At 42.1% G+C, this 57671-nt stretch carries 62 protein-coding genes (2 of these 62 only partly in view); 26 read left to right on the top strand and 36 right to left on the bottom strand.

Features of this window, described 5'->3' with window-relative positions; genetic code table 11:
* A protein-coding gene (locus FZC88_RS13035) for a GNAT family N-acetyltransferase (protein ID WP_187443625.1) crosses the window boundary here: on the top strand, positions 1-160 show its final stretch. It extends 392 nt beyond the left edge of the window; 160 of the gene's 552 nt are visible here — the last part of the coding sequence; its start codon lies off the left edge, out of view; the stop codon is at positions 158-160.
* A gap of 53 nt (positions 161-213) precedes the next feature.
* Positions 214-1206, top strand: a complete 993-nt coding sequence (locus tag FZC88_RS13040) for a potassium channel family protein (protein WP_148970715.1) — start codon at positions 214-216, stop codon at positions 1204-1206.
* Here the strand turns inward: FZC88_RS13040 and FZC88_RS13045 are convergent.
* The 3 genes from FZC88_RS13045 to FZC88_RS13055 form a co-directional block, all read right to left on the bottom strand.
* Positions 1199-1606 (bottom strand): YugN-like family protein, encoded by a 408-nt coding sequence (locus tag FZC88_RS13045; protein ID WP_148970716.1) that lies wholly within the window; start codon positions 1604-1606, stop codon positions 1199-1201. The genes FZC88_RS13040 and FZC88_RS13045 overlap by 8 nt on opposite strands.
* 91 nt (positions 1607-1697) lie before the next feature.
* The gene (locus FZC88_RS13050; RefSeq protein ID WP_148995237.1) at positions 1698-3047 is read right to left on the bottom strand and encodes a glucose-6-phosphate isomerase; all 1350 of its coding nucleotides are present in this window, start codon (positions 3045-3047) and stop codon (positions 1698-1700) included.
* A 204-nt stretch (positions 3048-3251) separates the two neighbouring features.
* Positions 3252-4415, bottom strand: coding sequence for an iron-containing alcohol dehydrogenase (locus FZC88_RS13055; protein ID WP_148995238.1), 1164 nt, complete (start codon positions 4413-4415; stop codon positions 3252-3254).
* A 199-nt stretch (positions 4416-4614) separates the two neighbouring features.
* Between FZC88_RS13055 and FZC88_RS13060 the strand changes: the two genes are divergently transcribed.
* The gene (locus FZC88_RS13060; protein WP_044338099.1) at positions 4615-4848 is read left to right on the top strand and encodes a DUF378 domain-containing protein; all 234 of its coding nucleotides are present in this window, start codon (positions 4615-4617) and stop codon (positions 4846-4848) included.
* A 55-nt stretch (positions 4849-4903) separates the two neighbouring features.
* Here FZC88_RS13060 and FZC88_RS13065 read toward each other — a convergent pair whose 3' ends face one another.
* The 3 genes from FZC88_RS13065 to FZC88_RS13075 all read right to left on the bottom strand — a co-directional run bounded on the left by FZC88_RS13065 (position 4904) and on the right by FZC88_RS13075 (position 9105).
* Positions 4904-6295, bottom strand: a complete 1392-nt coding sequence (locus tag FZC88_RS13065; RefSeq protein WP_148995526.1) for an aldehyde dehydrogenase — start codon at positions 6293-6295, stop codon at positions 4904-4906.
* A gap of 220 nt (positions 6296-6515) precedes the next feature.
* Entirely contained in the window at positions 6516-7760 is a 1245-nt protein-coding gene (locus FZC88_RS13070) for a Glu/Leu/Phe/Val family dehydrogenase (RefSeq protein WP_148970825.1), read from the bottom strand.
* Positions 7761-7911: 151 nt separating this feature from the next.
* Positions 7912-9105 (bottom strand): ornithine--oxo-acid transaminase, encoded by a 1194-nt coding sequence (locus FZC88_RS13075; protein WP_148970719.1) that lies wholly within the window; start codon positions 9103-9105, stop codon positions 7912-7914.
* Positions 9106-9579: 474 nt separating this feature from the next.
* Between FZC88_RS13075 and FZC88_RS13080 the strand changes: the two genes are divergently transcribed.
* The gene (locus FZC88_RS13080) at positions 9580-10962 is read left to right on the top strand and encodes a sigma-54 interaction domain-containing protein (RefSeq protein WP_148995239.1); all 1383 of its coding nucleotides are present in this window, start codon (positions 9580-9582) and stop codon (positions 10960-10962) included.
* A 327-nt stretch (positions 10963-11289) separates the two neighbouring features.
* On the opposite strand, the gene FZC88_RS13085 is transcribed toward FZC88_RS13080, so the two are convergent.
* The 8 genes from FZC88_RS13085 to FZC88_RS13120 form a co-directional block, all read right to left on the bottom strand.
* Positions 11290-12750, bottom strand: a complete 1461-nt coding sequence (locus tag FZC88_RS13085; RefSeq protein WP_148995240.1) for a catalase — start codon at positions 12748-12750, stop codon at positions 11290-11292.
* Positions 12751-12962: 212 nt separating this feature from the next.
* Entirely contained in the window at positions 12963-13295 is a 333-nt protein-coding gene (locus tag FZC88_RS13090) for a DUF779 domain-containing protein (RefSeq protein WP_148970722.1), read from the bottom strand.
* A gap of 1 nt (position 13296) precedes the next feature.
* Complete coding sequence (gene adh / locus FZC88_RS13095) at positions 13297-14817, bottom strand: aldehyde dehydrogenase (protein WP_148970723.1); 1521 nt, start codon at positions 14815-14817, stop codon at positions 13297-13299.
* Between the two features lie 221 nt (positions 14818-15038).
* Positions 15039-15599 (bottom strand): MEDS domain-containing protein, encoded by a 561-nt coding sequence (locus FZC88_RS13100; protein WP_187443626.1) that lies wholly within the window; start codon positions 15597-15599, stop codon positions 15039-15041.
* A gap of 134 nt (positions 15600-15733) precedes the next feature.
* Positions 15734-16150, bottom strand: coding sequence for a S1 domain-containing post-transcriptional regulator GSP13 (gene yugI / locus FZC88_RS13105; RefSeq protein WP_044338107.1), 417 nt, complete (start codon positions 16148-16150; stop codon positions 15734-15736).
* A gap of 195 nt (positions 16151-16345) precedes the next feature.
* Positions 16346-17602: a hypothetical protein gene (locus tag FZC88_RS13110; protein ID WP_148995242.1), complete on the bottom strand. Its 1257-nt coding sequence runs from the start codon at positions 17600-17602 to the stop codon at positions 16346-16348.
* Positions 17595-18152, bottom strand: coding sequence for an RNA polymerase sigma factor (locus FZC88_RS13115; RefSeq protein ID WP_148995243.1), 558 nt, complete (start codon positions 18150-18152; stop codon positions 17595-17597). Before FZC88_RS13115 ends, FZC88_RS13110 begins: the two co-directional genes overlap by 8 nt.
* Before the next feature lie 678 nt (positions 18153-18830).
* Positions 18831-19115: a spore morphogenesis/germination protein YwcE gene (locus FZC88_RS13120; protein WP_148970727.1), complete on the bottom strand. Its 285-nt coding sequence runs from the start codon at positions 19113-19115 to the stop codon at positions 18831-18833.
* A 344-nt stretch (positions 19116-19459) separates the two neighbouring features.
* Between FZC88_RS13120 and FZC88_RS13125 the strand changes: the two genes are divergently transcribed.
* Positions 19460-20788, top strand: a complete 1329-nt coding sequence (locus FZC88_RS13125) for a sodium-dependent transporter (RefSeq protein WP_148995244.1) — start codon at positions 19460-19462, stop codon at positions 20786-20788.
* A gap of 130 nt (positions 20789-20918) precedes the next feature.
* Positions 20919-21290 (top strand): helix-turn-helix domain-containing protein, encoded by a 372-nt coding sequence (locus tag FZC88_RS13130; protein ID WP_148970729.1) that lies wholly within the window; start codon positions 20919-20921, stop codon positions 21288-21290.
* A gap of 183 nt (positions 21291-21473) precedes the next feature.
* Here FZC88_RS13130 and FZC88_RS13135 read toward each other — a convergent pair whose 3' ends face one another.
* Together FZC88_RS13135 and FZC88_RS13140 are read right to left on the bottom strand one after the other, a co-directional pair.
* A complete protein-coding gene (locus FZC88_RS13135; RefSeq protein ID WP_148995245.1) occupies positions 21474-22643 on the bottom strand; it encodes an aminotransferase in 1170 nt (389 codons plus the stop codon).
* On the bottom strand, positions 22640-23140 hold the full coding sequence (locus FZC88_RS13140) for an Lrp/AsnC family transcriptional regulator (RefSeq protein ID WP_148970731.1): 501 nt from the start codon (positions 23138-23140) through the stop codon (positions 22640-22642). Before FZC88_RS13140 ends, FZC88_RS13135 begins: the two co-directional genes overlap by 4 nt.
* A 199-nt stretch (positions 23141-23339) precedes the next feature.
* Between FZC88_RS13140 and FZC88_RS13145 the strand changes: the two genes are divergently transcribed.
* Positions 23340-24248, top strand: a complete 909-nt coding sequence (locus FZC88_RS13145) for an alpha/beta fold hydrolase (RefSeq protein ID WP_148970732.1) — start codon at positions 23340-23342, stop codon at positions 24246-24248.
* A gap of 126 nt (positions 24249-24374) precedes the next feature.
* Entirely contained in the window at positions 24375-25538 is a 1164-nt protein-coding gene (locus tag FZC88_RS13150) for a MalY/PatB family protein (RefSeq protein ID WP_187443627.1), read from the top strand.
* 131 nt (positions 25539-25669) lie between these two features.
* On the opposite strand, the gene FZC88_RS13155 is transcribed toward FZC88_RS13150, so the two are convergent.
* The 3 genes from FZC88_RS13155 to FZC88_RS13165 all read right to left on the bottom strand — a co-directional run bounded on the left by FZC88_RS13155 (position 25670) and on the right by FZC88_RS13165 (position 27536).
* A complete protein-coding gene (locus FZC88_RS13155; protein WP_148995247.1) occupies positions 25670-26200 on the bottom strand; it encodes a superoxide dismutase family protein in 531 nt (176 codons plus the stop codon).
* 177 nt (positions 26201-26377) lie between these two features.
* The gene (locus FZC88_RS13160) at positions 26378-26581 is read right to left on the bottom strand and encodes a hypothetical protein (RefSeq protein ID WP_148970735.1); all 204 of its coding nucleotides are present in this window, start codon (positions 26579-26581) and stop codon (positions 26378-26380) included.
* Between the two features lie 214 nt (positions 26582-26795).
* Positions 26796-27536, bottom strand: a complete 741-nt coding sequence (locus FZC88_RS13165; RefSeq protein WP_148995248.1) for a peptidylprolyl isomerase — start codon at positions 27534-27536, stop codon at positions 26796-26798.
* A 94-nt stretch (positions 27537-27630) separates the two neighbouring features.
* On the opposite strand from FZC88_RS13165, the gene kapB reads away from it, so the two are divergent.
* Positions 27631-28029, top strand: coding sequence for a kinase-associated lipoprotein KapB (gene kapB, locus FZC88_RS13170; protein ID WP_148995249.1), 399 nt, complete (start codon positions 27631-27633; stop codon positions 28027-28029).
* Positions 28030-28074: 45 nt separating this feature from the next.
* Here the strand turns inward: kapB and kapD are convergent, their stop codons facing one another.
* Positions 28075-28695: a 3'-5' exonuclease KapD gene (gene kapD / locus FZC88_RS13175; RefSeq protein WP_148995250.1), complete on the bottom strand. Its 621-nt coding sequence runs from the start codon at positions 28693-28695 to the stop codon at positions 28075-28077.
* 255 nt (positions 28696-28950) lie between these two features.
* On the opposite strand from kapD, the gene FZC88_RS13180 reads away from it, so the two are divergent.
* Complete coding sequence (locus tag FZC88_RS13180; protein ID WP_148995527.1) at positions 28951-30162, top strand: MFS transporter; 1212 nt, start codon at positions 28951-28953, stop codon at positions 30160-30162.
* A 16-nt stretch (positions 30163-30178) separates the two neighbouring features.
* Positions 30179-32026 (top strand): transglycosylase domain-containing protein, encoded by a 1848-nt coding sequence (locus FZC88_RS13185; RefSeq protein WP_148995251.1) that lies wholly within the window; start codon positions 30179-30181, stop codon positions 32024-32026.
* Between the two features lie 34 nt (positions 32027-32060).
* On the opposite strand, the gene FZC88_RS13190 is transcribed toward FZC88_RS13185, so the two are convergent.
* Positions 32061-32636: a DUF5366 family protein gene (locus FZC88_RS13190; protein WP_148970741.1), complete on the bottom strand. Its 576-nt coding sequence runs from the start codon at positions 32634-32636 to the stop codon at positions 32061-32063.
* 164 nt (positions 32637-32800) lie between these two features.
* Positions 32801-33058: a hypothetical protein gene (locus FZC88_RS13195; RefSeq protein ID WP_148970742.1), complete on the bottom strand. Its 258-nt coding sequence runs from the start codon at positions 33056-33058 to the stop codon at positions 32801-32803.
* A gap of 304 nt (positions 33059-33362) precedes the next feature.
* Here FZC88_RS13195 and FZC88_RS13200 point away from each other — a divergent pair, with 304 nt between their 5' ends.
* Genes FZC88_RS13200 through mnhG form a run of 7 tightly spaced genes read left to right on the top strand, consistent with a single transcriptional unit; the run spans position 33363 to position 39121 of the window.
* Complete coding sequence (locus FZC88_RS13200) at positions 33363-35768, top strand: Na+/H+ antiporter subunit A (RefSeq protein ID WP_148970743.1); 2406 nt, start codon at positions 33363-33365, stop codon at positions 35766-35768.
* Positions 35765-36193 (top strand): Na(+)/H(+) antiporter subunit B, encoded by a 429-nt coding sequence (locus FZC88_RS13205; protein ID WP_148970744.1) that lies wholly within the window; start codon positions 35765-35767, stop codon positions 36191-36193. Before FZC88_RS13200 ends, FZC88_RS13205 begins: the two co-directional genes overlap by 4 nt.
* Positions 36193-36534 carry a Na(+)/H(+) antiporter subunit C gene (locus FZC88_RS13210; RefSeq protein ID WP_044338125.1) on the top strand — a complete coding sequence of 114 codons (342 nt, stop codon included), beginning with the start codon at positions 36193-36195 and terminating at the stop codon, positions 36532-36534. The genes FZC88_RS13205 and FZC88_RS13210 overlap by 1 nt, the downstream gene beginning before the upstream one ends.
* A complete protein-coding gene (locus FZC88_RS13215) occupies positions 36527-38008 on the top strand; it encodes a Na+/H+ antiporter subunit D (protein WP_148970745.1) in 1482 nt (493 codons plus the stop codon). The genes FZC88_RS13210 and FZC88_RS13215 overlap by 8 nt, the downstream gene beginning before the upstream one ends.
* 6 nt (positions 38009-38014) lie before the next feature.
* On the top strand, positions 38015-38491 hold the full coding sequence (locus FZC88_RS13220) for a Na+/H+ antiporter subunit E (protein ID WP_148970746.1): 477 nt from the start codon (positions 38015-38017) through the stop codon (positions 38489-38491).
* Complete coding sequence (locus FZC88_RS13225; protein WP_113968950.1) at positions 38491-38775, top strand: Na(+)/H(+) antiporter subunit F1; 285 nt, start codon at positions 38491-38493, stop codon at positions 38773-38775. Before FZC88_RS13220 ends, FZC88_RS13225 begins: the two co-directional genes overlap by 1 nt.
* Positions 38759-39121 (top strand): monovalent cation/H(+) antiporter subunit G, encoded by a 363-nt coding sequence (gene mnhG / locus FZC88_RS13230; RefSeq protein WP_148970747.1) that lies wholly within the window; start codon positions 38759-38761, stop codon positions 39119-39121. Before FZC88_RS13225 ends, mnhG begins: the two co-directional genes overlap by 17 nt.
* A gap of 58 nt (positions 39122-39179) precedes the next feature.
* On the opposite strand, the gene FZC88_RS13235 is transcribed toward mnhG, so the two are convergent.
* Complete coding sequence (locus FZC88_RS13235) at positions 39180-39548, bottom strand: DUF2188 domain-containing protein (RefSeq protein WP_148995252.1); 369 nt, start codon at positions 39546-39548, stop codon at positions 39180-39182.
* Between the two features lie 85 nt (positions 39549-39633).
* Positions 39634-40017 (bottom strand): PaaI family thioesterase, encoded by a 384-nt coding sequence (locus FZC88_RS13240; protein ID WP_148995253.1) that lies wholly within the window; start codon positions 40015-40017, stop codon positions 39634-39636.
* A gap of 174 nt (positions 40018-40191) precedes the next feature.
* On the opposite strand from FZC88_RS13240, the gene FZC88_RS13245 reads away from it, so the two are divergent.
* A complete protein-coding gene (locus FZC88_RS13245) occupies positions 40192-40578 on the top strand; it encodes a YuzC family spore coat inner layer protein (RefSeq protein WP_148970750.1) in 387 nt (128 codons plus the stop codon).
* A gap of 206 nt (positions 40579-40784) precedes the next feature.
* Here the strand turns inward: FZC88_RS13245 and FZC88_RS13250 are convergent, their stop codons facing one another.
* Positions 40785-42101, bottom strand: a complete 1317-nt coding sequence (locus FZC88_RS13250) for a Na+/H+ antiporter family protein (RefSeq protein ID WP_148995254.1) — start codon at positions 42099-42101, stop codon at positions 40785-40787.
* 285 nt (positions 42102-42386) lie between these two features.
* Entirely contained in the window at positions 42387-43892 is a 1506-nt protein-coding gene (locus FZC88_RS13255) for a leucyl aminopeptidase (protein WP_148970752.1), read from the bottom strand.
* Between the two features lie 159 nt (positions 43893-44051).
* Here FZC88_RS13255 and FZC88_RS13260 point away from each other — a divergent pair, with 159 nt between their 5' ends.
* Together FZC88_RS13260 and FZC88_RS13265 are read left to right on the top strand one after the other, a co-directional pair.
* On the top strand, positions 44052-44531 hold the full coding sequence (locus FZC88_RS13260) for a divergent PAP2 family protein (RefSeq protein WP_148970753.1): 480 nt from the start codon (positions 44052-44054) through the stop codon (positions 44529-44531).
* Between the two features lie 10 nt (positions 44532-44541).
* Positions 44542-45330: a cobalamin-binding protein gene (locus FZC88_RS13265; RefSeq protein ID WP_148995255.1), complete on the top strand. Its 789-nt coding sequence runs from the start codon at positions 44542-44544 to the stop codon at positions 45328-45330.
* Between the two features lie 50 nt (positions 45331-45380).
* Here the strand turns inward: FZC88_RS13265 and FZC88_RS13270 are convergent, their stop codons facing one another.
* From FZC88_RS13270 to FZC88_RS13285, 5 genes are all read right to left on the bottom strand, one after another.
* Positions 45381-46085 (bottom strand): 3D domain-containing protein, encoded by a 705-nt coding sequence (locus tag FZC88_RS13270; protein ID WP_148995256.1) that lies wholly within the window; start codon positions 46083-46085, stop codon positions 45381-45383.
* Positions 46086-46340: 255 nt separating this feature from the next.
* On the bottom strand, positions 46341-46658 hold the full coding sequence (locus tag FZC88_RS13275; protein WP_262371868.1) for a YuiB family protein: 318 nt from the start codon (positions 46656-46658) through the stop codon (positions 46341-46343).
* A gap of 213 nt (positions 46659-46871) precedes the next feature.
* On the bottom strand, positions 46872-46997 hold the full coding sequence (locus FZC88_RS24670) for a YuiA family protein (RefSeq protein ID WP_172655674.1): 126 nt from the start codon (positions 46995-46997) through the stop codon (positions 46872-46874).
* Positions 46998-47155: 158 nt separating this feature from the next.
* Positions 47156-47659, bottom strand: a complete 504-nt coding sequence (locus FZC88_RS13280; RefSeq protein ID WP_148995257.1) for an NUDIX domain-containing protein — start codon at positions 47657-47659, stop codon at positions 47156-47158.
* Between the two features lie 59 nt (positions 47660-47718).
* Positions 47719-48936, bottom strand: a complete 1218-nt coding sequence (locus FZC88_RS13285) for an NAD(P)/FAD-dependent oxidoreductase (protein WP_148970826.1) — start codon at positions 48934-48936, stop codon at positions 47719-47721.
* Positions 48937-49561: 625 nt separating this feature from the next.
* Here FZC88_RS13285 and FZC88_RS13290 point away from each other — a divergent pair.
* Both FZC88_RS13290 and FZC88_RS13295 read left to right on the top strand, forming a co-directional pair.
* The gene (locus FZC88_RS13290) at positions 49562-50560 is read left to right on the top strand and encodes an NAD(P)/FAD-dependent oxidoreductase (RefSeq protein WP_148995258.1); all 999 of its coding nucleotides are present in this window, start codon (positions 49562-49564) and stop codon (positions 50558-50560) included.
* 763 nt (positions 50561-51323) lie between these two features.
* Positions 51324-51968 carry an SDR family oxidoreductase gene (locus FZC88_RS13295; protein ID WP_148995259.1) on the top strand — a complete coding sequence of 215 codons (645 nt, stop codon included), beginning with the start codon at positions 51324-51326 and terminating at the stop codon, positions 51966-51968.
* Positions 51969-52019: 51 nt separating this feature from the next.
* Here FZC88_RS13295 and FZC88_RS13300 read toward each other — a convergent pair whose 3' ends face one another.
* Entirely contained in the window at positions 52020-52382 is a 363-nt protein-coding gene (locus FZC88_RS13300; RefSeq protein ID WP_148995260.1) for a HesB/IscA family protein, read from the bottom strand.
* Positions 52383-52598: 216 nt separating this feature from the next.
* On the opposite strand from FZC88_RS13300, the gene FZC88_RS13305 reads away from it, so the two are divergent.
* Positions 52599-53297, top strand: coding sequence for a DUF2225 domain-containing protein (locus FZC88_RS13305; RefSeq protein WP_148995261.1), 699 nt, complete (start codon positions 52599-52601; stop codon positions 53295-53297).
* A 104-nt stretch (positions 53298-53401) separates the two neighbouring features.
* Here FZC88_RS13305 and FZC88_RS13310 read toward each other — a convergent pair whose 3' ends face one another.
* The gene (locus FZC88_RS13310) at positions 53402-53638 is read right to left on the bottom strand and encodes a YuzB family protein (protein ID WP_258549604.1); all 237 of its coding nucleotides are present in this window, start codon (positions 53636-53638) and stop codon (positions 53402-53404) included.
* Between the two features lie 331 nt (positions 53639-53969).
* On the opposite strand from FZC88_RS13310, the gene FZC88_RS13315 reads away from it, so the two are divergent.
* Positions 53970-55037: an NAD(P)/FAD-dependent oxidoreductase gene (locus tag FZC88_RS13315; protein ID WP_148970776.1), complete on the top strand. Its 1068-nt coding sequence runs from the start codon at positions 53970-53972 to the stop codon at positions 55035-55037.
* A gap of 106 nt (positions 55038-55143) precedes the next feature.
* On the opposite strand, the gene FZC88_RS13320 is transcribed toward FZC88_RS13315, so the two are convergent.
* Entirely contained in the window at positions 55144-55470 is a 327-nt protein-coding gene (locus tag FZC88_RS13320) for a YuzD family protein (RefSeq protein WP_148995262.1), read from the bottom strand.
* A 198-nt stretch (positions 55471-55668) separates the two neighbouring features.
* On the opposite strand from FZC88_RS13320, the gene FZC88_RS13325 reads away from it, so the two are divergent.
* Positions 55669-55905: a NifU family protein gene (locus tag FZC88_RS13325; protein WP_034763763.1), complete on the top strand. Its 237-nt coding sequence runs from the start codon at positions 55669-55671 to the stop codon at positions 55903-55905.
* 48 nt (positions 55906-55953) lie between these two features.
* Here FZC88_RS13325 and FZC88_RS13330 read toward each other — a convergent pair whose 3' ends face one another.
* Both FZC88_RS13330 and yutH read right to left on the bottom strand, forming a co-directional pair.
* Positions 55954-56916: a 2-hydroxyacid dehydrogenase gene (locus FZC88_RS13330; RefSeq protein ID WP_148995263.1), complete on the bottom strand. Its 963-nt coding sequence runs from the start codon at positions 56914-56916 to the stop codon at positions 55954-55956.
* Positions 56917-57006: 90 nt separating this feature from the next.
* A protein-coding gene (gene yutH, locus FZC88_RS13335) for a spore coat putative kinase YutH (protein ID WP_148995264.1) crosses the window boundary here: on the bottom strand, positions 57007-57671 show its 3' portion. It continues 337 nt past the right edge of the window; the window shows 665 of its 1002 coding nt (coding positions 338-1002); its start codon lies off the right edge, out of view; it ends in the stop codon at positions 57007-57009.

Genomic DNA, 57671 nt, shown 5'->3' on the forward strand with positions numbered 1-57671 from the left:
GGCAGTGATCGTTCCTTATAATAAGGCTTCATCACGAGTAGTTGAAAAACTCGGTTTCAAACAAGAAGGCTTACTAAGGGAATATATCCTTCAGGATGATCAAGTATATGATGCATATATGTACAGTTTATTGAAGAAAGAATGGCTTTCAGAGTTTTAGACGAACTTGAATAGGCAATAATGGTCAGTGCAGATGAAAAAGGAGCTGGTAGTATGGTGCAGCAAATGTTTCATGGATTCTTGCGCTGGCCTTTAGTTATACGAATATTTACAATCGCCATTACGTTGATGCTTTCATTTGGAACGATCATTCATTTCATAGAGCCCGATACCTTCCCTTCCTTATTCGATGGGATCTGGTGGGCGATTATTACGACTTCCACGGTGGGTTATGGGGATTTTGTTCCTACATCATTTGAAGGCAGATTGATTGGCATTGTTCTCATCCTTGTAGGTGCAGGCTTTCTTTCAACTTATTTTGTCACACTTGCAGCGGAAACGGTCATGACACAAAATGCCTATCTGGAAGGAAGAGCTGCCTTTAAGGGAAAAGAGCATGTCGTCATAGTAGGCTGGAATGAACGAACGCGGGAAGTGATTAACCAGCTGACTTCTCTTCAATCCCAGTGTGATATCATTCTTGTCGATGAAACCCTTCAAAAGAACCCCTATAATAATAACCATATTCATTTCGTTAGAGGAACACCTTTTAAAGATGCAATTTTGAACAAAGTGAACCTTCATGAAGCTTCGATTGCCATTATCACTGCAGACCAAAATAAAGATGAGATGACAGCAGACATGAATTCTGTCTTAACACTCCTCGCGATAAAGGGGAATCATCCTGCTTTATACACGGTCGTGGAAATCCTCCAGAAGGATCAAGTGGCCAATGCCAAACGCGCTGGAGCCGATGAAGTAATACAAACAAATATGCAAACCAGCTACGTGATGATGAACAGCATCATTTCTCAAGGGATGTCTAAGACGATTTTAAAGCTGTTGAACCACCTTAAAGGAAATAACCTGAAGCTGATCCCTGTTTCCGTTGAATACATCAATGAAAATTTCCATTCATTGAGTGCACACCTTCTGAAGAACAATATTATCTTATTAGGCATAAAAAAAGGAGAAAACACGACTGTGAATCCTCCTTTGACGACTTTGGTTGAAGAAACGGATGAACTGCTTGTGATCTCTAACTAGAGAATAAAACGTTCTCCAGCTCTTTTACAAGTTCTTTCCCGACTTCAATATATTCTTCCGGGAAGCTTGCATCGGGATCTTGTGGTTCGGAAAATTGATTGACCGAGCCTGAGAAGGTTCCGGTTGATGCGTTATCGTCCAAGCCACGCTGGTATTTATGAGAGAGAAGGAACGGTTTACCGAACTCAACCGTGGCCCCCCTTGAATCCAATTGACCGTCAACAGACGTAAACGGCACTCTCAAATATTGGTAGCCAACTTCGTCATCAATTTTGTAATCAAAATAGCCGTGATCATAATCCCAATTACCACCTATCGAATATCCAAGCGGCTTTAATAGCTGTTCAAGCTTATACAGTTGGTAATGCTGTCCTTCAATGTTAGATGAAAGCTCTATCACGTGGATCCATCCCCTTTCTTTTAGGGATAGTTTCTCCTAAAGTGAAAGAAAAATGTAAAAAGAGCACTGAGATTTCCTCAGTGCTCTTTCCTTATTTAAGGCGTTTTTCAAGCTCCGCCTTCTTCTCTTCAAAGCCTGGTTTCCCAAGAAGGGCGAACATATTTACTTTGTATGCTTCCACTCCAGGTTGGTCAAATGGATTTACACCCAGCAGGTATCCACTCATCGCACACGCTTTCTCGAAGAAGTACACGAGGTAACCGAATGTGTATGCATCCATCGCCGGAATTTCAACGATCAGGTTTGGTACGCCACCATCTGTATGGGCAAGCAGGGTCCCTTCAAACGCTTTGTTGTTTACAAAATCAACCGTTTCACCGGCTAAATAGTTTAAGCCGTCCAAATCACTGTCAGCCTTCTCGATTTTCAGCTCATGACGTGGCTCTGAAACCTTGATGACCGTTTCAAAAATGTCACGGCGTCCTTCTTGAACATATTGTCCAAGAGAATGAAGATCTGTTGAGAAGTTAGCTGAAGAAGGATAAATTCCCTTTTGGTCTTTCCCTTCACTTTCCCCAAATAGCTGCTTCCACCATTCAGAAAAGTATTGTAAACCAGGCTCATAATTAATGAGCATTTCGATCGTTTTTCCTTTATTATATAGCGCGTTACGAACAGCAGCATATTGATAAGCAGGGTTCTCTGTAAGCTCAGATTTACTGAAATCTTCACGGGCCTGTGCAGCACCGTTCATCATCGTCTCGATTTCCACTCCGCTTACAGCAATCGGAAGCAGTCCAACGGCTGTAAGGACAGAATAGCGACCGCCGATATCATCAGGAACAACGAATGTTTCATAGCCTTCGTCAGATGCCAATGTTTTAAGGGCCCCCTTCGATTTATCCGTTGTCGCATAGATGCGTTTGCGAGCTTCTTCCATCCCGTACTTTTCTTCCAGCTTTTTACGGAAGATACGGAAAGCTATCGCTGGTTCAGTCGTAGTTCCGGACTTCGAAATCACATTGATGGAGAAGTCTTTTCCGTCAAGAAGGTCCATTAAGTCCTTCATGTATGTGGAGCTGATATTTTGTCCAACAAACAGGACCTGTGGAGTGGAACGCTTTTCTTTCGGAAGAGCATTGTAGAAGCTGTGGTTCAGCATTTCAATCGCTGCACGGGCTCCCAAATAAGAACCACCAATACCGATGACAAGAAGGACATCGGAATCATTTTTAATTTTCTCTGCTGATTTTTGAATGCGGGAAAACTCTTCTTTATCGTACTCAACAGGAAGGTCGATCCATCCCAGGAAGTCGTTCCCTGCACCTGTTTGTTCGTGTAACGAATGATGAGCAACCTTCACGGCATCACTTAAGTATGTAAGTTCATGTTCTCCAAAAAACGATAACGCTTTTGAATAATCAAAACGAATGTGTGTCATAACCATCCTCCGATTAAAATATTTTCTTCTATCTCACTTTATCGAAAGCTGACCCGAGAATCAAGAAAGCCCCCTTTATGTAAGCGTGTGCATTGCAAACTTTTTTCAACTACTGTACTCACCTGCTAATATTCCCCTAATTTTTGGTGTACAAACCAATACAGAGGGACGGACCTTCACAAGGTCCGTCCCTCCCACATTTCATTATAGAGATGCTCTCAGAATCGCAAGTACGTCATCTTTGTTTAATTTATTGAAGTTACCGAATTCGCCGTTCACCATGGCTTTGTCTGCCATCAGGTCCAGTTGACTGTCGTCGATGTCATAGTCTGACAAGCGGGACGGTGCTCCGATGCTCGTCCAGAATTCACGAAGCTTTTCGATTCCTTCCAGTGCCACTTCCTCTTCTGACTTACCGGCAGGGTCTACATTGAATACTCGTTCTGCCAGTTGAGCAAATCGTGAAGGATTCACTTTCAAGTTATGCTTCATCCAGTTCGGGAATAGGATCGCGAGTCCACCTGCATGTGGGATGTCGTATACGGCTGAAACGGCATGTTCAATGTTATGACTGGCCCAGTCACCGTTGTAGCCCATTTGCAGCATTCCATTAAGGGCAATTGTTCCAGAGTACAGAATCGTCTCACGAAGCTCATAGTTTTCAAGATCATTGATCAACTTCGGAGCTGTTTCGATAACCGTAGTCAGAACGGACTCACACATACGGTCCTGAAGTGGTGTGTTGGTTGCATTATTGAAATACTGTTCAAACACGTGACTCATCATATCCACCATACCGTAGATTGTATGATCTTTCGGTACTGTGAAGGTATTTACCGGATCCAGGATAGAGAATTGCGGGAATGTCACCGGGCTGCCCCAACCATATTTCTCATTCGTTTCCCAATTCGTAATAACTGATCCTGCATTCATTTCAGAGCCGGTCGCTGCAAGAGTCAGGACTGTTCCGAATGGAAGAGCTTCTTTCGCAAAAGCTTTCTTCGTTACAAGATCCCATGCATCACCATCATACTTTGCACCAGCAGCAATTGCTTTTGTACAGTCGATGACACTTCCGCCACCCACAGCTAATATAAATTCAATATTATTTTCTTTACTTATCTCTACACCTCGTCTGACTGTGGAAAGACGTGGATTCGGTTCTACTCCGGAAAGCTCGAATACTTCGCTATCAATATCCTTCAATACAGACATTACCTGATCGTATAACCCATTACGCTTAATGCTTCCGCCACCATACACGACAAGCACTTTTTTACCATATTGAGGTACCAATTCTTTCAGCTGTTCTACTTGCCCTTTTCCAAAAATCAATTTGGTTGGATTGTAAAAAGTAAAGTCATTCATTTTTTGTTACCTCCTTGTATTTTATAAGGGCCGAACTATTTCGTTACCCAAAATGTCTTAAACACATTTCCTATTATCGAATATATCATCCCCAAAATGCAAAGAACTTGCACAAGGAAATTTTGTTGCAGTCAAATTGAATAGGAATAGAGGCAATGGGAAACTTATAAATGAGCCATTCAATAAGGAGGAAAACAACATGAGTGCAATTCAACGCATTGCTTTGGTTCTTACCATCATTGGTGCTGTGAACTGGGGACTTATCGGCTTCTTTCAATTCGATCTTGTTGCAGCCATCTTTGGTGGTCAAGATGCCGCTCTATCACGAATCATATACGGTTTAGTTGGTATTGCCGGTCTAATTAACCTTGGACTGTTATTTAAACCGACGGAAGAGCTTGAAAGAGAACCTCATACTGAGCCTACGCGCTAAAAACTGGATCTCCGTACAATCTCTAAAAGGTGACCCATCCTCTGGGTCACCTTTCTTATTTCAGTAACTTCTTAATGATCTGCATACCAAATCTTCCACTTGGATAACGGAAGCTTAAGTCAAACTTCGTCGTCTGTTTTAAGATGCTTTTGTAATGTGAGAAGGTTGAGAAGCTTGATTCTCCATGATAATTCCCAATCCCACTCTCCCCTACTCCCCCGAAAGGAAGGTACGGTGTAACGATGTGCATAAGTGTATCATTTACACAACCGCCACCGTAGGAAATCGATCCGTTTATTTTTTCTTCTGTAATTGGATTGCTCGTGAATAAATACAGGGCCAACGGCTTCGGCCGCTCTGTCACCAAATCAATGACTTCATCAAGCTCCTCATATTCTATGACTGGGAAAACCGGGCCGAATATCTCATCCTGCATCACCGGTACAGTAAAATCTCTTGGCTTCATTAAAGTGGGTTCAATTTTTAAGCTCCCAGCATCTACATTTCCCCCTAAGAGGATTTCTCCATCTTCCAAGTAGCTTGTTAAACGATTGAAATGACGCTCATTGACGATCCTACCAAATTTCTCACTCTTTAATGGTTCTGTTCCATAAAATTCAATAACCGTTTTCTTAAATTCAGTTATAAATTCATCTATCTTGCTTTTATGAATAAACAGGTAGTCAGGTGCAATACACGTTTGTCCGGCATTCGTCACTTTCCCGAATGCGATGCGCTTGGCAGCCAGAGGAATATCAGCGGTTTCATCCACGATACACGGGCTTTTCCCGCCCAATTCAAGAGTGACAGGAATCAACTGCTTTGCTGCTGCTTCCATCACTACTTTTCCGACTGGGACGCTCCCGGTAAAGAAAATATAATCGAAAGGCTGTTTCAGGAGATGCTGTGTTGTTTCCACTCCTCCTTCAATTACGAAAAGCTGTCTTGGATCAAAATGAGTATTGATCATTTGCGCTAATAAAGCTGATGTAGAAGGAGTTAATTCTGATGGTTTAATGATGGCTGTATTACCGGCTGCGATCGCTCCAATGACAGGAGCAAGTGCAAGTTGGATCGGGTAATTCCAAGGTGCTATGATCAGTGTTACCCCGTAAGGTTCCGGGACGGTATAGGCTTTCGAGCCAATATGTGTTTTCGCCGTTTTGACCTTTTTAGGTTCTGCCCATACGTCGATATTCTTGAGAACGAAACGAATTTCTTCAAGCAGGATTCCGATTTCTGTCGCATACGTTTCCATCTCGGATTTATTTAAATCTTTTTTCAATGCATCGATGATTTCTGCTTCATGATTTTTTATGACTGCTGAGAACTTCTCTAACAAGTCTTTTCTATATTGTATTGGCCGCGTAACCCCGGACTTAAAAAATTGCTTATGTTGATGAAGTGTTGATTCAACCGCTTCAATAGAAGCTTCCTCTATAATCATTTCAGTTGACACATGAATCCCTCCAGAACATTAATGTTTAATAGTTTAAACATAAGAACATAAATATCGTACGATGATTTGCATCTGTTGTCAATTTCAATGATTTTACCCATAATCGATGCTCTCTAATCATTTCGTAATTAAATAGATAAATCCTTTAAAACCGAAAAAAGAACGTATCCCCAATAAATTGAGAATACGTTCTTATCTTATGCGATCGTTACACCCAACCTCTGAATCTAGAGGCTTCAGCCATTTTGCGTGCGCCGACCATGTATGCGGCGAGTCGCATATTCACTCGACGATTCTGAGATGTTTCGTATACATTGTTGAAAGCTTCGACAAGTTTAGCATGAAGCTTCTCGTTTACTTCTTCTTCTGTCCAATAATACCCTTGGTTATTCTGAACCCATTCGAAGTATGAAACCGTTACTCCACCCGCACTTGCAAGCACGTCTGGTACTAGCAGGATTCCTCTTTCAGAAAGAATTCGTGTTGCTTCAAAGGTAGTCGGACCGTTTGCAGCTTCTACCACAATGGATGCTTTAATATCATAGACATTCTCTTCAGTGATCTGGTTTGAAATCGCAGCAGGGACAAGGATGTCACACTCCAGCTCCAGCAATTCCTTATTTGAAATCGTGTTTTCAAATAGTGTCGTTACCGTACCGAAGCTATCCCGACGGTCTAACAGATAATCAATATCCAAACCAGCCGGATCATGAAGGGCACCATGGGCATCGGAAATGGCAATGACCTTTGCACCGGCATCGTGCATGAACTTCGCTAAGAAACTGCCTGCATTTCCAAAACCTTGGATGACGACGCGTGCACCTTTGATGTCGATGCCACGTTTCTTTGCAGCTTGGTCAATACAGATGGTAACACCTTGAGCCGTTGCCTTTTCACGACCTTGGGAACCACCAAGAACAATCGGTTTTCCTGTAATGAATCCTGGTGAGTCATTTTCACGAAGACGGCTGTACTCATCCATCATCCAAGCCATGATTTGTGAGTTTGTGTACACATCAGGTGCCGGGATATCCTTTGTAGGTCCGACAATTTGACTGATGGCACGAACATAACCGCGGCTTAGCTTTTCCAGTTCAGTGAAAGACATCGTTCTCGGATCACAGATGATCCCGCCCTTTCCTCCACCGTATGGCAAATCAACAATTCCGCATTTCAAGCTCATCCACATGGATAAAGCCTTTACTTCCTCTTCATCCACTTCAGGATGGAATCGTACTCCGCCCTTGGTAGGTCCGACTGCGTCGTTATGCTGTGCACGGTAGCCCGTAAATACTTTGATACTGCCATCGTCCATTCGAACCGGGATACGAACGGTCAACATACGAATCGGCTCTTTCAGAAGTTCATACATTTCTTCCGTATATCCAAGCTTCGATAAAGCATCATTGATGACATGCTGTGTAGAAGTAAACAGATTAAGGTTTTCTCCCATTGTAAACATTCGCCTCTTTATTATGTGATCTGAAACGTTGTAATTGTAACATATTACCGTATCTTTAACCATTGACTGGGGAAAGAAATAATTTTTATTTTCATGCCTTTTCCACTCTATTTAAGAAAAAAACTTTTAACCCCAGCGGGAATTAAGACAATACTTTTTTGATTCTTTCAATTGCCCAATCCAGATCTTCTTGTGAGATGACAAGTGGTGGAGCGAAACGGATGACTGTATCATGTGTTTCTTTACAAAGCAGTCCTTCTTCCTTCAGTTGTTCACAGTATTTACGGGCTGGTTCTTTAAGTTCCACTCCGATAAATAATCCGCTGCCTCGAACTTCCTTAATCATAGGATTATCTATCTCACGAAGTTTACTCATAAAGTATTCTCCCATTTGCAGAGAACGATCTGCCAGGTTTTCATCGATCAATACATCCAGCGATGCGACAGAAACCGCACATGCCATCGGATTCCCTCCGAAAGTAGAACCGTGGGAGCCGGGGTTGAATACGCCTAATACTTCTTCATTGGCCACAACACATGAAATCGGGAACACTCCGCCTCCAAGTGCTTTTCCTAAAATGTACATGTCAGGATCAACATCTTCCCACTCACACGCGAACATTTTCCCTGAGCGGGCAAGACCTGCCTGAATTTCGTCTGCAATGAATAGAACGTTGTTTTCTTTACATAATTCATATGCTGCTTTCATGAAGCCTTTAGGAGGGAATACGATCCCTGCTTCTCCCTGGATCGGTTCGATAAGGAAAGCGGCTGTATTTGGAGTGATGGCTTCTTTTAACGCATCCAGATCACCGTAAGGAATTAAATTGATCCCTGGAAGCATCGGGCCGAAACCACGCTTGTATTCTTCTTCTGAAGAAAGGGAAACAGCTGTCATCGTTCTTCCGTGGAAGTTCCCGTTACACGCGATGATTTCCGCACTGTTTTCTGCTACACCCTTCACATCATACGCCCAGCGGCGAGCTGTCTTGATCGCCGTTTCCACTGCCTCGGCACCCGTATTCATTGGAAGGGCCATGTCTTTACCAGTCATCTTACAGATCTTCTCATACCAAGGGGCTAATTGATCGTTGTGGAACGCACGTGACGTCAGTGTCACACGGTCTGCTTGATCTTTTAACGCCTGGATGATCTTTGGATGACGATGTCCCTGGTTGACCGCTGAATAAGCGCTAAGCATATCCATATACTTATTGCCTTCCGGATCTTTGACCCATACACCCTCCGCTTCTGAAATGACGATTGGAAGTGGATGATAATTTTTCGCACCATATTTCTCCGTTTGTTCAATAATCGAATGAGTACTTACTGCCATATAGGTTCCTCCTTAGGTAATGAAAAAAATAATTGTTTATATACAGGGTTGGAGCCCATGTAGACAAAGGCCCCTTCCCGTTTTCATACTCTTAAAGTGTTTCTGATGTTGTTTTTGCTTGAAGGTGAAGCAGAAGATAATCCGGTCCGCCCGCTTTGGAGTCGGTACCTGACATGTTGAATCCACCAAATGGTTGGTAGCCAACGATACCTCCTGTACAACGACGAGGTTAGTTAACAGGCATGCAAAAAATATTTGCATTTAGAAAACCCTTACACTTATAATAATGCAAAAGATAGTTGCATTTTTCAAGAGTTTTTTTAAAATTTCTTATAATTCCACTCTTTTTGCGGATTCCATTGACACCAACTCCTGAATCTAACATCGAACGGATGGAAAATTTGCGCAAAAAGAAGACAATAGACGATACGTTTTGCAGTAAGATCTAACAAAAATGAAGAGGAGCGAGACAGCATGCTGGAATCTGAAAAGCGTTTGTATATGTACGAAAAAGTCGCTGAACATATCGAATCAGGCGTTCATGTCATCGATTCTACCGGGAAAACCATCATCTACAATCGTAAAATGCGCGAAATCGAAGGCATGGAAATTGAAGACGTCCTTGATAAAAATTTGCTGGATGTTTTCCAATTTCATTCCGAAGAGGAAAGTACACTTCTTAAAGTTCTAAGCACAAAGGAGCCTACCCTCAACGTTAAGCAAACTTACTTTAATATAAATGGAATCGAAATCACCACGATGAACGATACATTCCCTATTTTTCATGATGAGGTGTTGATTGGAGCGATTGAAATTGCCAGGGACATCACCAAACTCGAAAAGGTGATGAGGGATCATATACATAAGCGCCCGAGCAGCTTATATACCTTTGATAGCATTATCGGTAAGCATCACCGCCTGCAGGACGCAGTCGAAACTGGAAAGCGGGCGGCAAGGACTTCTTCCCCTGTGTTGATCTGTGGTGAAATCGGGACAGGCAAGGAGCTTTTCGCTCAAAGCATCCATAACGACAGCGCACGCGCCAACCGTCCCTTCATCACCCAGAACTGTTCATCATTACGCGATGATATGCTTGAAGAAATCCTATTTCATGAGGAGCGGGAAGGCAGCAACCCGGAAGATCACCGACCATCCCTCTTCCAACAAGCACAGGGAGGAACCCTCCTCCTCGACGAAATCAACTCCTTAACCCCTTCCCTTCAAAAGAAGCTATTAAACTTCTTTTCCCGTGGGACGGACCTTCCATACGATGTACGGGTGATGGCGACGGTGAACGAGGATCCCATCGACGCCATCGCAGAAGGGCGGTTATTAAAGGACCTTTATTACAGGCTGAGCATTGTTTCAATCTTCATCCCTTCTCTTCGTTCTAGAAAAGAAGATTTACCGGAGATCGTGGACTATTTCATTGACCAGTACAACCACCATTTTGCCATGAGTATCAAGGGGATTTCGAATGAAGTAAGGGAGATTTTCCAACAGTATGACTGGCCGGGCAATGTGAGGGAACTTGAGCATGTCATCGAGGGAGCGTTTAATCTCGTTGGCTTTGAAGAGGAGATGGGTTTCAATCATCTTCCATTTGGTTTCAGGCAGCGCATCCACCACACAGCTGTCGGAGGTGAAAGCCAGGATGAATCGGAGTTCCTCTACCAATCCGGAGCCGAGATCAAACCGTTGGAGCTTTTCATTGAAGAAGCAGAAACCTATTATATTCAGAAGTCATTGAAATACCATGACTTTAATATTACCAAAACGGCGAAATCACTTGGAATGAGCCGGCAGAATTTGCAATATCGGATTAGGAAATACGGGATCGAACGGAATTCATTTTGATGGTGGTGGCCACTTCTCTTTTTTGGGAGTGGCTTTTTGTTTTTGTTGGTGGTTGTGGTTGTTTGGAGATGCGATTTTTGTCGTTTTTTGAAAATGGTAGGTAAAATGAATATATGGCAGATAAAAATTATAAATGGCACGTAAATCTTGAATATGGAAGATAAAACCTGAAAATGGCAGATAATCATTGTTGATAACTATTCAATGATTAGAATCCTTCTTCTCCCGTTCCCACCCACCTAATATCTCCCCAAACATAAAAAGAGCACCAGCCCCTTCATCAGCACCACTCCACCGACAAAAAGACCAGCACTCACTCCTCCATGCTTATTCCATATGCTGCAAATAAGGAGTCAAATCCACCCCAATACTCTCCGCTAGCTTCTTACCGAGCTCTACATCTGCCCGGAAGAAATTACACACCGCGCGCAAGGCTATTCTTTCGTTGATTTGAGATAGTTCACTGGAAATATTCTTCACTACTTGCTCTTTCACCTCATCCGGGTAGCTTCTGTAAATACGTCCGGCCTGACCGAAATCATCTGTTTTCCGGATTTTCTGTCTTCCTCTTTCACCCGTCATCTGCTGATGTATTTCCGAATATCCCGCCACTTCTTTCGGTGTATCATCGAAGCTGTTCGGCTCATAGTTCACTGAGCCCGTTGGCTGCTTGAATGGCATATGTCCGTCCCTTTGATTATTCGCCACCTGAGCAAATGGACAGTTGATCGGGAGCTGGAGGTAGTTGGCACCTATCCGGTAACGCTGTGTATCAGAATAGGAGAATAGCCTTCCTTGCAGCAACTTATCTTCAGAAGGAAGCATTCCATTCACAAGCACTCCCGGATTGAAGCCCACTGATTCAGTTTCAGAAAAGATGTTTTCTGGATTTTCATTTAAAACCATCGTACCGACAAAGTGAGATGGGATGTCATCTTCTGACCAATCCTTCGTCGCATCGAGAGGATCGAAATCAAAGGAATCCATATCCATTGGGTCCAGTACCTGAACATACAGATCCCATTCAGGGAAATCTCCCTTTTCAATCGAATCATATAAATCACGGCTTGCATGGTTAAAATCTTTCCCTTGAATCTCAGCTGCTTTCTCCGCAGATAAATTCTTAATACCTTGTTTCGGCTTCCAACTAAGCTTTACGTACACTGTATTGCCAGCTGCATTCACCCATTTATACGCATGCACACTGGATCCGCGCATTTGTCTATAGTTCGCGGGGATTCCTTCATCCGTGTAGAGATGCAGGAGCATATTGGTTGATTCCGGAGTCAAGGACATGAAATCCCAATATCTCTCTGGTTCTTGGATATTCGTCTGGGGATTCGGCTTTAATGAATGAACCATATCGGGAAACTTCATGGCATCACGAATAAAGAAGACAGGGAGGTTATTCCCGACAAAATCCCAGTTCCCTTCTTCGGTATAAAATTTCACGGCAAATCCACGGGGATCCCGTAAGGTTTCAGGAGAATGCTGGCCATGGACGACAGTGGAAAAACGGGCAAATACAGGTGTTTCTTTGCCTGCTTCCTGAAAAAGTGCGGCTTTTGTATATTTTTTCATGCTGTTTTTTGTAATGAATACACCATGCGCTCCCGCTCCTCGGGCGTGAACGACTCTTTCGGGAACTCTTTCACGATCGAAGTGAGCCAATTTCTCAATTAGCTGATAATCTTCAAGCAGTGCAGGTCCTTTTTCTCCAGCTGTAATTGAGTTCTGGTTATCGCCGATCGGGGCACCTTGATTCGTTGTGAGTTTTCTTTTCTCCACTAAAAACACTCCTTTAGATTATAATTATTATTAAGTGATTATAGTTTTATTTTAACTACTTGAGAATGAAAGTCAATCACAAATTATAATTATTTTAAATTAGTAATCATTAAAAATAATTAAATCAAGCATAAAAAAGAGACAACCTATACAAAAAGTTGTCTCTAAAAAATATTATCGGGTTTGGAAGAGTAGAACCAAAACCTTCACGTTTATGGTTTGATCAATTTAGAATCCGTGATAAAGCGTACGCCTTCCGTTGATTCCAAAGAGAACACTCCTCCCCTTCCTTCTTTTACATCCAATATGATCCGGAAATGCTTCCAATACTCATATTGCTGTTCGTTCATATAAAAAGGACAGTCGGCTACAGTACCTACTAATACATCACTGTCACCGATGATCAAATCATCTTGACTTAAACACATAGGAGAACTGCCATCACAACATCCTCCAGACTGATGAAACAGGAGGGCACCATGCTTTCCTTTTAACGTTTCAATTAGATGGAGGGCTTGTTCTGTTGCCTCTAGTCGCTGTTCCATTTTAGAAGAAACCTAACGCTTTAGGGCTATAGCTAACTAGTAAATTCTTCGTTTGTTGATAGTGTGATAGCATCATTTTATGATTTTCGCGACCGATACCGGACATTTTGTATCCACCGAATGCCGCATGTGCCGGGTATTGGTGATAACAGTTAGTCCATACGCGTCCTGCTTGAACCTCTCTACCAAAACGGTAAGCCGTGTTCATGTCACGCGTCCACACACCTGCCCCAAGTCCGTAAAGAGTATCATTGGCGATTTCAAGGGCTTCTTCTTTCGTTTTGAACGTTGTAACGGAAACAACAGGGCCAAAGATTTCTTCCTGGAAAATACGCATTTTGTTGTTGCCTTTGAAGACTGTCGGCTTCACATAGAAACCTGCTTCCTGATCTCCATCCAGTGTATTTTGCTCACCACCGATGAGTAATTCCGCTCCTTCTTCTTTCCCGATTTCAATATAAGATAGAATCTTATCCAATTGTTCTTGAGAGGCTTGAGCACCCAGCATTGTATCTGAATCCAACGGGTTCCCCTGCTTGATTTGTTTCACTCGTTCGATTGCACGCTCCATGAACTTATCGTAGATCGATTCCTGGATTAGCGCCCTTGAAGGACATGTACACACTTCTCCTTGATTAAGTGCAAACATCACGAAACCTTCGACTGCTTTATCAAGGAAATCATCATCCTGATCCATTACATCTTCAAAGAAGATATTAGGTGATTTACCACCAAGTTCTAACGTAACAGGGATAATGTTTTGAGAAGCATATTGCATGATCAGGCGACCTGTTGTCGTTTCACCCGTGAAGGCTACCTTACCAACACGCTTACTTTGCGCAAGGGGTTTCCCTGCTTCCACTCCAAATCCTTGCACCACATTCAGTACACCTTTAGGCAGCAGGTCTTCAATGAGTTCAATCAGAACCATGATGGAAGCCGGTGTTTGCTCAGCAGGCTTCAAGACTACACAGTTTCCTGCAGCTAGGGCAGGTGCAATCTTCCAAACACCCATCAGAATCGGGAAATTCCAAGGAATGATTTGGGCTACAACCCCGATTGGCTCATGGAAATGATAAGAGACCGTATCATTATCGATTTCACCAAGAGATCCTTCCTGGCCTCTGATACATCCGGCGAAATAACGGAAATGGTCAATCGCAAGGGGTAAGTCTGCCGCTAATGTTTCACGAACCGGCTTACCATTATCCCATGTTTCGGCTACAGCAAGCATTTCTAGGTTTTCTTCCATACGATCCGCAATTTTATTTAAGATGATGGATCTTTCCGTAGCAGAGGTTTTACCCCATGCGTCTTTCGCTGCATGTGCAGCATCCAATGCCTTTTCTACATCCTCTTTGTTTGAACGGGCAATTTTCGTGAAAACTTTCCCCGTGACAGGCGATACATTTTCAAAGTATTCTCCACTTGCTGGCGGCACATATTCTCCACCAATAAAGTTCTCATACTTGTCCTTAAATTGTACCAATGAACCTTCAGTATTCGGATTATTATAAAGCATCTAAGATCCTCCTATATTTATGTATTTTTCTGTTAATTAAGCGCTTTCATTGTTATTATAGGTCATTTATGAGGTACGGACAAGTATATTGTTTAAAAATTCTTTATTTTTCGTTAATTTATGATAAATTTTTTAGGTGAAAAGTAGCAATAAACTTTACGAAAAGATCATAAAAAAAGACGACTCCCCCCTTTCATGGGTGGCATCGTCCTGGTCGCAGACTATTTAGTTTTACTGTATACTTTCGAGATCACGATATCTTCATCCGTCATGATGTGCCCATGACTTTTCTTTAGTGCATCTTCCAGGTGGTCAGGCATTTTCTCTGATTCGTACGCACAGACGATGGTCAGATTATGCTCATGAATAGCACGATCCGTTTCTGTTTCGAACCACTCAATGATTGATGCGGGGTCTTCCAATGTGCCCCATTCCACATTTGTCCACGAACGGAAAGAAATATCGTTCTCTAAAAATGGGGTAATGGATTTCGTTAATTGTTCATAAATGGCTGGAGGATGGTAGCTACCACTCGATTGATAGAAATCAAAGTTACTAATAACATGAATTTTCTTTAATTGGTCGCTGGTTAATTGATTATTTAACTGTTTAAGCAATACATTCAGGTTCCTCTCGTTCTCAATAAGAACAATAGAATCCCCCTTTTCGATTCCCTCGAGAACATACGCAATGGCATTTTGTAGATATCGGTTTCGATCATTATATGAATAGAGGATATGAGATTGACTTTCATTTAATAGATTCCCTATTTTTTCTTTCAATTCAACCCGCCTTTCAACTGGTTTTTCCAATTATAGTATAGTTTCTCTATGGAAGAGCAGAACTCCTCTTTTTTAAAAAATGGATTTAAAAAAAAGACCGCCCTTCAAGAAAGGCAGTCTTCTTAAAAATTGTATTATTTTTTGATTAAATCTTCACGTTCTGATTGCTCGATCCACTCTTCAAGCTTGTCTTTAAGAGTGTTGAAGCCAGCTGGTGTTGTTTCTTCGTTAGCTTGCTTTACACTTCCTTGACCTTGACGGCGAGGTTTTTTCGCTGCTGCAGGTTTTGCTTGTGGTGCTGCAGGAGCTTCTTCTGTAGCACGGATAGAAAGGCTGATTTTACCAGCTGCTTCGTCCACTGATAATACTTTAACCTTTACTTCGTCGCCTACTGAAAGGTGCTCGCTAACGTCTTTAACAAAGCCGTGAGTGATTTCAGAGATATGGACTAATCCTTGTGTTTCTTCGTCAAGTGCAACGAACGCACCGTATGGTTGAATGCCTGTAACTTTACCTGTTACAACAGTTCCTGTTTCGAATTTTGTAGTCATGGTAACACTCCTAGTATATATATTATTTTTCGTCTTTACACGCAATTGTAGATTATATCATAGAATCCGTGATTCGGCAAAAGTTTATTCTATCAGACCTCTGCAACTAAACCCATTTTCTTCGATTTTCCACCTATAATTGCTTTCTCACTAGTTATGCTTCCCAATTATTAAAATTATTAAAACAGAGTAAACTTAGCGCTCTTTATATAGTTCTTCTGTCTCTGAAGACAAAATGACCGGTGTCGTCTGAACCCAACGATCTGGCTTAACGAAATTTTCATGCCTTAACTCATCATATACCTCTTTCAGATGAAGGGATGTTGTGTAATCTGGGTACTCTTTCAGTATATATCGGTAGGTTTCTTCTACATGTGATTTCAATTTATCACTTCCATTAAAGATGGGCTGATACACATTTCCATCTGTAAAGTATTGATAGAGAAGATCGTATTCATGCTTCACTTCTACCCTGAACCTTGAGTCATCCGGCAGTTCCTTTAATATCTTTTCGTAGTCCATCAAGCGATCAGCTGCTTCTTTCCATGTCCCTGTAAATTCACCTGCTTTAATGACTGGAACAAAACGGGTAATCATATACAATTCATATCCTTCCGGTAAGGCTTCACGATTCGTGATCATCCTGAAGTACTCCACATCCAATGTAGTTTCAAGCCGGTCCGTTTCACTGTTATACGATAGCTTAACTGCATTATTGAATATTCCATCCCGTAACAACCATAGTTTGGGGGGATAGTCGTTTTTCATATGGTTGAACTCCTTCATATTGAATTCTCCGTTCTCAACATAAGGCTTCCAATATTCTCCATACTTATTCAACTCATCCTCATATAGCGGGAGGATATCTTGTTCCTTTTTAATAAAATCATCAACCCATACTTCTGCTTCTTCCTTCGTTAAAGGAGCTTTCAGATTTTTCATCATCACATCTGGAGTAGTCAATATCTGAGTCAACTCGTCACTCGCTCTCTGGACCCACTCCACTTTTCTTTCATTTGAGAAGTCCCGCTTTGGAATGGATTCGATATATGTGAGTTGCCTCCCTGCATCCCGTGCGATCCCTGTCGAATTAAATATGCCTTCCGAAAACCCGAGCCGCTCCATTGCTTGAGTTTTCCTTAAATCATATTGAGCTTTCGCATCTTCTATCTCCTTTTGAAGTCGTTGGTCTGACTCACCGGCAAAATCAGCTTGATTCCCATTCTGTCTTCCCGATCCATCCATCGTAAGCTGCAGGATGAGAACCGCACCGATCAGAAGGACACCAATGAAACTTGCGACGTACGGCCAATGAATTAGTGGTCGCTTCTTTTGGGATTTTCCTTCTTGTTTTATGGCTTGTATGATGTCTGAGGGATTGGTCTGATCCGGAATTTTCTTATACGATTGATTCAATAAATCCATGCGTTTTTCAAGCATCTTGTCATCCATTCAATCTCCCCTCCCTTTTTTCAGCCTCTTCCAATTCTTTTTTCAAGAGGTTTTTCCCTCTTAAAAGTCTTGTTTTGACAGTAGATAAATTGATTGACAGTATTTCAGCCATTTCTTCATACTTCTTTTCATGAAAATAGTAAAGGATGATCGGTAATTGATATTTACCATCCAGCTTTTGAATGCATTCGTGCAGCATGCGATCCTCTTCCTGCCTAAGGATACGTTCTTGAGGAGTAATGACGTTTTCTGAAGGTTCATTTCCGATTTTTTTCACCCGATTGTTATGCTGATTTTCTTTTCGTTTAAAGTCCCTCGACACATTCAAAGTGATTTTATAAAGCCAGGTTGTAAACTTCGCATAAGAGAACCCGTCCAGAAACCTGTATACACGAATGAATACTTCCTGGGTGATGTCTGGTATATCAGCGATGGAATTCCCCATCTGATAGGCAAACCGTTCAACGATGGGAGAATAATATGTGATTAAATGGCTATATGCCTGCAGGTCTCCTTTTTTTGCACGTTCGATCAAGTGCTCATTTTCCACTCGTACCTTCCCCCTTTCTCTTTGATGCTTTCATTTATGTAACGTTCGTAAGGTAGATTTTGTTTCATTTATTTACCATTAAATTCATTCTTTTAAAATAGTTCTTTTTGCAAAGATTGTTGTTAAATTACATAGGAACTGCTTTGGCTCTGTCAATCAGTGTGTTCTCTGATGGTGAGGGGAACTGCTTCGCTTGTAGCTAGCGTTCGGCCGAGCCTCCTCAGCTTCGCTTCCGGGGTCTCGGCACGCCCGTACTTCCGCAGGAGTCTACGCAGTTCCCCTCACCATCTTAAACAGTATTTTCATGACAGAGCTACAAGGTGTGCAAGAAAACAATGTAACTAGAATAAAATATTCCTTCCACCTTAAAATGAAATTCAATCTCTATTTACCTTAAATGAAATTGCTTGCTAAAATTCTTGTTATATTGATTTCAATTAAGGGTACATGCTTAGAAAGTTGATTCTCGCTGCAGGATGATCGACTCCTGCGGGAATAGCTGGACAGGTGAGACCCCGGAGGCGCAGCCGAGGAGGCTCACCGCCAGCCCCGCGGAAAGCGAGCATCCTGTAGCGGAAATCAACTATTACTTTCTCCTCTACAATAGCAACAAACTTTACGAATAGAACCTTTAAAACAGACAAAAAAAAAGCCTGACCCAATGAACATCGGATCAGACTAATTCTTTACAGTGATTGATTTCTTCTTTCGTTGCTTTTGGATAAATGGCAAGGCATAAAGCATGAAGGCTGCGATATGAGCGAAGGCAAGGTTGGCAACAAACAGGCTCCAAAGCGTTACATGTCCCCATCCTCCAAGTTCAGGAACCGCTACGTAATAAATAAACACTGCCCACAAGGCTATAACAAATGGGATATGAAGAACCGCCCACTTACGATGTTCTATCCAAAGAAATAGTGGAGTAGCCGTTGCGATAAATAGATATACAAGAAATACATCCATAGTAAATTCCTCCAATCTGGTAGTAAACGCTTTCAATTATGGCGAAAAAAAGAATAATTTGTGAACGTTTTGTTACAATTAGTATACTACATTTTAGAGAAAATTCCAGCCCATTCAGCATGTTTTTGACTAGTTTTCTAGAAATTAGGTTAATTGTAATGTTTACAACCGTTTTCACACATAATAAATGGAAATACATGTTGCCATAATGTTCGCTATCACTTATTTAATGGCATTTACCCCCATTTTTCTTATATATTGAAAATTTAAAAATCCGGTGTACAGGGGGTGTAAAACATAGTACGATTGAAAAATCTTATTTTTTTGAAAGGAGGATCTTAAACTTGGCCAAAAAAGAACAATGGACTTCTAAGATTGGTTTCATTCTGGCGGCGGCCGGTTCTGCTATAGGGCTCGGTGCCATTTGGAAATTCCCGTATATGGCAGGTGCAAATGGAGGAGGTGTCTTCTTCTTACTCTTTATCCTTTTCACCGTTTTGATCGGTGCGCCCATTCTTCTGGCAGAGTTTGTTATCGGAAGACGGGCGGGGGCCGACGCCGTTACTTCCTATAAAAAATTGGCCCCTCAGTCTTATTGGCACTGGATCGGCTATTTGGGAACGGTTGTTTCTTTTATCATATTATCTTTTTACAGTGTTGTAGGCGGATGGATCCTTTCTTACTTGGCCCGGAGTGTGACAGGCTCTTTAATCGGGAAATCTCAAGAGGAGTACGGAACCTTATTCGAGAGCATCATTGCAAATCCAAAAGAAGTGCTAATTGCACAATTCCTCTTTATTGTCATTACAATACTTGTCGTACAAGGCGGGATTCAAAAAGGGATCGAACGGGCTAGCCGTTATATGATGCCGGCATTATTTATCTTATTTATTATTTTAGTGATCAGGTCCCTTACCTTGGAAGGTGCGATGGAAGGTGTCCGCTTCCTGTTATTGCCGGACTGGAGCTATTTAAATGGGGAAACGGTTTTACTTGCGTTAGGACAAGCATTCTTTGCACTTACGGTCGGACTTTCTGTCATGGTGACGTACGCATCCTATCTTTCAAAAGAGGACAGCATGCCACGATCCGCCATCAGTGTATCCGGATTAAATATCTTTATTTCATTATTGGCAGGATTGGTCATTTTCCCTGCTGTGTACGCCCTTGGTTTCCAACCGGATGAAGGACCGGGAATTGCATTTGTTGTCCTGCCAGCCGTTTTTAATGAAATTGCATTCGGTGGCATTTTCTTAACAGTGTTCCTGATTTTACTGTTGTTTGCAACCCTGACATCTGCTTTCTCCATACTTGAAATCGGGGTCGCAGCCCTGTCGAAAGGGGATCAATCGAAACGAAAGCCATTTACATGGCTAATCGGAATACTGGTTTTCTTTGCAGGTATTCCAAGTGCCCTTTCATTTGGTGTATTCGGAGATTTCCTCATTCAAGGAAAGAACTTCTTTGACTTTGCCGATTATATTACGAGTAATTTTGGATTGCCGATCGGGGCATTATTGATCAGTATTTTCGTCTCCTACCGATTAAAGCGAGAAGATGTATGGAGCGAAATCCAATCTGGTTCGTCTATATCACCGGCCCTGTTCAACAGCTGGATTTTTCTATTGCGCTACATCGTACCAGTAGCCATCATACTTGTTTTCATATCTTAAATGCGAGGTCCGTCACTGAAGACGGACCTTTCATTTTTAACATTTTGTTCACGATAAGCAGGGCTATTTTTTTCCAAATGGTGATAAACTGTAGATATAAGGAAGGTATTCTATGGGGAGGGACTTTAGCATGTCACACTTTGGTGAGAATTTAAAACGGGTACGCGAAGAGCGCAAACTATCTCAACAGGAGCTTGCTTTAAGGGCCAGACTAGGCACGAAGACGATTGAAAAGTATGAATCCGATCTTCAGATTCCCGATACACCAACGATTCTTAAGCTTTCAACTGTACTTGATATACCTGCTTCCGAACTGCTGGAACGGGAAGTAAAAGATCACCCTCCAACAGGCGTTGACGCTGAAATGGAACTGCTGATCAAAGAATTGGGACCAAAACGAACAAAGCTGATACTCCGTAAGGCGAAGGAATTCTCTGAAGAAGATTTCCTTCGTGTCATGCAAATGTTGTATGAACTGAAATATGAAAAGAGCGAAAGCTAAAAACTTTTTTATGAAATGATGTATAGATAGTAAAAAAAGGGGTCATACTGAAAATAAGCTTTCTAAGTATTCCCCCTTTTGTTTTCATTTGTTGGACGATATTTTATCGTCCTATTTTTTTTGCCCAATTAAAAAAGTTGCCAGGCACAAATGTGTTCTTTTGTGCCTGGTACCCTTCATTTTCTAACTATGATTCTCAACAAAACGCTTCATCCGTTTCACGGCTTCCTGCAGCTGCTCCATACTTGAGGCATAAGAACAACGAATATATCCTTCTCCACCTTTACCGAACACATTACCGGGTACAACGGCAACTTTCTCTTCCATAAGAAGCTTTTCTGCAAATTCCTCTGAAGACATTCCTGTTTTTTTAATGGAAGGAAAGGCATAGAATGCTCCCCCAGGGGTATGGCAGGTTAATCCGAACTCATTGAGGGAGTCAACAAAATAGTGTCGTCGATGACGATAGCTTCTCTTCATTTCCATCACATCATCCATCCCTTTATCGAGTGCCTCCACAGCAGCATGCTGAGCAGGGGTGGACGCACACATCATGGCGTATTGATGAATTTTAAGTAAGGATGAAGCGATCTCTTCAGGAGCACAAATAAACCCCAGTCTCCAGCCAGTCATGGCAAACCCTTTCGAAAATCCATTGATTACAAGCGTTCTTTTTCTCATGTCCTTTAAAGAAGCAATGGACACGTGGCGATGATCATAAGCAAGCTCAGAGTAAATCTCATCTGAAAGGACAACCAGATCATGCTTTCGAACCACCTCTGCTAGCTCTTCCAGGTTCTCTCTTTCAAGGACCGTCCCCGTTGGATTATTGGGCGAACATAATAAGACGGCTTTTGTACGCGGAGTGACGGCTGCTTCAAGTTCTTCGGCTGTGACTTTGAAGTCATTTTCCGGCTTGGTTCCGACAGTTACGGCTACTCCACCTGCCAATTGAACAAGTGGTACATAGGAAACGAAGCCAGGTTCCACCACAATGACCTCATCTCCTTGATCAATGATTGCCCGCAGGCTGATATCAAGGGCTTGAGAGGCACCGACCGTCACAATGATTTCATCTTTAGGATCGTAGTCTACGGAGTAGCCCTCTTTCATATACGCGGCAATCTTCTCCCTTAGCTCCAGTAGGCCTGCGTTCGCTGTATAGGAGGTATAGCCTTGCTCCAAGGAAAGAATTGCAGCTTCCCGCACCGTCCAGGAGGTAATGAAATCCGGTTCTCCAACCCCGAGCGATATGACCCCTTCCATATTTGCTGCCAAATCAAAGAATTTCCGGATGCCGGAAGGCTTTAAATTTTTCACGGATTGAGATATGTAAGATGTCTTTGTTTTCATGGAGACACCACAATTCGTTTATCTTCACCATGATCACCAAAGATGGTGCCGTCATGCTTGTATTTCTTCAATTGAAAATGAGTTGTTGTAGATAAAACGGAATCCAGAGTAGATAGCTTTTCAGAAACGAATGTAGCAACTTCATGCATGGTCCGACCCTCCACAGTTACAGAAAGGTCATATGCCCCAGACATTAGATAAACACTTTTCACTTCTTTGTAACGATAAATACGATGGGCAACTTCATCGAATCCCACTCCTCTTTTCGGAGCGACTTTTACATCGATCATCGCCGTTACCCCTTCATGCCCTTCTATTTTGGACCAATCCACAACGGAACTATATCTGACAAGCACATTGTCTTTTTCCAGTCTTTCAATCGCATTCTCTATTTCCTCTGTTGTTACTTGAAGCATTTTCGCTATATTCTCTGAGGAAATCCTGGCATCTTTCTGTAAAATCCTTACCAAATCAAGCTCCATTTCTCTTAGTTGCATTCTGCTTCCTCCTCATCACCACTAAATGGTTTTATTATATCAGAAGTAACTGTTATGAAAAGAGGGATCCTCACTTTAAGTCTATTTTCCCCATTACATCCATAATTACAATTGGATATGAGACAACTTTCGAATTCAGGTGTTAAATGCCGAAATAGGGGTAAAATATCTGTAAACTAGTAGAGAGGAGTGACGAAGTATGCAAGAACAAGACTTTGCAAAGGTGGTTCAGGTGAATGGTGCCAATGTTTATTTTGAACATCATCAGCATCCCGAAGCCACGGAAACCTTCGTCCTTCTTCATGGATTTCTATCATCAACCTTTAGCTTTAGACGGCTTACTCCTCTTTTGAAAGAAAATTATAATGTCATTTCCATCGATCTCCCTCCCTTTGGGAACAGCGAAAAGAACAATCGATTTATCTATTCTTACGACAATCTGGCCAACACGGTCATCGCCTTATTAGACCACTTGAATGTTAGCAATGTCCACCTGACGGGTCATTCAATGGGCGGTCAGATAGCTCTGAACGTGATGAAAAAAGCACCTTCCCTAGTCGAAAAGGGCGTACTCCTGTGCAGCTCCGGCTATCTTAAGAAAATGAAGTGGCCTGTCACGATGCTGAGCCATATTCCCTTTTTCCATCTGTATGTAAAACTGTGGCTTACACGATCAGGGGTACGGAATAATCTTGAAAATGTTGTACATGATTCAAGGATGATCGATGATGAAATGATGTTTGGGTATCTGAAACCATTTCTGGAGGATGATATTTTCAAGGCATTGACGAGGATGATTCGAGATCGTGAAGGAGATTTAACGGAGAGCGATTTGCGCAACATTCAAACACCTTGCCTCCTTGTCTGGGGAGAACATGACAGAGTGGTCCCCTTATCCACGGGACATAAGCTGAAACAGGATATCCCGAACTCAAGGCTCGTGGTTTTAGAAGATACAGGACATCTCGTTCCTGAAGAGAAGCCTGAAGAAGTATTGGAGCACATCCATCAATTTGTATCAGCATCTCTTGAAGGAATTACAGAGGATTCCGAGACACAACCGCTATACAAAAAAGGACTTTCCCAAACGCTCATATCTGAAACGTAGGGAGAAGTCCCTTTTTTATGTTAAAAGTTAAATCGAACACGATCCGATAAACAAATCATTTTCATCTTTTTCGATTCCATCATATGATTATATTAATCATTACATATTCAGAAAGGGGACAAATTCGTGAGTAAATTCGAGGAAATCATCAACCGAAAAGGGTCTTCCTCCGTAAAATGGGACCTGACGAAGACAGTGTTTGGGAGTGAAGATGTTCTGCCCATGTGGGTGGCTGATATGGATTTCCTGCCGCCACAAGATGTGTTGGATGCCCTGCAGGATCGGCTGAAACACGGGATCTTTGGTTACACCTTTGTTGGAGATGAAACGGCAGCAAGCATTAAGGAATGGGTCAAAAAACGTCACAGCTGGGACATTGAAAAGACGTGGATCCAATACAGTCCTGGAGTCGTACCGGCGATTTCCACGATTATTCAGGCACTTACTGTTCCGGGAGATAAAGTGCTCGTACAATCCCCTGTCTATACACCCTTTTTCAGCCTGGTGGAGGACAATGACCGGGAAATTGTAAATGCTCAACTGGATTATGTTGACGGAAGATATTCTATCGACTTTGATGCGTTTGAAGAAGCTTTAAAAAAGGGTGTGAAGCTCTTTTTATTATGTAATCCACACAATCCGAGCGGTCGGGTATGGAAGAAAGAAGAGCTAATGAAAATTGCTCAATTATGCCATCAGTACAATGTCATGATCGTGTCGGATGAAATTCATTCAGATCTGGTCTATGAAACTCATACCCATATTCCACTGGCTTCTCTTCATGACTCGTTCAGAGATATAACGATCACGTGCATCGCACCAAGCAAAACCTTCAATCTTGCAGGATTACAGGCTTCAGCCATGATCGCTCCCAACCCGGATCTCCGGGAAAAAATCGCCGCCATTCATAAAAAACAGGGCTTCTTCACTCTCAATACGTTTGGGATTGTCGGAATGGAAACAGCCTATCGCTTTGGCGGGGCATGGCTGGAAGAAATACTTGTGTACCTGCAGGAAAACGTGAGAGTCACGAAGGAATTCATTGGGGATCACCTGCCCCAACTCCAATTGGTGGACCCTGAAGGAACTTATTTGCTCTGGATAGATTGTACAAAGATGGAACTCTCTGATGAAGAGCTGAAGGAGCGTTTATTGGACAAAGGAAAACTCGCATTGGAACCGGGAACAAAATACGGACCTGGTGGGGAAGGCTTTGTTAGAATGAATATTGCCTGTCCAAGAGGAACGTTGATGGATGGGTTGGAGAGGTTGCGAAAAGCTTTGGGCTAATCGAGGGGTTTATTTTCAACTTCTGCACTTTTATTTTCAACTTTTCAATTATATTTTCAACTTTTTGTACCTGGTACATTTCAAGTCATTTGTACCAGGTACAAACTTTGTTGCAAAACCCACGCCTTGTTCTACTTCTTCTTATCACTCACAATTTCCCCGCAGGCAATACGTTTACCGGAATCGCCTGAAGGCTGGGTCATCCCATCGTCTTTGTTTTCATCGATGATCAAAGACGTCCCATCTTTGGTGAAAAGGGACGTCTTCCCTTTCGTCAAGGTGACACCACCTGCCATAAGTTTGACTTTTGCTGTGCCATCTTCCTCGACAATGATGTTAGGAAGATCTCCTCCATGTGCTCCCTCAGGATGAAGAAGTCCATGTTTTTTATCATCAGGATTGAAGTGATTTCCTGCAGATGCAAAATCCGGTCGCTCACATACACCTTTTTCGTGGATGTGAATCCCATGTTCACCGGGGGGCAAACCTTCAAGGTCCAATCCGACTTCCACTCCATCCGACTTCTCTTGCAGGGTCGCTTTTCCAAGTGAATCCCCGTTCTCATTTTTTAATTCCACTTCTACCTTTTTAGGGTTTTCGATGGCACATGCCCCAAGTAGTACACTTATCATGATCATATATAATAGTGATGATTTTTTCATTTTGCACTTCCTCCAAATCTGCATACTCTTACACCATTGTTGACGTTTGAGGGAAAAAGTATTCCTCTTTTTCACCGGAAAAGAAGCTAATGGGCCAGAGGCGGTAATAGATGAAAGTAGTGTTGAATCAATACAACAAAAAAACACGCCTATACATTTAAGCGTGTTCCACTCTTTTTATTCTGATTCCCTGTTATGCTTCCCGGCTTCCTCTTCCATCTTCTTCGTTTTCAATTCTTCACGTTTTGAAACCTTTATAATTAAACGGAACGTCAATAAGGCAGCTATTAAGAAGATGGCCATCGTAATGCTTGCAGGGATATATTCCGACTTATCTTCAGGAAAATATAGAAATAAGTTTAATACATAATAAGAAAGCATCGTAAGCTCCTTTCAAAAAACAAACTCTTCGTCTATTATACCAACACCGTAAAGAACAAACCAACTTGAAATCGCTACGTTTTTAACGATTTAATGAACAGGCCCTGAAACAAGCCTCGACAATTTCCGAGGAAATATCAGATTACCCTAGTAGAGCCTCCACCCAAAAAAAAAGAGCCCTAAACCCTCAATAGGTTTCAAAGCTCTCTCACTACTATTTTACAACCTTAATATTTTCAATCACGATATCTTCTTTTGGAAGATCGTTCTCACCAACTTTTACATTGGCCATTTCATCGACGATGTCCATTCCTTCAACCACTTGTCCAAAGACCGTATGTTTTTGGTCAAGCCAAGGGGTTCCACCATTCTCCATATAAGCCTCGATGATTTCTGCCGGGAAACCAGCTGATTTCATTTGCTCTTCAAACTGTGGGTCGATGTCATCCTTCTGCACGATGAAGAATTGACTTCCATTTGAATCCGGTCCGGCATTGGCCATGGAAAGGGCACCACGAAGATTGAATAATTCAGGTGAAAATTCATCTTCAAAGGATTCACCATAAATACTTTCCCCACCCGTTCCATTTCCATTCGGGTCTCCCCCCTGGACCATGAAGTCTTTGATCACTCTGTGGAATTTAAGTCCGTCATAATAACCGTTCTCACTATGAGTGATGAAGTTCTCGACGGTTTTAGGTGCCTGCTCAGGGAAAAGCTTGATCTTAATCGTTCCCATCGAGGTTTTCATTTCTACCAATTTTTCGTTTTCAGCAACTTCTGTTGTAAGCTGAGGGTATGTCATTGTGTCATCTCCTTTGGAATCTTCTGCCGTATTCTTGTTTGCTTCTGTTTGTTGTGTTTCTTCTTTAGCGGAATCTTCCTTCTCTGTTTGTCCACAAGAGGCAAGTACTAAACCTAATAAACACAGGATCACGATCATCAGACGCTTCATATATGTACCTCCACATGTTACCTTTATAGTAGTTCTTTCAACATTCATTCCGCTTTCATTATAATAAAGATTGAAGTATTAGAGGAGGTTTTTTATGAAAAACATACAAATTGGTGATTATGTCACAGCTTTTTATAAAACGGGCAAGTATATCGGGGAAGTAACCGGAGAACGGCCAGGAGCCTATGTGGTGAAGATTCTCTCCGTCTTGAAGCATCCACGGCAAGGCGATCTACACAATCCCCAGGAAGTGGACGTTCCAATTTTTCACGAACGAAAAGCCCTTGCACACCGCGAGCAGGCGAATATGCCCGAGAAGATGGTGAAGCCGTTTGATGGGAACATTCCAGATTATAATGAATCATTGGTCTCTGCATACCTTACACTGAAGAAAGAGCTGGCAGAAGACCCAACCCCCCACGCCAAGAAGAGCCTGGAAACACTCGGGTCGATTCAAAGGGAATACGAATTGATGTATAGCCTGACATTTTAAACATAGATGAGGGACGGACCTCAGGAAGGTCCGTCCCTCATCTCGTTATGCAAGCTGGTTGTAAAATTTGGACAGGTCTATTCTTTCCCCGATGGTGGTTGGTTCCGCTTTATCGAGGTATTTTTTGTCTTTTTCGACCAGGTTGTAGATATGGTGGGTGGTGAGGGCATCATCTAAGGCTTTATGATGCTTTCCGACTCCTTCCCTCCCGTATTCCTGGACTGCTTTCCATAGTCCGGTTTGGTTTTGATCACCAAAGAATCGTTTATATTCCATGGATAAGTCGACGAATTGAGCTTGGAAAGGAAATGGAATGCCGGACTGTGTACAGTTATCACGCAGTACCTTCATATCCATGTTTCCCCACGTCACTACTTTGTCGATCCCTCTTGCATTCAACCCGGAAAAATAGTCAATCAAACATTGAAATGAGATTCCCGAATCGACTTCCTGCTGGTTAATCGATAAGAACCGTTTACAGCGGTTGGTCAGTTTGGGAAACGCAGTCGGTTTCACATAAGATGAAAACGAATCGGACACTTTCCCTTTCGCAACCACCACAACCCCAGCTTCAATAATCTCAGGAAAAAAACCTTTGGGGACTCTATGTCGTTCCGGCATAGAAAACTCAAAATCTATAAACACAAGCTGTTCCGGTTTCGCCACTATACTCCCTCCTCAAAATCTAGATAAGACCCCAATTTATCTATAATAAAAAGAATTCATCATAAAAATAAAATCGGTACTCACTCCAATTTTCCACACTTCTTATTCTTACATTATATCATGATGAACCTATAAATTATGACTATTTCCCGGTTTTCCCCGTGAATAAATGTTGTTCGGTAGACTGGAGCCTCAATCTTTAATAAAATGAATATTTAGGTATACGAAATAAAATCTATACAGAAGGTGTTAACCATTTCAATCAAAAAAAAGAATTTGACGATTATGCTTATGGCCAATTTTCTGGTTGCGGCAAGTGCGACGATGGTTTTGCCGTTTTTGTCTCTTTATATTGAAACCTTTGGTACGTACAGTCATGAATACGTTCAACGCTGGTCAGGATTTGTGTTCGGGGTTACATTCTTAACAGCTTTCTTTATTTCTCCTTTATGGGGACGAATCGGAGACCGCTTCGGCTATAAACCGATCCTTCTTATTACAGGGTATGGAATTGCCACATCGATTTTTCTGATGGGCTTCATGGATTCCGTTTGGGGGCTTTTCGTCCTTCGTATGATCATGGGTGCGGTGACAGGTTTCATTCCCACTTCAATGGCCCTTATTTCGGCTCAGACTCCGAAGGAAGAAGCAGGACGTACGCTTGGCACCCTGCAAATGGGAACTGTTTCAGGAGGACTATTCGGTCCAGTCATCGGTGGGTTACTCGCTGATAATGTAGGCTTTTCCTACACATTCATTTTCACCTCCATCTCCATTGCCATTGCAGCAACCGTTGTTTTACTTGGCATTGACGAGCAAAGGAGCAAAGAGCAACGGAACCAGCGAAACAAGTATTCAAGTATTGAAGTGCTTCAGCATATTTTCAGTCACAGATTATTAGTGACGGTTCTCTTATTGTCATTCCTTATCCAGGTAGCAAACTTTAGCATCCAGCCTCTTCTCGCCCTCTATGTAGATGAACTTACCTCTTCTACAAATCTGGCATTTCTGGCAGGAATTGCTTTCTCTGCAACCGGGTTTGGTAATTTACTTGCGACACGGCGATGGGGGCAGCTTGGTGATGATATTGGTTATGAAAAGGTGTTATCGATCCTCCTTGTCCTAGCCTCCATTTTCATCGTACCCCAAGCACTGGCTGTAGAACTGTGGCAGCTTGTCCTGTTCCGTTTCTTGTTCGGCATCGCGATCGGCGGGATGATACCATGTGTGACCGCTTATATCCGTCAGGAAGCCCCCATCAGTATGCAAGGGGAAGTACTCGGGTATAATCAGAGCTTTCGTTTTCTCGGAAACGTGGTCGGACCTGCTTTTGGCGGGGTCGTGTCAGGATATATTGGTATTTCTTCCGTTTTTTATGTAACAGGTGCTTTATTCTTATGCGCTTTTGGATTATTATGGTGGAGTATGCGTCATTCTGAAACAACCAGCCATGTGAAAGATTACTAGAAAAGTAGAGTGAGAAATGAGAATTTTCGCAGGTTATCTAACGGTAATTAGTGTTATGTTCATCTTTTTTACCACATTATTTTTTACGACGGATGAATGGAACAAAGTACAAAGCTTTCAAGATGAATTAGAACACTCGGTAAGGACCGATAACTTACATCTAAATCGTACCAGTTTACTGCTTGATCAGAACGGGAAGGAATTTTCGGAAGTGAACCGCCCGTTCCGAATATATATTCCTGATGAGCAGATCCCCCCTTTCATGAAGGATATTCTTGTCGCTTCAGAGGATCAGCATTTTTATGAACATGTCGGATTCGATGCAGGAGCGATTCTCCGGGCTGTCGTGAAAAACCTGGTGTTCACCCACATCCAACAGGGTGGGAGCACGATTACGCAGCAACTTGCAAGAAACCTGTATCTGGGGCAGGAAAAAACGTACAATCGTAAATTGACCGAGTTATTTTACGCCCATGAAATTGAAAAATCGTTATCAAAAGATGAAATATTAGAACTTTACCTGAATGTCATTTACTTCAGTAATGGCGTTTACGGGATTGAAACTGCGTCACAGTATTACTTCCAGAAGAGTGTACCGGAACTCAATCAGGCAGAGATGGCGTTCATTGCATCGATTCCCAATAACCCGGGAAAATATGATCCCATCGATCATTTCGATCAAACGAAAGTTCGTCAGGAACGTCTTCTGGATATTCTCGTCAGTACGGGTAAGCTATCCAAAGAAGAAGCGGAAAAAATGAAAAAAGTACCGATTAGCTTAAATGTACGTAAAAAAATCGATTTATATCCTGATTATGCTTTCTATGTGGAAAGTGAATTAAAAGAACTGATTTCGATTCACGAGGGCTACAAAGCGGAACTGGCAAATGCCTCCTCTCCAAAGGAAAAGGAGAAAGTTGCACAGAAGCTCGATGAACGTTTCCAAGAAGTGATATCCTCAGGAGTTCAAATTCAAACCGGACTGAACCCTGAGCTGCAGCAAAAAAGTGTGAACGCTTTAAATGGACAGCTTCAGAAAGAGTTACAAGGGGCCACTGTCACCATCGATAACAAGACAAGGACCATCGCGGCTTTGACCGGGGGCAGGAACTACCAGAAATATAACTTTCATCACGCATTTCAAGCTTTCAGGCAGCCTGGATCAGTGATTAAACCACTTCTCGTTTATGGTCCTTATATCGAGAGCTACCGGGCTTCCATCACTGAAAAAATAAATGCGAACCGGTACTGTATAGGTGACTATTGTCCGATAAACTATGGAGGAGCCCAGCCCGGAACCGTTACGATAAAACAATCGTTAGCACAATCGTATAACGCCGCTTCATTGCGTTTGATGGAAAAAACAGGCATAGAAGAAGCATTCAAATCCTTATCCCCTTTTTCATTTGAGAAGGTGTTAAGCGAGGATCAAACCTATGCAGCATCCGTAGGGGGATTCACTTATGGGATGAGCCCCCTTGAAATGACGGATGCTTATACGTCCTTTATTGATGGGAAGTACCAGGAAAGTCATGCGATCATTCATGTGAAGGACAATAAAGGAAACATCCTTTATCAATGGAAAAACGAGCCGAAAACGGTCTGGTCCGCAGATACAACCTCTAAAATGAGAAAGATGCTGGGCGAAGCCGCTACTTCCGGAACCGGGAGAGCCGCTTACGTATCAAAGCCCTATGTCGGGATTAAGACAGGAACCACCAATAACTATCATGACTATTGGGTCATGGGAATAACAGATACATTCACTACCGGTGTATGGGTGGGGCATGACATTCCCCGTAATATGAGTCATATTGAACAACAGCGTCCAAGTCATAAGATTTGGAAGCAAATCATGGAATGACAAAGAGTCTGCAGCACGGCTGCAGACTCTTTGTCTATAACTTCACTTTCGACATAACCGGCAAACTCGCCATCACACCATTGTATAATTTCAAACATACAAAGAATATCGTTAAAAATAAGGATGACCATGAAAACACCTGTAAACCAACGACACCGAAGATCCCCATTTTCGAGAGGGATGGACTTATTTTATAAACAAAATAAATAAAATACACGACCGAGCTCAACACAAAGATAATCAACAATCCCAGGAAGGATTTCAGACTCAGAACAGACACCAGGCCACCGATAAAATATATCATCGATCCTGTTCGAACACGGTTATACAATTCTCCATCTGAATCCATGGAGAAAAACAGCATCGAAATACCATTGATCGTCTCCGCTATCAGCTTCAAGGCAGCAAAGACCATAAAAAAAGCAACCATTAATAGTATCAATATCGCGAGCTTCAATTGCATATCCGATAAAAATTCCCTCATTCCTGGATAGACACCAATCTTCTTAAAGATGTCTACGAAAACCTCCACGCCATAAACGGAAAATGTAAGGCTAAATAATAATATAGAGAAAAGGGGCAAGTAGCTTGTTAAATATGTATTTTTCACTAATAACTCTCCCATAACGATTCTTTGACCACTCTCATCATAATCGTTTATGAGTATCTTGAAAAGGGTATAGAAATAGAAGGAACAGTGACTATATGCCTATCACTTATTTCAGGGAAAGCACAAAAAGACCGCCCTTCGATGATTGCAGAAAGGACAGTCATTTATTGCTGAGGATTGGAATGTGGCACGACACGGATATATTCTCTGGATCCAAATGGTTGTCTTTGCCGAATGGGGTCATTCGTCATTTCTTCTTCCACTTCTTCCGTTTCACCATATTGAACCGGTCTGATGTTCATACTGGTCGGGTCTTCCATTTCAATCATGCCTCTATTAAACCGATCTTGTGATTCAATTAACCACGCAAAGCCAAAAAAAGTAAAGAATATGGTCGTAACCGCTACAGTTTTCTTTTTCATAACTTCACCACCTTATGGATAGGATTCTCCAATTTGACCGAAACTATTCTGTAATCGGTTCAATTGCCCGAAAAAAACCAACAAAATTCCGATGGTATTTTCCGTCTATCTACATATTTAATACTTCATGAACAATCTGATACGAATGGAATCCTGAGTAATGCAAGCATCTATTTTTTACGTTATAATGCTCTTTGAGGTTCAGCTTCGGTCGAGGTTTTTGAAAGAAGATGCATGCTTAAAAACAGAAAAGACATTAGACCATGCTTTAGAATAAATGAATTTTACATGAGGGGGGTTTTATATGACTTTGTTACATTGGGCTATTGTATCGCCTTTTTTATTTGCCATACTCATTCCATTTCTTTATAAGGCATTTCGGAATGTACATACTGGTTGGTTCGTATTACTGCTACCAGTCGCTTTGTTTACTTATTTTTTCCAATTCATCTCCATCACTAAGAATGGAGATACCGTCAAGGAAACCTTGGAGTGGATGCCGTCCTTCGGTATCAACTTCATTGCCTACGTTGACGGACTCGGATTGCTGTTCGCCCTGCTCATCACAGGGATCGGTTCACTAGTTGTCCTGTATTCGATTTATTACTTAGATAAGAAGAAAGAACAACTACATAATTTTTATGTATACCTAATGATGTTCATGGGAGCGATGTTGGGCGTTGTCCTATCTGATAACTTGATCGTTCTTTATATGTTCTGGGAATTCACATCCATTTCCTCATTCTTATTGATCGGCTACTGGTATCACCGTGAGCGGTCAAGATATGGAGCCCAGAAATCCATGCTCATTACCGTCTTTGGTGGACTGAGCATGCTTGGGGGATTCTTACTTCTCTATCTTATGAGCGGGACCTTCAGCATTAGGGAATTAGTCATGCAATCCGATCAGTTAATGACAGAAGCACTTTTCCTTCCAGCATTACTTCTGGTCCTGTTGGGGGCTTTCACGAAGTCCGCTCAATTCCCGTTCCACATTTGGTTACCGGATGCCATGGAGGCACCGACACCGGTCAGTGCGTACCTGCATTCTGCCACAATGGTTAAAGCCGGTATTTATCTTGTTGCCCGCTTGAGTCCTGTATTCGCTGAATCAAGTGTATGGTTGTGGCTTGTTGGCGGATTCGGTATCTTTACACTATTCTGGGGTTCCTTTAATGCAGTGAAACAAACAGACCTTAAGGGAATACTTGCATTTTCAACCGTCAGTCAACTTGGTCTTATCATGTCTTTATTGGGAGTCGGGGCAGCTGCTCTTCACTACAGTCAATTAGACGAGAATATTTATATGGTTGCTACCCTTGCCGCCGTTTTCCATTTGATTAATCACGCCACCTTCAAAGGAAGCTTGTTCATGGTTGTCGGAATTATTGATCATGAAACAGGCACAAGGGATATCCGTAAGCTTGGCGGGTTGATGAATTTCATGCCGATCACCTTCACCATTGCGATCATCGGAGCCTTCTCCATGGCAGGGCTTCCTCCATTTAATGGCTTCCTTAGTAAAGAAATGTTCTTTACAGGGATGGTAAGGGTACTTGAAATGGATATATTCAACCTGGATACAGTAGGCATGATTTTCCCGATCCTTGCCTGGGTCGGTAGTGTGTTCACGTTTATTTACAGCATGATTCTTGTGTTTAAAACCTTTACAGGGAAGCATCAACCGGAGAAACTGGAAAAGAAACCACATGAAGCTCCACTTGGAATGTTAATTTCTCCAATTATCCTGGCTTCACTTGTGATTATTTTTGGTTTCTTCCCAAATATCCTTTCAGAACGAATCATCGCTCCGGCAGTAGCTTCCATCACTCCGAGCCTGATTCAGGAAGGACATGCAGTCAAAACCCATATTTCATTCTGGCATGGCTTTACGCCTGAACTGTTTATGACCTTTGGAGTCATTCTATTTGGAATTCTGTTATATCTCCTGCTTCCAAGATGGAGAAAAATATACTCTTGGATACCGGAACGTTTCACCTTGAATTCATTTTATGATGGTGGATTAATCGGAACCGAACGCGGAGCTTACAACTTTACAAAAGGCTATATGACAGGATTTATCCGTACGTATCTCGTATATATTTTCTCCTTCTTAATTGCCGTACTGTTGTTTAGCATGTGGTTCAAAGGAGCATTTGCGATCAATACGGATGATTTGGCTCCAATCGGGATCTATGAGGTGGCCATAGCGCTTCTCCTTGTTATTAGCTCTGCAACCATCTTGTTCGCCAAATCACGATTGACGTCCATCATTTCACTGGGAGCTGCCGGATATACGGTTTCTTTATTCTTCGTATTATTCCGTGCTCCAGACTTGGCTCTGACGCAGCTTGTGATCGAGACCGTCTCTGTTGCTCTATTCTTACTCTGCTTCTATCACCTGCCTCCATTAAGCAGGCATGAAGAACGAATGAGGTTTAAGCTTGGAAATGCATTGATTGCGATCGGTGTGGGTCTGGTCGTTACATTATTTGCGATTTCTGCATACAGCACAAAACTTTTCGATTCGATTTCAAGCTATTACATCGAGAATGTATATGAAGAAGCGGGCGGTAAGAATATGGTAAACGTTATACTCGTTGACTTCCGTGGATTTGATACATTGTTTGAAATTTGTGTATTGGCGATTGCCGCACTTGGAATTTTCTCCATGATAAAATTGCGTCTGACAAGGGGGAAAGAAGGATGAAAACAAAAACGAATGACGTCATCTTACAAACCGTAACGAACGTCGTCGCATTCATCATTATCCTGTTTTCTCTGAGACTTTTCTTCGCCGGGCACTATACCCCGGGTGGAGGCTTTATTGGAGGCTTGATGACTTCGGCAGCACTTGTACTACTGTTGTTGGCGTATGATATCAAAACGGTAGCTAATATCCTGCCGGTGGATTATAAAATCATAACTGCGATTGGTTTACTCCTGGCAGTGGCAACTTCTGCGGGGGCACTTCTGTTTGATGTGCCTTTCCTGACACATGCGTACGATTATTTCCATCTTCCACTGTTAGGGAAGACATCCCTGCATACAGCCGTCTTATTTGATACGGGAGTGTATCTAGTTGTTATCGGTGTCACGATGACCATTATTCAAACGATTGGGGTGAGCGAATAATGGAAATATTAATGGCCATTGTTGTCGGAATTCTTATTACGATCGCCGTTTACTTAATGTTATCCAAAAGCTTGCTCCGAATCATCATTGGAACAGCATTATTGAGTCACGGCGCACATCTTTTACTTCTTTCCATTAGTGGTCTAAAAGGAGGAGCTGCACCTCTTCTTGGAGAACACGCAAAATCTTATGTCGATCCGTTACCACAAGCATTGATTTTAACAGCGATTGTTATCAGCTTTGGAGTGACAGCTTTCTTCCTTGTTCTTGCTTATCGTGCATATCAAGAGCTTGGAACGGATAATATGGATCAAATGAGAGGAAACGAAGGAAATGACTAACTTATTAATACTACCTATTCTAATCCCGTTATTTACGGCGATTATCTTGATGTTTTTCAGCAAATATGTGAAGGTACAACGAGGAATTTCAAGCCTATCGACTCTGGCTACCATTGCAGCATCCCTTGTACTCATCAACACCATCTACAATGATGGAATACAAACGATTAACTTAGGAAGCTGGGTGGCCCCCTTTGGGATTACACTCGTTTCTGATATGCTCTCTGCTTTACTGGTGACGACGACGAGTATGATTACAATGGTTGTGTTACTCTACTCCTTTAAGTCTATCGGAGCCGACAGAGAACGTTTCTACTACTACCCTGTTGTTCAATTCCTATTGGTGGGAGTGAACGGGGCATTTACAACCGGGGATATCTTTAACCTCTTCGTCTTTTTCGAAGTGATGCTGATGAGCTCTTATGTACTACTAGTTCTCGGTGGAACAAAGGCTCAATTGCGTGAGGGGATCAAGTACATTCTCGTGAATGTCATTTCCTCTGCTTTATTCGTCATTACTGTGGCGTATTTATATTCTGTAGTCGGTACGTTGAATATGGCAGATATTTCGAGAAAGATTGCTGAAGTAAATCAACCGGGAATCCTTACAGCGATCGCTATCATGTTCCTGCTGGTCTTCGGATTAAAAGGAGCGATTTTCCCGCTTTACTTTTGGCTGCCTGGCTCTTATTATGCACCACCAACACCGGTGCTTGCTTTGTTCGGAGCCTTACTGACTAAAGTAGGGATCTATTCGATTCTACGTACGTATACATTATTTTTCTATCATGATACTGGGTTCACTCATGAAATCCTTAGCATGTTAGCCATCCTGACAATCATCCTTGGCTGTATCGGGGCCATCGCGTATTGGGATGTTAAGAAGATCATCATCTACAACATCATCATTGCAGTTGGTGTGATATTGTTCGGGGTGTCAACCATGAACCCTGAAGCATTAGAAGGGGCGGTTTACTATCTCGTTCATGACATGATTATTAAAGCGGCTCTATTCCTCCTGGTCGGAGTGATGATTGCCATAACCGGGACAACCAACCTCAAGAAAATGGGCGGACTCATTAAAGAGTACCCGTGGCTCGGCTGGACGTTCCTTGTGGCAGCCTTCTCCTTGGCAGGGATCCCTCCTTTGAGTGGATTTATAGGGAAACTATTAATTCTCAGAGGAAGCTTTGCTGCAGAAGCGTATTTAGGTGCTGGTGTCATTTTGGCATCGAGTCTAATGGTACTGTATTCTGTTATCAAAATCTTCCTGAACGGTATATGGGGAACTCCGAAAGAATACAACGGAGTTTCAAAAGGTCATGCTCGTTATTTATGGATGACTTCCGCAATACTCGTCGTGTTAGCCGTATGTTACGGCTTTGGTGCCGAGGCGGTCCGTCCTTTATTCTCACAAGCAGCAGAAGTACTGGTAAATCCGAATCTCTATATAGACGCAGTGTTAAAGGAGTAATGTAGAATGGCATTTCAAATTTTATTAAACTTTTTCCTGGCCTTTGTCTGGATGTTTCTTTCGGTATCCTTTACTTCTCAGTCATTTATTATTGGCTATTTGCTAGGATTGCTTGTGATTTTTGCATTCAGAAGATTTTTCAACTCTCGATTTTATTTATTACGCGTGGCTGCCGTGATCAATTTATTCTTCCTGTTTTTAAAAGAACTGATCCTTGCTAACATCTCGGTCTTAAAAACGATACTAAGACCCAAGCTTGATTTCCAACCGGGAATCTTCGCATTACCGACAGATTTAAAAACAGATTGGGAGATTACCTTATTAGCTAATCTCATTACCTTAACACCCGGGACACTCGTGATGGATGTATCGTATGATAATAAGATCCTATATGTCCACGCCATCGATATCCCTGATGTGGATCAAGCCATTGATGAAATTAAAAATTCCTTTGAAAAAGCCATTATGGAGGTGAGTCGCTAATGTTACACACGATTTTTCAAATCACACTGCTATGCGTCTCCCTATCCATGCTGGGACTTGTATACAGGGTTGTGAAAGGACCAACCACCCCCGACCGGGTGGTAGCCCTGGATGCAATCGGTATCAACCTGATTGCCATCATCGCCCTCGTATCCATGATGCTCGATACTTACGCCTTTTTGGAAGTTATTCTCCTTCTCGGGATTCTGGCTTTCTTAGGAACCGTTGCCTTTTCAAAGTTCTTAGAGAAAGGGGAGATCATCGAACGTGAGCGAGATCATTAGATTTTTCATCGGGTTCTTTTTAGTAGTAGGAGGGTTTCTCAGCCTGGTCACTGCCTTTGGGTTACTGAGACTCCCGGATGTTTATACAAGAAATCATGCGGCATCTAAAAGTGCGACACTCGGCGTGATGTCGATTCTTTTGGCAACATTCCTTTACTTTTATTTGGAGCATGGGCACTTTAATTCGAGACTGATTCTGACAATCGTCTTCATCTTTGTGACAGCACCGGTCGCCGGACACCTCATCTCAAGGGCTGCCTATAATTCAGGGGTTAAGCTCTGGGACAAAAGTGTCCAGGATGATCTGAAAGATAAAAAAGAATACGATCGTCAAAACAGTCAATAAGAAACATACAAAAAGGCTTGACCACCCGAGAGAGATCTCGGGTGGTCAAGCCTTTTTCCTATCGCTGATACAAGTGATTCTCAACACTTCCATCCTGCTTGTGTACAACAAGCGTGCCGGTATGATCCGTCACATAGTCCTTCGCCTTGGACAACAGCTTATCCTTCGTCTCTTCTACCAGGATGGCACGTTGTCCGTCTGCTTTCTTTAACTGCCAGCCGTCGTCATGTGGACTGACATGATATTCGGTTTTACCCGAAGTATTACCTTCTTCAGACTTATGGGCCCGGTCCGTTGCAATCGCAATCGCACGTCCCTCTTCATACCCTTCATCGAGAAGAGCATTGGCAATTTCAATGGCTTTGTTCCGAACATCCGCAGGCAGGTTTTTCAGTGAATCGGGATAATCATTTTTTGTCCAACTCATTAAATAAAAGCCTCCTAATCAATTGGTTAGTTATTGAATTCCCATTCATTCACTTTTTAAACATTCGGATATGTAAGATTTCCACTTAGCGTTTTGGCACAACTGCCATCGTACATCTTGAAACACAAATCAATTGATCGTTCTCATCCGTGATCTTAATCTCCCAAACCATTGTGGTTCTCCCTTGGTGCATCACCGTTCCTGTGGCAGTAACAAGACCTTCACGCTTTGCTTTAATATGATTGGCATTGATCTCCAATCCGAAGCAGATCTCCTTATCCAGGTCAATTAATTCCACAGCTCCGACACTCGCAACCGTTTCTGCAAGTGCCACTGATGCTCCTCCATGAAGGAATCCGAATGGCTGCCTGGTGTTTTCATTCACCGGCATCGTCGCAATTACTCTCCCTTTCCCAAGTTCCACAAACTCAATTCCTAATGTACTGATTAATGTATTTTCCAAATTCATGTGTGCATCACCTCATAATATTTTCTTCTCTACTATCTGTTCTATAACGCTTGTGAAAATCCTTTATTTTGCCTAAAAGGGCATATCCGTTCTTCCCTTCTACCTTTGTTATGAATAATTCCCCCTTCCTTTTCATACATTTCCTTAGAGCATTCCTAAGAAAGGGGTTATGTTATGTATCGATACCATCCTTTTTACCCGCCTGTTCAACGCCCCTACCCGCCTATATATTCAAGGACACAGCCTGTTTTTTCATATAATCGCAATTATCCTCCTGTTGATAGCAACACGTTTATGTCTTCAGCAGGTAAAACGCTAAGCTTGATGGATGATGCCCAAAAGGTGCTCCAACGGATTAACCACTCTAAAGATTTTTCAAAAAAGTTTATGAGTGCTGCACAGCAATCAAACCTCCCTGAAGTACATAAACTACTTCAAACCATCGACACAAAAGTACAGCCTGTCGTCTCATTCAATCCTGACGGTGTGCGTTTAGTCTTCGATGAGAAGCTTGGCCAGGTGGATTGCTGTCATTTGATTGTAATTGTCCGGTGGATGTAGTGTATGTGCCCCACCCTTTTTACCCATAACGAAAGAGCAGTGTCCAGTGATGGCACTGCTCTTCTCATTTATGCATTTCTACTTATTAATAATCAGGGTAATAACCCGGATATCCTCAATAACCTTATGTTGGATAGTGCGGAACCTAATAATCCTCCTGAAGTGACTGTGAAATAAAAAAAGCAAGGGCACATGTCCCTTGCTTTCTATAGAATAATGGCTGCAATCCAGCCGAATAGTATCAGTGGAATATTGTAGTGTAAGAATGTTGGTACACACGTGTCCCAAATGTGGTTATGCTGTCCATCCGCATTTAATCCGGCTGTCGGTCCGAGCGTACTGTCCGATGCCGGGGAACCTGCGTCACCAAGTGCCCCTGCCGTACCGACAATCGCAATCGTTGCGAGGGGACTGAATCCAAGCTCCATGGCAAGCGGTACGAAAATGGCTGCGATGATCGGAATCGTAGCGAATGAAGATCCGATACCCATCGTCACCAGAAGTCCTACGATCAACATGATAAGAGCAGCCAATGCCTGGTTTCCACCGATTACGTCAGCAGTCGCTTCAACCAATGTTTCGACATCGCCTGTTGCTTTTACCACTTCTGCAAAGCCTGATGCAGTAATCATCACAAAGCCTATGAAGGCCATCATTTTCATTCCATCATTCAGTAACCCGTCAGCCTCTTTCCATTTAACCGATCCTGTGATGTATAGAACGGCAATACCAGCTAATGCACCGAAAATCATTGATTCCAGCTGAAGTTGAACATATAGAGCGACTACGATGGAAACGAGAGCGAAAATCATCGCTCTTTTATTGTACACGACCTTTTCTTCTGCAATCACTTCTTCTCGTTCAATGTATTCCCTTGGTTTACGATAGCTCACAAATACGGCGATAAGTAACCCGATCATCATGCCACCTACTGGGATTAGCATAGCTTTCGGAATATCACCCAATGCAATTTCCATTCCGCTTGAGCCCATGTTCTGAGCAATGATTTCATGGAACTGCAAGCCGAATCCTACAGGTAAAAGAATATACGGAGCCGTTAAACCAAACGTAATCACGGATGCGATTAAACGTCTGTCAATACGTAACTCTGTCATCACCTTTAATAAAGGCGGAATCAAAATAGGAATAAAGGCAATGTGAATCGGGATCACATTTTGTGAAAAACAAGCCATGATTAAAATAGATAAAACAATAAGTGCTTTCGAAAGGGCTGTTTTTCTAGAATCACCTTTTTTCCCAACTACTTTAAGTACCCAGTCTACAAGCAGATTCGGGATTCCCGTGTAGGAAATCGCCACCGCGAATCCACCCAGTAATGCATAACTCAAGGCGATACTTGCCCCACCGCTGATTCCTTCAGTAAATATGGATATCGTCTCGTTTAATCCCAGCCCACCAGCCAATCCTCCGACTAATGCCCCAGTGATCAGAGCGAATACGACATTCACTCGTACCAAACTTAGTACGAGCATGACCAGAACCGCTATAACAACTGCGTTCATAACTACCTTCCTCCTCAAAATTCTCCATACACGATTTATCGTTTTACTTTAGTTCGCTAAATTGGTAGAGTAATAAAATCACGATTTCAACTTTAACAAGATAAAGAGAGTTTGTCAACACTTTAGCAGAGTAAAAGGGGAGTGGGAAATTTTTAGTCGTGGATGGGTTCTCTGCGGAGGATCGGACAATATCATCCACCCAGATCATGAATACTCACAAAAAAAGAGCCTTCTTTCAGTGTCATCATGCTTAAACACTGAAAAAAGACTCTCCATTCCTTCACATTATTTTTCTAATGGCACAAAACGCTCTACTAATAGTGCAAGGGTTCTTGCCATGACACCCGTTCCACCTTTAGGACCAAGTTCATAGCTTCCTTTTGTCGTAGCCGTACCGGCGATATCAAGGTGTACCCAAGGAAGTCCTTCCGCGAACTCTCCGACAAATGCCCCACCCATGATGGCATGACCTGCTCGTCCCGGCGAGTTGTTCAAGTCGGCAATATCACTTCCACGAACACGTTTCTTATCGTTTTCCGTATAAGGTAGCTGCCAGATATATTCGCCTGATTCCCCAGAAGCTTCCAGCACTTGCTCGAAGAACGCTTCATTATTCGTGAGGGCCCCTGTTTTGTCTTCACCCAGAGCGATGATGACTCCTCCCGTTAAGGTTGCAACGTCCACTAAATAGTTTGCTCCTTGATGCTTTGCATAGGTCATACCGTCAGCAAGTGCGAGACGGCCCTCAGCGTCTGTATTTAACACTTCAATGGTTTTACCGCTCATTGATGTAATCACATCGTCAGGCTTGAATGCGGAGCCGCTCACCATATTGTCTGTTGAAGGAATGACGGCAACGACGTTTTGTTCCGGTTTGATTTCACCGATGATTTCCATGGCACCCAGAACCGCAGCGGCTCCCCCCATATCTGCTTTCATTCCGACGATTCCATCTTTAGGTTTAATAGAATAACCGCCTGTATCGAAGGTGATTCCTTTTCCAACTAAACCGATGACATCTTTCCACTCATCTTTTCCATTGTACTTAAGAACGATCATTTTGGGAGGTTCAACAGATCCCTGGTTTACAGCGAGCAGTGCGCCCATTCCCAGATGCTCCATCTCTTCTTTATCCAAAATTTCAACTTCAAAGTTATATCGCTCAGCTAATTCAAGCGCGTATTCTGCTAATTTAGTAGAGGTTAATAGATTACCAGGAGTGTTCACCAGCGTACGAGCTGAATTGACTCCGTTACCAAAGGCGGATCCGATATGTAAAGCGGTCTCTACTTCTTTAGAGTCTGCGCTTGTAAAGAACTCAATCGACTCTACGTGTACTTCCGGTTGATTTGATTTTTTCTTATAGCCGTGGAATTCATATGTAGACATCGTAAAGGCTTCCATAAATGCATGAGCCGCATCTGTTGCTACCATTTCTTCAGAAACAAACGTATCCAGTGCCACTGAAAAAGAAGATATCTTCATCTGCTTTAAAGCTTTTGATGCTACACCTAACGATTCTTTTAAAGTATCAAATGTAAGATCTTTTTGTTTCCCTAGTCCGACGAACAATACTCTCTTCGTTTTGAGTTTTCCAAACGTATGTATTTTAGTTACTTTCTTTGCTTTTGAAGATATGTCTCCGTCTTTTACCAGCTGTGTAAGATAGCCCTCGAACTTGTGGTCAAGCTCTTTCAGCTTCCCTTCAAATGTTGGCTGATTGTGAACCCCAACAACCAGGCACTCCTGATTAGCAGCTGTCAATTCATTTTGATTAATCGAAAATTTCATTTATCCGACACCTCCACCCTCTATTATAGCGAAAATGTCCCATTATTTCGACTTTCTAACAAACCGCGATCCACAAAGTTAATTAAAGAGGTAAATAGGGTATGATATAATGAGAACATTATTTGTATTCAAACAATTGAAAGGGTGGCATTTCACAGCATGGAAGTATTTTTTAATTTTCCATTATGGGCATCTTTATTTTCAATCTTTTTTGCTCAGTTTGTTAAGGTTCCCATACAGTTTATCGCGACGAGGGAATTAAATTGGTCATTAATCACCTCAACAGGCGGGATGCCGAGTTCCCATTCAGCGGCCGTAACGGCATTATCTACTGGAGTAGCCTTGGAAGTAGGCGTGGATTCACCAATCTTTGCAGTTTCCGCCATGTTTGCCATCATTACGATGTTTGATGCAACGGGTGTCAGAAGACAGGCAGGAGAACAAGCCATTGTCCTGAATCGATTGATGATCGATTTCCAAAGGTTCATGTCAGAAGCAAAAGGCTGGCAGAACAAGCCTGAACAGGAAAAGCGCAAGGAATTGAAGGAATTACTCGGACACAAACCCATTGAAGTGTTCTTTGGTGGACTTTCCGGGATTATTCTGACCCTTCTTCTTCATTATTTCTTTTATGCATAGGAGTGGCACGATGAGAATTGTTTCAATCTGTCCAAGTAATACAGAAATAATCGATTACCTCGGATTAACTCCACATCTCGTTGGAGTCGATGATTACTCCGATTATCCTGAAGAGGTCCAATCACTGCCCAGGCTCGGACCGGATCTCTCCATTAATATGGATAAGCTGGAGTCCTTGAAGCCTGATTTGGTATTTTCTTCATTAAGTGTACCTGGAATGGAAAAAAACATAGAAAATCTGAATAAGCGGAACATCCCCCACATTACGTTAAATCCTCAGAGCTTTTCTGATATAGCAGAGGATCTTTTAACGGTGGGAAAAGCGTGTGGAATCGATGAATATGCCAAGAACCGTCAGAGTGAATTTCTGGAAACCGTAACACGCTTAAAAACGGTGGGTTCCGGGGTTCAACACCCTCCCTCTCTTTACTGGGAATGGTGGCCAAAGCCTGTATTCACCCCTGGTAAGATCAACTGGTTAACCGAGTTGAGCGAGATGATCGGGGCACGAAATCTATATGAAGATGTGGATCTAGCGAGTGTTCAAACGGATTGGGAAGATGTACAAAAGCGTGACCCCGACTATATCTGCCTTGCATGGGTCGGCGTTCAGCAAAAACGGGTTAACCCTGATATCGTAAAGAAGCGTCCAGGATGGAACGACATGAGAGCTATTCAACAAGATCGAATTTTTGTCCTGGAAGAAGCCCTCTATTGCAGGCCGTCCCCACTTCTATTAAAGGGAGCTGTCAAGCTTGCCGGGATGCTTCATCCAGAATTGTATAAAGAGGTCCAGTGATGTTAAAAAAGCACGCAGTTCATGATGGATGAACTGCGTGCTTTTCTTGATTATTCTTCTTTAGGCGATAAAATCTGCTGTCTAAAAACCTGCATGGATTTATTTTCATTTAGATCTACTAATTGCTGTTCGGATAACTCACCTGAACCCATCTGGATCACATACACATCCAGTGTCTGTTTCCCCCATTCATTATACACATCATCGACTGTCTCATAATAGAGATCCAGTCTATTCCCCTTAATAGCGCTCCCTTTATCGGCTACTACCCCATATCCATAATGGGGGATAAAAAGAATGGTACCAATAGGATAAACGGAAAGATCGGCTGCAATCGTAGAATATAAATCACGTTTCACTTTCACTCCTGAATATGTAATTCCGTACAGGGGATGCCCAGGATTCTTCCCGGTCGATTCAATCCCGGCTGTATAGCCTGTGGCTACGACCTTATGCTTCGTATACTGATCCCAATCAACGGACTCTTCCAACGTCCTCGGTTCAACAGGTGTACTCGCAGATATCTGAGTTTCAAAGCCTGCCAGCCTTTTAAGAAATTTGAATGACAATCCTAATCGATTTCTCTGATGCTCTTTATAATTCAAACTGGTTTGATCACGGTCACCCTTATCCATCAACCAGGTTTTAAAGGTTTGGGCCTCTACTCCGGAGACTGATTGAAAAGTGGTTCCCAGTGCCAGGATGAACAAACTGACCATAACGAATCTCTTCGTCCATGTTTTAAACAAATTCATGTATTCACTCCTCCCACCTTTAATACTTCCCAACCAGGAGGAGATATATGCATAAATTGAGAAAAAAATCGAATAGTTTCAATATTTGGAAATCATTCAGGTTAGCGTTCCCTTTAGATGAGTTTCACCGCACATCGCCGATATTACAGTGAATATAACCTATTTCCTACTTCAACTAGTATGTACAATTTTCGAAAAAAATCATAATAAAAACCCGTTCAACTTCGGGGAAATCCCTCGGTTAAACGGATGCGGTTAAAACATTCGATACCCTTTTGCTCTTAAAATTCTCATCACGACTCCTGAAAGAATCGCTCCTGCCAGCCCACTTCCTAAGATCACAAGATCGGCTACAGCCAGGTGGCTGATTTTCGTACCTAACTCAGAAAACGACTCTCCGGCATTTCGGAAATAATCTATAAAACGAACATCATCCACAATAAAAATGACGACAATAGGATAAATGATGGCCATAATCCACGTCATACGCAATAACATATTTAACAAAAAGCCTATTCCGAAAAATAGAACAAAAAATAGAAGCATCGAAATTAACATCACATGTATAGGCATTTTTCCGCTTACACCTCCATAAACACTAAAGATTAGTGTACCCCGAGTGTAATGAAAGCGTCAATATTTTCAAGAAGATTTGTAGCTTATTCACAAAATAAACATATGTTCCATATCAGGTGACCATATAAAAACAGACCCAAATCAGGATCCATACCTCCATTGGAAGTATCCACCTTCATCAGGTCTGCTTTTCATTCTATCTGTTAGGGCTTATTTCTGCTTCCCACTGCCTCCGCAGCACGGACACGTTTCAGAACCACCCAATACTAGCTGAAAGTATCCTTTTCCTGAACAATAAAGACAGTATTTCGTTTTAGTACTTGCAGTAGCTCTCATAATTCCCTCTCCCTTTTGTTTAATTTCTTAATTTTCTGATAATATATCATCTATCTCCAATAAAGAAAAGGGACATGAGAGGGGATGTACCGTTAAGAAAGCGAATACATTTGTGTTTTTCTTTCATTATCTCTTTTTTTCTTAAAATTTACAGAATTTTATAAAAATAATGTGTACTTTGTGTAGGCAAATTGGTCTCCTGGATTAATCCCTTCTATCGGGCTTAGTATATTTTGGTCAGCCGCCTGTTTGATTATCTCATGCACCATAACGGACGTTTTTTCATCTTCCAACAATTCTTGAGGAGACTTCCACCCCACATCCCACAATTCTTTTTCTTGGATTTGAATAGAAGAAGTTTCCTTACTTTCCAACAGAAAGATCAGCATGTTATCGCTGACATCATCTTGAATCACGCCTGACCGGAATCCTACAATCCCTTTGATGCTTGTTTGTAATCCTGTTTCCTCTCTTACTTCTCTCATAACTGCATCATCGACTGCTTCTCCAGCATTGACGAAACCAGCAGGCAGGGACCACATTCCTTTCAGACCACTGTATTTCTTTTTTACCACAAGCCATTTACCATTCTCATCTATGACGAGTCCGGCCACCGCAAGCCAAACTTTGCCCCTTTTCACTCTCGAACACCTCCGTAACATTTCCCCACAAGAAAAAGCAGAGCGGAAACCACCCTGCTTTTCACTATATGATTTAAGACTTAAAAGAACTTGAACTTACCTTTTTTGAAGACAAGTGATGGTCCACCAACCATGTAAAGCGCACGGTTATCGACTACTTTCTTCATGAAAGAAGCTTTTGTTCCGGTGATTTTCTTCCCATAAACGACACCGATTGCATCGTCTTCACCCAGTGAACATACTGTTCCTTTGATATCTGGAGTAAACTCTTCCATGTGATCTTTACCGTGCAGTAAAGCAGCAATGTTGCGGGCACATACTTCACCTTGCTGCATTGCGATTTGTGCAGTCGGCGGGTATGGACGCTCAGTTTCTTCATTGATCATAAGTGAACAGTCACCGATGATGAAGATGTTGTCATGACCTGGAGCTCGAAGATCTTTGTTGATTTTCACCCGGGCACGCATGTTTTCGATTCCAGCTCTTTCGATGATGGAGTTACCGCGTACACCTGCAGCCCATACGATCGTACCAGCCTTGATTTCTTCTACTTCATCTTCACCTTTAGCGATAAGGACGCTGTCAGCTTTCGCTTCTTTAAGTGGAGTTCCGATGTGGAATTCAACACCTTTTTTCTCAAGCTTGGCACGTGCGTATTTCACTAGCTCAGGATCGAATCCAGGAAGAATCATTGGTGCAGCTTCCACGCACACGATACGAACCTTCTTGCGATCGATATCATATTCATGACAAAGTTCAGGAACACGGTTACCTAATTCACCCAAGAATTCGATTCCAGTGAATCCTGCCCCACCTACAACGATTGTAAGTCGGTCATCTTTCTTTTCTTCTTCGTTTTTATACGTAGCAAATTGTAATTCAATATGCTCACGGATTTGACGGGCAGAGTTGATGTTCGAAATCATGAATGCATGCTCATGAAGACCCTGGATACCGAATGTCTCCGATTCTGCACCTAATGCAACAACCAGGTAATCGAATTCTACTTCACCGTTACTTGTGATGACTTTCTTTTCTTCTACTTTAATATCTTCAACAGTAGCTTGTAAGAAGTTTACTTTGCTTGTGTTGACAACATCTTTAATGTTGTAACGTACACGATCATGATGAAGTGTACCTGCAGAAGCTTCGTGTAACCAAGTGGTTTCGTAGTGATAATCATTTTTATTAACTAAAATAATTTCTGCTTCATTTGTACCTAATTGTTTTTGAAGACGAGTTACCGTCATTAATCCACCATAACCTGCACCTAATACAACGATTCTTGGCTTTCTCAACTGAATCACATCCACCTTTTTTGATAAATTTGCTTTGGATACTCTTAGAGTCCTCCACATCATGCTTTTTTATCCCGTTCAATCTGATGCTATTACCTTTTCCCTATAGACAAGAAACTGAAACAAATCAAACGAGAAGTTTTCCTTAATTTAAGAGGAAAGTATTGTATGAAAAATAAATAAAAACGATAAACAAGAAAGTATGTGACGTATTTCACGAACTACTACATACTTATGCGAGAATTGTCATAAATTCTTAACATTATGCCTACATTACATAATATTCTTTTTACCATGCATTTTCAAGATATATATAGGAAATTGAAAACTTAAGAATATTCCGAAAAGCGGAAGGGCTTTGCCCAGAGGCGACAAGCATAAGGCGAACCTGTCGGAAAGGCGCTTTTTTGCCTTTTTGGCAGGTTCGACTTATGACCTCGAGCCTCTAAGCCGTGGAGCTGGACACATCGAAAAACACATCAGATTAACTCATTCAAAAGTCGTAGGGGATCTCGCCAAAAAGACTGATTATTCCCAATTATAATTTCAATTATTGTGAAGAATCGATGTCTCTGTGATAGAATAAATTAAAGTGAAATACATCTTAATTGTTGGAGGGATCTAGTTGAAGGAAGATCAAAAAGTGTATGATATTACGATCATAGGCGGCGGTCCTACAGGTTTGTTTACGGCGTTCTATGGCGGCATGAGAAAAGCATCAGTTAAGATTATTGAAAGTCTACCACAACTCGGGGGCCAGCTGGCTACGCTATATCCTGAGAAATACATATATGATGTCGCAGGTTTTCCAAAAGTGAAAGCCCAGGATCTTGTAAATAATTTAAAAGAGCAGATGGCTAAATTTGAGACGACGATTTGTCTGGAGCAAGCTGTGGAAGGTGTAGAAAAACAGGCTGATGGCATGTTTAAGCTCACAACCGATAAAGAGATTCATTTTTCCAGAACGATCATCATCACAGCAGGAAACGGTGCCTTCCAGCCTCGCCGCCTCGAACTTGAGCATGCGTCTAGTTTTGAAGGTAAGAATCTTCATTACTTTATTGATAACCTGGAACATTTCAGGGACAAGAAAGTTGTCATTTGTGGTGGTGGTGATTCTGCCGTTGACTGGGCCCTTATGCTTGAGCCGATCGCAGAAAAAGTCTACCTTGTCCACAGAAGAGATAAATTCAGAGCCCATGAACATAGTGTGGAGAATCTGCACAACTCAACCGTTGAGCTTAAAACTCCGTATGTTCCGTCAGAGCTGGTTGTCGATGAGCACAAGATCAATCAGCTGATTTTGGAAGAAACAAAAGGTGATGAGAAAGAAATTCTCGATCTCGATGAACTGATCGTTAACTTTGGCTTTGTTTCATCTCTTGGCCCGATCAAGGATTGGGGACTTGAAATCGAAAAGAATTCAATCGTCGTTAACTCGAGAATGGAAACGAATATTCCCGGAATTTATGCTGCTGGTGATATCAGTACCTATGATGGGAAAGTCAAACTCATTGCCAGTGGATTTGGCGAAGCACCGACAGCGGTTAATAATGCCAAAGCTTATATGGATCCGAAAGCAAGAGTCCAACCAATGCACAGTACATCCATGTTCACAGACTAAAGTCCACTATAAGAGAGGTTCAGGAAATTTATACCTGATCCTCTTTTTAATTCGCTCTTTTCGTAAAGATTGTTGTTTTTAACATAAGTTCTGCAAGGCTCTGTCAATTAGTGTGTGCTGGATGGTGAGGGGAACTGCTCCGCTTTCCGCGGACGTTCGGCCGAGCCTCCTCAGCTTCGCTTCCGGGGTCTCGGCACGCCCGTACTTCCGCAGGAGTCTTTGCAGTTCCCCTCACCATCTTTAATAGGATCTTTGTGACAGAGCTTCAAGGTGTACCAGAAAACAAAATAACTAGAAAAAATAATTCTGCTTTATTAAGACAATGAATCTCTACTTACCTTATAAGAGATTGTTTGCTAAAAAGCTTGTTTAAATTGTTTTCGATTAAGGATTCATGCTCAGAAAGTTGATCCTCGCTGCAGGATGATCGACTCCTGCGGGAATAGCTGGACAGGTGAGACCCCGGAGGCGCAGCCGAGGAGGCTCACCGCCAGCCCCGCGGAAAGCGAGCATCCTGGAGCAGAAATCAACTATTACTTTCGTGTCTACAATAGCAACAAACTTTACGAAAAGAGCCTTTTAATTTGAATGTAAGTGAAAACATCAAAATTATTCCCGATCTTAAGAAACAGAATATCCAATCGCAGAAATAATGTGCCAAACATTGATCCTTATTACACCTAAACCATCAAATTGTTTATTTTAGCAGTGAATGGGTAGACCAATAATAGGATAAAAAACTTAGATAAAGGATGATGGATGCATGAATGTACTCGTTATTGGAGCAAACGGTCATACTGGCCGACACATAGTGAAAGAACTTTCAGGCAGCAGTCAGCATTTCGTGAGAGCCATGATTCGAAAGACAGAACAGGCAAAGGATATGGAAGACTTAGGGGCAAGACCAATTGTTGCAGACCTGGTGCAGGACTTTTCTTACGCTCTTGAAAATGTAAATGCTGTTATTTTTGCAGCTGGCAGCGGTGGTTCAACAGGAGACGATAAGACCCTTACAATTGATCAGGAAGGTGCAAAGAAAGCAGTGGATTACGCGAAGAAGATGGGAATTGAGCGCTTTGTGATGCTTAGCTCAATGGGTGCAGATAATCCGTCAAGCGGTCCGGATGCACTTCAGTTTTACTTAAAAGCGAAAGGAGCAGCGGATGCCTATTTGAAGGAAAGCGGTCTAAATTACACAATCGTCCGACCAGGCGCCCTTTCATTCGACGAAGGGAAAGGAAAGATTGAAGCTTCTACCTCCATTGAAGACAAAAGCAGAGACATATCACGTGAAGATGTCGCAAAAGTACTCGTCGACTCCTTGACCATCGAAGAAACAAACCACAAAGTATTCGAAATCCTGAGCGGTGACACACCTGTTGAAGAAGCACTAAAAAATATCCATTAATCATGAAAAAGGGGACGGACCTCCAAAATGGAGGTCCGTCCCTCTTAGTTATCAGCAATTCTCCGGCGTACCTTTATTCGTCGCCGTCACGAACGATGATCCGCATCCGCATGATGCGATGGCGTTCGGATTATCAATCGTAAATCCGCCACCCATCATGGACTGCTTGTAATCTATTTTAGTACCGTTCAAAATAGCAGCATCATTTTTGGCTACAACAAGCTTGATTCCATGCTGTTCCAGTGTTGTATCTCCATCTTGAAGCTCATGTTCAAATCCCATTCCATAAGAAAGGCCGCTACAGCCTCCCCCTTTAACCGCTACTCGCAACATGGCATCTGTTTCCTCATGTTCCTTCATCATATCTTTAATCTGAAGGGCCGCGGCTTCTGTCAGAATGACTACTTCACTCATTCATTACACCCCCAACCTTTTCATTTCTTACTTCTTAGTATACTCCTTTCTATTTTACTACTCAACCAAAGGGGCTTTGGTGAATGATTGGAAGGAAACTTTTTATTCATATCAGTAAACCGTGACTTTTTACTTATCTCCATAAAAAACACTGGTCCTTGATCCTTCCGCCAAGGTATAATAAAGGAAAATAGTCCCGATTATGAGGTGGTATTCATGACGGTAGTGTCGCCCTTTTATGATAAAAAAACACAGTGCCTTTCGTGTAAACACTCGTTCAGTACAACAAGGATCAGATCCCGTTTTGTGAAGGTAGTAGGATACGACAGTGACTTTTGTCCCCTGTATGATTCAAAGGATGTGAATCCTTTACTCTATAACGTTTCTGTATGCCCAAAGTGTGGTTTTTCGTATACAGATGATTTCACAGCATACATACCTCCTGTTCTCAAAGCTGATTTGGAAAAGAAAATCAGCCTACACTGGCAGCCACAGGATTATGGAAAACTGAGATCATATTACGATGGGATTAATACATATAAATTGGCCGCCTACTGTGCTCTAATTAAAAAGGAGAAAAAGGTGACCATAGCAGGGTTATATCTCCGGACTGCCTGGCTTTATCGAAAGACAGGAGAAAAAGAACAGGAAAGACGATTCATTAATCTTGCTACACATGAATACATTGATGCCTATTTGACAGACGGCGTATCAGGTTCTTTAATGTCCGAAACTAAACTCCTGTATATCATAGCGGAATTATTGAGAAGACAGGATAAAATCGAGGAATCCGTCGTTTATTTATCTAAAGTCATTAGTAAACAGCATCTCTCCACAGAACCGAAGATTATTGAAATGGCCAGAGAGAGCTGGTACGAAATACGGGATCGGTATAAAGAAGCAAAGTCTTTGTAAAAGAAAACTAGTGGTCTCGCCACTGTTTTTTTTTTTGCATTCCAGAACACATACACATTGTAAAAAACCAAAAAAAATAAGCCAGTCACAAGACCAGCTTTTCTTTAAAACATCGGATTATCTTCAAGAAATTGATAGATATGATCCACCAACTCTTCAGGTGTGTCCCCTGTTACGACTTCACCATTGACGAGAGCATAAAAGGATTGGGCGCATTTTCCGCAGTAACCCAGGCATCCATACTCAATAACATCGAGGTTGGGGTCCCTCTCTAATATTTCAAGCGCTTTTTGCGCACCACTAGCAAGATTACTTATACAAAATTCAATAATAGGTTTCAATTCTATCACCTCACTACTCTTTGTTATGCTACCTTTTTTTATCATTATCGTCAATCATTTGAGTTCCATGTAATGGTATAACAGATTGTGAACATTTTCGCTTATTTCTGTTGTGAAAACGCCGTTATTTCGATATACTTTTAATGTTAATAGGTTTACTAATATGATAATTGCGCGAATTATGCTTCATATTGAAAATGCTTACTTTTTCAGGACCCGTTTCGGCGTGAATGTCCTTTCAATCCCGTCCCATACAATTTATGGGATATACATCACATACAAACACACTATTTCATTCATAATGTAGAGTGCAAAAAAGGGGAAATTTTTCATGAAACAATTAGTGCTGCTTGGCGGAGGATATGGGAACATGCGCGTTCTACTTCGCTTATTACCCAACCAATTACCTGAAGATGTATCGATTACCCTGATTGATCGAAATCCTTACCACTGCCTTAAGACGGAATACTATGCTTTAGCCGCTGGTACGATTTCAGATCAACATGTACGCGTATCATTCCCGGAACATGCCCGTTTATCCTACGTGTACGGAGATATTTCCGGAGTGGACATGGAAAACAAGCTCGTAAATATGAAAGACCAAGATCCAGTTCCTTATGACGACCTTGTGATTGGACTCGGCTGTGAGGATAAATATCATAATGTACCTGGTGCTGACGAACATACTTACTCCATTCAAACAATTGAAAAATCCCGTAAGACATACCAAACCTTATGTAATCTTCCAGCTGGTTCGATCGTAGGAATCGTTGGAGCCGGATTAAGCGGGATTGAGCTTGCGAGTGAACTTCGTGAAAGCCGTTCTGATTTAAAAATAAAGCTGTTCGATCGAGGTCCGCGTATTCTTAATGCCTTCCCTGAGCGTCTAAGCTCTTATGTTCACAGTTGGTTTGACGAGAATGACGTAGACATCGTCAATGGTTCGAATATTACAAGAGTGGAACCAAATACCCTCCATAATCATGAAGAACAAATCTTTTGCGATGCAATCGTATGGACGGCAGGTATTCAGCCAAGCAAAGTCGTCCGCGATATGAATGTTGAAAAAGATGCAAGCGGTCGCGTCATTCTGACAAAGTATCATAACCTGCCTCAGGATGAAAATGTGTACGTGGTTGGTGACTGCGCAAGCCTTCCTCAAGCTCCAAGTGCCCAGCTGGCTGAGGGACAAGCAGAACAAATCGTGACAGTTTTACTTAAACGTTGGAAAAACGAAGAACTACCTGCAGAATTACCTAAGATCAAGCTTAAAGGAATTCTCGGTTCACTCGGAAAGAAACATGGCTTCGGTCTGGTAAACGAGCGCTCCATCACAGGTCGTGTCGCTCGATTGTTGAAATCCGGTGTGTTATGGATGTATAAGTATCATAATGGATGATGTAAAAAAGAACCGCGATTGATGTGCGGTTCTTTTTTTGATTCACCTCAATAATCCATCTGAAAAAGCTAGCCCAATCAGAAAAGCCTTTTTCAACCCCCACGAATTAAACCGCTTTATACCCATACTTTTCAAGCTCAGTGTAAATCGTTTTTAAACGGGGATTCCCTTCGCCGACAATATTTCCTTCTAACAGGACAATCGGATAAAACATATCCTCTTCGATGACTCTTGAAGCAAATTGCTTTACGACTTCATCTTCAGGAGGACTGTGAATATCTACATATTTAATCACGAAGGGCTGATTTGGGTACTTCCGGCTGACAGCAGCCTCAAGCCATTCGTACGTTTCTTTCGATGATGGTAAATTCACGCAGCTTGGACAAAGTATTTCTGCCCCATATACATAAAGTTCAACAGGCTTACGCTCCATTTCTCTCTCCCCTTTGCTTTCCCTCTCTTGTATATTTTACAAAAAAAGCAGCAGAGTTGGAACGATAATGTGTGAATTTCTGTACTGGAAACTGTATTTAGACTTTTTCTTAAAAAGAAATTCCCAATAGTTTGCAGGTTGATAGATTTTTTGTGAATATGTCATTATAATAGAGAGTAAGGAAAGGAGTAGATAATTATGGCTGAAAACGAAATGATTGCACCAGTTCAGGAAGTATTAGATAAATTACGTCCGTTCCTACTTCGCGATGGTGGAGACTGCGAACTAGTGGACGTCGAAGACGGAATCGTTAAATTACGCCTTCTAGGTGCTTGTGGAAGCTGCCCAAGTTCAACAATCACGCTAAAAGCAGGAATCGAACGCGCTTTAGTGGAAGAAGTTCCAGGTATCGTTGAAGTAGAGCAAGTATTCTAATTCAATCACATTAAAGCCTAAATCCTTAATCGGATTTAGGCTTTTTTTTCATTGTACTTCCGTCTTCGGTTGATCTCCCTTTATAACTGCCTGAATGTTCTCCACGCATAAGGCCATCATTTCATAACGCGTTTCTTTCGAGGAACTGCCAATATGGGGAATGGCGACAACTTGATCTAATGCAAGAAGAGGATGATCGGCATCAATCGGCTCTGCTTCGAATACATCCAATCCGGCACCTGCAATGTCACCCCTCTTCAATGCTTTTTCTAAAGCCTCTTCATTTACAATCGCACCACGGGCTGCATTGATGAAAATCCCTGTTTTTTTCATCATGGTGAATTGTTCTTCCTGGAACATGCCTTTTGTACCCGCATTCAGTGGAGCAAGCACAACAACGAAATCCGACTGGATTAAAAGATCTTCAAATGTTGAATATTGTACTCCAAGGGCTCTTTCCGCTTCATGCTTCCTGGAACGATTATGATAAAGAACATTCATATTGAATCCCTTGGATCTTCTAGCCACCGCTTCTCCTATGCTTCCCATTCCAACGATACCAATGGTTTTGTGATGAATATCCATGCCGGAAAGGAGAAGGGGTGACCAGCTTTTCCATTTTCCTTCTTTAATATAGCGATCCGCTTCAACGATTCGCCTTGCCGTCGCCATTAAAAGAGCAAATGTTAAGTCGGCAGTGGTTTCCGTTAGGACATCAGGCGTGTTGCAAATGGTTACGCCCAATTCTTTTGCCGCTTCAAGATCTATATTGTCAAAGCCCACCGCAAGATTTGCCACGACCTTCAATGAAGGAGATTTCTGTAATAGCTCCTTATCTATCCGGTCTGACAGCATAGTAAGTAAAGCAGTAGCACTCTCTGCTTTACGGAGAAGAATATCCCTTGGCACTGGAACATCCCCATGTTCCCACATGTCGACTTCAAATTCGCTCTGCAATGGTTTAATCACTGATTCAGGCAATTTTCTCGTAATGTATATGGATGGCTTCATATGTATCCCCTACCTTCACTTCACTTTCCTCCAGTTTAGCATAAAAATGAAGGTATACAGGGGGTTAAAGTCTTTGAAGACATTGATCGTTTAAAGCCATGCAACAAGGGGAATTCCCCATTTTTTCACTGGAACTTCGGACATATGATAAAAGTCAGACAGAAATGCCTCATATTGATGAGAATTTTTCAGATAGTTCTCCAGCTTCTCTTCTACTACCTTCTTCTGCTGCTCAGATTCTGAAATATAATATTCCTCGATGCATTCGAAATAATGCAGGGGAAACAGAAGTCGTGAATACAACAACCTCCATGAGAATGGTGAGAGTGGGGTAATGGATTCATACTCTCTCATAAATTCCTGAAGCTCAGGATGAAACGTTTGGCTTTTCATGAAATATCTTTCTCTCACCCACTCCGCTATGTCCCTGCTGCAGTGATCGAATACCCACTGAAATGGAAAATGAATGCACACCTCAGTCCCCCATGTCGATTGAATATAACGTTCATGGCAAATCGTGCCTGCATCCTCTTGCTTCGGGTCCTCATCAAGCTCCGTATCCACCAGATACTGAATCGCGTTTTCTGACAAAGCACTGTAATAAGGATAGCTCTCAACAAAACGACGTTCAAACTCATCAGCCGGCTGATCCTGGATAACCTGATAGTACGCTTTCTCTAACTGGTCCAGCCGCTTTTCCCACAGACTCTTCCACTGGCCCATACGATTTATTTTCTCCACCTTTTCTTCAAAGG

Source organism: Rossellomorea aquimaris, assembly GCF_008180865.1.
In the GTDB taxonomy this organism is placed as follows: Bacteria; Bacillota; Bacilli; order Bacillales; family Bacillaceae_B; genus Rossellomorea; species Rossellomorea yichunensis.

Excerpts from the sequence above, each read along its gene's own strand:
- FZC88_RS13040 (WP_148970715.1), top strand. The coding sequence starts at position 214 with ATGGTGCAGCAAATGTTTCATGGATTCTTGCGCTGGCCTTTAGTTATA.
- FZC88_RS13050 (WP_148995237.1), bottom strand. The coding sequence starts at position 3,047 with ATGACACACATTCGTTTTGATTATTCAAAAGCGTTATCGTTTTTTGGA.
- FZC88_RS13055 (WP_148995238.1), bottom strand. The coding sequence starts at position 4,415 with ATGAATGACTTTACTTTTTACAATCCAACCAAATTGATTTTTGGAAAA.
- FZC88_RS13060 (WP_044338099.1), top strand. The coding sequence starts at position 4,615 with ATGAGTGCAATTCAACGCATTGCTTTGGTTCTTACCATCATTGGTGCT.
- FZC88_RS13065 (WP_148995526.1), bottom strand. The coding sequence starts at position 6,295 with ATGATTATAGAGGAAGCTTCTATTGAAGCGGTTGAATCAACACTTCAT.
- FZC88_RS13070 (WP_148970825.1), bottom strand. The coding sequence starts at position 7,760 with ATGGGAGAAAACCTTAATCTGTTTACTTCTACACAGCATGTCATCAAT.
- FZC88_RS13075 (WP_148970719.1), bottom strand. The coding sequence starts at position 9,105 with ATGGCAGTAAGTACTCATTCGATTATTGAACAAACGGAGAAATATGGT.
- FZC88_RS13080 (WP_148995239.1), top strand. The coding sequence starts at position 9,580 with ATGCTGGAATCTGAAAAGCGTTTGTATATGTACGAAAAAGTCGCTGAA.
- FZC88_RS13090 (WP_148970722.1), bottom strand. The coding sequence starts at position 13,295 with ATGGAACAGCGACTAGAGGCAACAGAACAAGCCCTCCATCTAATTGAA.
- adh (WP_148970723.1), bottom strand. The coding sequence starts at position 14,817 with ATGCTTTATAATAATCCGAATACTGAAGGTTCATTGGTACAATTTAAG.
- yugI (WP_044338107.1), bottom strand. The coding sequence starts at position 16,150 with ATGACTACAAAATTCGAAACAGGAACTGTTGTAACAGGTAAAGTTACA.
- FZC88_RS13110 (WP_148995242.1), bottom strand. The coding sequence starts at position 17,602 with ATGGATGACAAGATGCTTGAAAAACGCATGGATTTATTGAATCAATCG.
- FZC88_RS13120 (WP_148970727.1), bottom strand. The coding sequence starts at position 19,115 with ATGGATGTATTTCTTGTATATCTATTTATCGCAACGGCTACTCCACTA.
- FZC88_RS13130 (WP_148970729.1), top strand. The coding sequence starts at position 20,919 with ATGTCACACTTTGGTGAGAATTTAAAACGGGTACGCGAAGAGCGCAAA.
- FZC88_RS13135 (WP_148995245.1), bottom strand. The coding sequence starts at position 22,643 with ATGAAAACAAAGACATCTTACATATCTCAATCCGTGAAAAATTTAAAG.
- FZC88_RS13140 (WP_148970731.1), bottom strand. The coding sequence starts at position 23,140 with ATGCAACTAAGAGAAATGGAGCTTGATTTGGTAAGGATTTTACAGAAA.
- FZC88_RS13145 (WP_148970732.1), top strand. The coding sequence starts at position 23,340 with ATGCAAGAACAAGACTTTGCAAAGGTGGTTCAGGTGAATGGTGCCAAT.
- FZC88_RS13155 (WP_148995247.1), bottom strand. The coding sequence starts at position 26,200 with ATGAAAAAATCATCACTATTATATATGATCATGATAAGTGTACTACTT.
- FZC88_RS13160 (WP_148970735.1), bottom strand. The coding sequence starts at position 26,581 with ATGCTTTCTTATTATGTATTAAACTTATTTCTATATTTTCCTGAAGAT.
- FZC88_RS13165 (WP_148995248.1), bottom strand. The coding sequence starts at position 27,536 with ATGAAGCGTCTGATGATCGTGATCCTGTGTTTATTAGGTTTAGTACTT.
- kapB (WP_148995249.1), top strand. The coding sequence starts at position 27,631 with ATGAAAAACATACAAATTGGTGATTATGTCACAGCTTTTTATAAAACG.
- FZC88_RS13185 (WP_148995251.1), top strand. The coding sequence starts at position 30,179 with ATGAGAATTTTCGCAGGTTATCTAACGGTAATTAGTGTTATGTTCATC.
- FZC88_RS13195 (WP_148970742.1), bottom strand. The coding sequence starts at position 33,058 with ATGAAAAAGAAAACTGTAGCGGTTACGACCATATTCTTTACTTTTTTT.
- FZC88_RS13200 (WP_148970743.1), top strand. The coding sequence starts at position 33,363 with ATGACTTTGTTACATTGGGCTATTGTATCGCCTTTTTTATTTGCCATA.
- FZC88_RS13205 (WP_148970744.1), top strand. The coding sequence starts at position 35,765 with ATGAAAACAAAAACGAATGACGTCATCTTACAAACCGTAACGAACGTC.
- FZC88_RS13210 (WP_044338125.1), top strand. The coding sequence starts at position 36,193 with ATGGAAATATTAATGGCCATTGTTGTCGGAATTCTTATTACGATCGCC.
- FZC88_RS13215 (WP_148970745.1), top strand. The coding sequence starts at position 36,527 with ATGACTAACTTATTAATACTACCTATTCTAATCCCGTTATTTACGGCG.
- FZC88_RS13220 (WP_148970746.1), top strand. The coding sequence starts at position 38,015 with ATGGCATTTCAAATTTTATTAAACTTTTTCCTGGCCTTTGTCTGGATG.
- FZC88_RS13225 (WP_113968950.1), top strand. The coding sequence starts at position 38,491 with ATGTTACACACGATTTTTCAAATCACACTGCTATGCGTCTCCCTATCC.
- FZC88_RS13235 (WP_148995252.1), bottom strand. The coding sequence starts at position 39,548 with ATGAGTTGGACAAAAAATGATTATCCCGATTCACTGAAAAACCTGCCT.
- FZC88_RS13240 (WP_148995253.1), bottom strand. The coding sequence starts at position 40,017 with ATGAATTTGGAAAATACATTAATCAGTACATTAGGAATTGAGTTTGTG.
- FZC88_RS13245 (WP_148970750.1), top strand. The coding sequence starts at position 40,192 with ATGTATCGATACCATCCTTTTTACCCGCCTGTTCAACGCCCCTACCCG.
- FZC88_RS13250 (WP_148995254.1), bottom strand. The coding sequence starts at position 42,101 with ATGAACGCAGTTGTTATAGCGGTTCTGGTCATGCTCGTACTAAGTTTG.
- FZC88_RS13255 (WP_148970752.1), bottom strand. The coding sequence starts at position 43,892 with ATGAAATTTTCGATTAATCAAAATGAATTGACAGCTGCTAATCAGGAG.
- FZC88_RS13260 (WP_148970753.1), top strand. The coding sequence starts at position 44,052 with ATGGAAGTATTTTTTAATTTTCCATTATGGGCATCTTTATTTTCAATC.
- FZC88_RS13265 (WP_148995255.1), top strand. The coding sequence starts at position 44,542 with ATGAGAATTGTTTCAATCTGTCCAAGTAATACAGAAATAATCGATTAC.
- FZC88_RS13270 (WP_148995256.1), bottom strand. The coding sequence starts at position 46,085 with ATGAATTTGTTTAAAACATGGACGAAGAGATTCGTTATGGTCAGTTTG.
- FZC88_RS13275 (WP_262371868.1), bottom strand. The coding sequence starts at position 46,658 with ATGCCTATACATGTGATGTTAATTTCGATGCTTCTATTTTTTGTTCTA.
- FZC88_RS24670 (WP_172655674.1), bottom strand. The coding sequence starts at position 46,997 with ATGAGAGCTACTGCAAGTACTAAAACGAAATACTGTCTTTATTGTTCA.
- FZC88_RS13280 (WP_148995257.1), bottom strand. The coding sequence starts at position 47,659 with ATGTTACGGAGGTGTTCGAGAGTGAAAAGGGGCAAAGTTTGGCTTGCG.
- FZC88_RS13295 (WP_148995259.1), top strand. The coding sequence starts at position 51,324 with ATGAATGTACTCGTTATTGGAGCAAACGGTCATACTGGCCGACACATA.
- FZC88_RS13300 (WP_148995260.1), bottom strand. The coding sequence starts at position 52,382 with ATGAGTGAAGTAGTCATTCTGACAGAAGCCGCGGCCCTTCAGATTAAA.
- FZC88_RS13305 (WP_148995261.1), top strand. The coding sequence starts at position 52,599 with ATGACGGTAGTGTCGCCCTTTTATGATAAAAAAACACAGTGCCTTTCG.
- FZC88_RS13315 (WP_148970776.1), top strand. The coding sequence starts at position 53,970 with ATGAAACAATTAGTGCTGCTTGGCGGAGGATATGGGAACATGCGCGTT.
- FZC88_RS13320 (WP_148995262.1), bottom strand. The coding sequence starts at position 55,470 with ATGGAGCGTAAGCCTGTTGAACTTTATGTATATGGGGCAGAAATACTT.
- FZC88_RS13325 (WP_034763763.1), top strand. The coding sequence starts at position 55,669 with ATGGCTGAAAACGAAATGATTGCACCAGTTCAGGAAGTATTAGATAAA.
- FZC88_RS13330 (WP_148995263.1), bottom strand. The coding sequence starts at position 56,916 with ATGAAGCCATCCATATACATTACGAGAAAATTGCCTGAATCAGTGATT.